Origin of the sequence: Streptomyces sp. NPDC046862 (genome assembly GCF_040704615.1) — a bacterium.
GTDB lineage: Bacteria > Actinomycetota > Actinomycetes > Streptomycetales > Streptomycetaceae > Streptomyces.
Map to the genome: position 1 here is coordinate 215,885 of NZ_JBEYXP010000008.1, position 57,378 is coordinate 273,262.

47 protein-coding genes, 9 tRNA genes and 1 riboswitch (1 of these 57 running past the window's edge) are annotated in these 57,378 nt (G+C 70.6%); of the genes, 31 read left to right on the forward strand and 25 right to left on the reverse strand.

Features of this window, described 5'->3' with window-relative positions:
- The 3 genes from AB0959_RS11655 to AB0959_RS11665 form a co-directional block, all read left to right on the forward strand.
- Positions 1–994, forward strand: the 3' portion of a protein-coding gene (locus AB0959_RS11655) for a hypothetical protein (protein WP_366826215.1). 935 nt of this gene lie to the left of the window's left edge; only the last 994 of its 1,929 coding nucleotides appear in the window; the start codon falls outside the window, past its left edge; it ends in the stop codon at positions 992–994.
- Between the two features lie 367 nt (positions 995–1,361).
- A complete protein-coding gene (locus tag AB0959_RS11660; protein WP_366826160.1) occupies positions 1,362–2,900 on the forward strand; it encodes a N,N-dimethylformamidase beta subunit family domain-containing protein in 1,539 nt (512 codons plus the stop codon).
- A 108-nt stretch (positions 2,901–3,008) separates the two neighbouring features.
- Positions 3,009–3,962 carry a phosphoribosylaminoimidazolesuccinocarboxamide synthase gene (locus AB0959_RS11665; RefSeq protein ID WP_366826161.1) on the forward strand — a complete coding sequence of 318 codons (954 nt, stop codon included), beginning with the start codon at positions 3,009–3,011 and terminating at the stop codon, positions 3,960–3,962.
- A 98-nt stretch (positions 3,963–4,060) separates the two neighbouring features.
- On the opposite strand, the gene AB0959_RS11670 is transcribed toward AB0959_RS11665, so the two are convergent.
- The 8 genes from AB0959_RS11670 to AB0959_RS11705 form a co-directional block, all read right to left on the reverse strand.
- Positions 4,061–4,133: transfer RNA gene (locus AB0959_RS11670), tRNA-Gly, on the reverse strand.
- A gap of 23 nt (positions 4,134–4,156) precedes the next feature.
- Entirely contained in the window at positions 4,157–4,765 is a 609-nt protein-coding gene (locus tag AB0959_RS11675; RefSeq protein ID WP_366826162.1) for a response regulator transcription factor, read from the reverse strand.
- The gene (locus AB0959_RS11680) at positions 4,762–5,979 is read right to left on the reverse strand and encodes a histidine kinase (RefSeq protein ID WP_366826163.1); all 1,218 of its coding nucleotides are present in this window, start codon (positions 5,977–5,979) and stop codon (positions 4,762–4,764) included. Before AB0959_RS11680 ends, AB0959_RS11675 begins: the two co-directional genes overlap by 4 nt.
- A 20-nt stretch (positions 5,980–5,999) precedes the next feature.
- Complete coding sequence (locus AB0959_RS11685) at positions 6,000–6,824, reverse strand: ABC transporter permease (RefSeq protein ID WP_366826164.1); 825 nt, start codon at positions 6,822–6,824, stop codon at positions 6,000–6,002.
- A complete protein-coding gene (locus tag AB0959_RS11690) occupies positions 6,821–7,813 on the reverse strand; it encodes an ABC transporter ATP-binding protein (RefSeq protein ID WP_366826165.1) in 993 nt (330 codons plus the stop codon). The genes AB0959_RS11685 and AB0959_RS11690 overlap by 4 nt, the downstream gene beginning before the upstream one ends.
- Positions 7,814–8,005: 192 nt before the next feature.
- Positions 8,006–8,081: transfer RNA gene (locus AB0959_RS11695), tRNA-Gly, on the reverse strand.
- Between the two features lie 80 nt (positions 8,082–8,161).
- Positions 8,162–8,233, reverse strand: a tRNA-Gly gene (locus AB0959_RS11700).
- A gap of 163 nt (positions 8,234–8,396) precedes the next feature.
- Complete coding sequence (locus tag AB0959_RS11705) at positions 8,397–8,714, reverse strand: Lsr2 family protein (RefSeq protein WP_366826166.1); 318 nt, start codon at positions 8,712–8,714, stop codon at positions 8,397–8,399.
- Positions 8,715–9,077: 363 nt separating this feature from the next.
- Between AB0959_RS11705 and purS the strand changes: the two genes are divergently transcribed.
- Genes purS through purL form a run of 3 tightly spaced genes read left to right on the forward strand, consistent with a single transcriptional unit; the run spans position 9,078 to position 12,276 of the window.
- Entirely contained in the window at positions 9,078–9,344 is a 267-nt protein-coding gene (gene purS, locus AB0959_RS11710; protein ID WP_366826167.1) for a phosphoribosylformylglycinamidine synthase subunit PurS, read from the forward strand.
- The gene (gene purQ / locus AB0959_RS11715; RefSeq protein ID WP_366826168.1) at positions 9,341–10,021 is read left to right on the forward strand and encodes a phosphoribosylformylglycinamidine synthase subunit PurQ; all 681 of its coding nucleotides are present in this window, start codon (positions 9,341–9,343) and stop codon (positions 10,019–10,021) included. The genes purS and purQ overlap by 4 nt, the downstream gene beginning before the upstream one ends.
- Complete coding sequence (purL, locus tag AB0959_RS11720) at positions 10,018–12,276, forward strand: phosphoribosylformylglycinamidine synthase subunit PurL (RefSeq protein ID WP_366826169.1); 2,259 nt, start codon at positions 10,018–10,020, stop codon at positions 12,274–12,276. The genes purQ and purL overlap by 4 nt, the downstream gene beginning before the upstream one ends.
- A 93-nt stretch (positions 12,277–12,369) precedes the next feature.
- Here the strand turns inward: purL and AB0959_RS11725 are convergent, their stop codons facing one another.
- On the reverse strand, positions 12,370–12,954 hold the full coding sequence (locus AB0959_RS11725; protein WP_366826170.1) for a Uma2 family endonuclease: 585 nt from the start codon (positions 12,952–12,954) through the stop codon (positions 12,370–12,372).
- Between the two features lie 157 nt (positions 12,955–13,111).
- Between AB0959_RS11725 and AB0959_RS11730 the strand changes: the two genes are divergently transcribed.
- From AB0959_RS11730 to purM, 6 genes are all read left to right on the forward strand, one after another.
- Complete coding sequence (locus AB0959_RS11730; RefSeq protein WP_366826171.1) at positions 13,112–13,612, forward strand: winged helix-turn-helix domain-containing protein; 501 nt, start codon at positions 13,112–13,114, stop codon at positions 13,610–13,612.
- 41 nt (positions 13,613–13,653) lie between these two features.
- Positions 13,654–14,487, forward strand: coding sequence for a M23 family metallopeptidase (locus AB0959_RS11735; RefSeq protein ID WP_366826173.1), 834 nt, complete (start codon positions 13,654–13,656; stop codon positions 14,485–14,487).
- A 9-nt stretch (positions 14,488–14,496) separates the two neighbouring features.
- Complete coding sequence (locus AB0959_RS11740) at positions 14,497–15,294, forward strand: sterol carrier family protein (RefSeq protein WP_366826175.1); 798 nt, start codon at positions 14,497–14,499, stop codon at positions 15,292–15,294.
- Between the two features lie 59 nt (positions 15,295–15,353).
- On the forward strand, positions 15,354–16,169 hold the full coding sequence (locus tag AB0959_RS11745) for an META domain-containing protein (RefSeq protein ID WP_366826176.1): 816 nt from the start codon (positions 15,354–15,356) through the stop codon (positions 16,167–16,169).
- An 85-nt stretch (positions 16,170–16,254) separates the two neighbouring features.
- Positions 16,255–17,781: an amidophosphoribosyltransferase gene (gene purF, locus AB0959_RS11750; RefSeq protein WP_366826177.1), complete on the forward strand. Its 1,527-nt coding sequence runs from the start codon at positions 16,255–16,257 to the stop codon at positions 17,779–17,781.
- Positions 17,782–17,824: 43 nt separating this feature from the next.
- Entirely contained in the window at positions 17,825–18,889 is a 1,065-nt protein-coding gene (gene purM / locus AB0959_RS11755) for a phosphoribosylformylglycinamidine cyclo-ligase (protein WP_366826178.1), read from the forward strand.
- 80 nt (positions 18,890–18,969) lie between these two features.
- Here purM and AB0959_RS11760 read toward each other — a convergent pair whose 3' ends face one another.
- The gene (locus AB0959_RS11760) at positions 18,970–19,224 is read right to left on the reverse strand and encodes a DUF3073 domain-containing protein (protein WP_152773137.1); all 255 of its coding nucleotides are present in this window, start codon (positions 19,222–19,224) and stop codon (positions 18,970–18,972) included.
- Between the two features lie 313 nt (positions 19,225–19,537).
- Positions 19,538–20,647, reverse strand: coding sequence for a Glu/Leu/Phe/Val dehydrogenase dimerization domain-containing protein (locus AB0959_RS11765; RefSeq protein WP_366826179.1), 1,110 nt, complete (start codon positions 20,645–20,647; stop codon positions 19,538–19,540).
- A 245-nt stretch (positions 20,648–20,892) separates the two neighbouring features.
- On the opposite strand from AB0959_RS11765, the gene AB0959_RS11770 reads away from it, so the two are divergent.
- Together AB0959_RS11770 and bldC are read left to right on the forward strand one after the other, a co-directional pair.
- Positions 20,893–21,735 carry a hypothetical protein gene (locus tag AB0959_RS11770; protein WP_366826180.1) on the forward strand — a complete coding sequence of 281 codons (843 nt, stop codon included), beginning with the start codon at positions 20,893–20,895 and terminating at the stop codon, positions 21,733–21,735.
- A 595-nt stretch (positions 21,736–22,330) separates the two neighbouring features.
- Positions 22,331–22,537: a developmental transcriptional regulator BldC gene (bldC, locus tag AB0959_RS11775; RefSeq protein WP_003949541.1), complete on the forward strand. Its 207-nt coding sequence runs from the start codon at positions 22,331–22,333 to the stop codon at positions 22,535–22,537.
- 600 nt (positions 22,538–23,137) lie between these two features.
- Here bldC and AB0959_RS11780 read toward each other — a convergent pair.
- The 5 genes from AB0959_RS11780 to AB0959_RS11800 all read right to left on the reverse strand — a co-directional run bounded on the left by AB0959_RS11780 (position 23,138) and on the right by AB0959_RS11800 (position 29,699).
- Complete coding sequence (locus AB0959_RS11780) at positions 23,138–23,359, reverse strand: DUF6274 family protein (RefSeq protein WP_366826181.1); 222 nt, start codon at positions 23,357–23,359, stop codon at positions 23,138–23,140.
- A gap of 648 nt (positions 23,360–24,007) precedes the next feature.
- Positions 24,008–24,082, reverse strand: a tRNA-Asp gene (locus AB0959_RS11785).
- A 94-nt stretch (positions 24,083–24,176) separates the two neighbouring features.
- On the reverse strand, positions 24,177–28,157 hold the full coding sequence (hrpA, locus tag AB0959_RS11790) for an ATP-dependent RNA helicase HrpA (RefSeq protein ID WP_366826183.1): 3,981 nt from the start codon (positions 28,155–28,157) through the stop codon (positions 24,177–24,179).
- A 571-nt stretch (positions 28,158–28,728) separates the two neighbouring features.
- Complete coding sequence (locus AB0959_RS11795; RefSeq protein WP_366826184.1) at positions 28,729–29,259, reverse strand: hypothetical protein; 531 nt, start codon at positions 29,257–29,259, stop codon at positions 28,729–28,731.
- An 89-nt stretch (positions 29,260–29,348) separates the two neighbouring features.
- Entirely contained in the window at positions 29,349–29,699 is a 351-nt protein-coding gene (locus AB0959_RS11800) for a metallopeptidase family protein (protein ID WP_208688019.1), read from the reverse strand.
- A gap of 212 nt (positions 29,700–29,911) precedes the next feature.
- On the opposite strand from AB0959_RS11800, the gene AB0959_RS11805 reads away from it, so the two are divergent.
- The 5 genes from AB0959_RS11805 (at position 29,912) to AB0959_RS11825 (ending at position 34,561) form a co-directional block, all read left to right on the forward strand.
- Positions 29,912–31,609: a metallophosphoesterase gene (locus AB0959_RS11805; protein WP_366826185.1), complete on the forward strand. Its 1,698-nt coding sequence runs from the start codon at positions 29,912–29,914 to the stop codon at positions 31,607–31,609.
- 80 nt (positions 31,610–31,689) lie between these two features.
- Positions 31,690–31,762: transfer RNA gene (locus AB0959_RS11810), tRNA-Glu, on the forward strand.
- Between the two features lie 49 nt (positions 31,763–31,811).
- Positions 31,812–31,886, forward strand: a tRNA-Asp gene (locus AB0959_RS11815).
- Between the two features lie 24 nt (positions 31,887–31,910).
- Positions 31,911–31,984, forward strand: a tRNA-Phe gene (locus AB0959_RS11820).
- Positions 31,985–32,308: 324 nt separating this feature from the next.
- Positions 32,309–34,561: a DEAD/DEAH box helicase gene (locus AB0959_RS11825; protein ID WP_366826186.1), complete on the forward strand. Its 2,253-nt coding sequence runs from the start codon at positions 32,309–32,311 to the stop codon at positions 34,559–34,561.
- Between the two features lie 109 nt (positions 34,562–34,670).
- On the opposite strand, the gene AB0959_RS11830 is transcribed toward AB0959_RS11825, so the two are convergent.
- Entirely contained in the window at positions 34,671–35,798 is a 1,128-nt protein-coding gene (locus AB0959_RS11830; RefSeq protein ID WP_366826188.1) for an NAD(P)/FAD-dependent oxidoreductase, read from the reverse strand.
- 53 nt (positions 35,799–35,851) lie between these two features.
- Between AB0959_RS11830 and AB0959_RS11835 the strand changes: the two genes are divergently transcribed.
- From AB0959_RS11835 to AB0959_RS11845, 3 genes are all read left to right on the forward strand, one after another.
- Positions 35,852–36,544 (forward strand): TetR/AcrR family transcriptional regulator C-terminal domain-containing protein, encoded by a 693-nt coding sequence (locus tag AB0959_RS11835; RefSeq protein WP_366826189.1) that lies wholly within the window; start codon positions 35,852–35,854, stop codon positions 36,542–36,544.
- An 88-nt stretch (positions 36,545–36,632) separates the two neighbouring features.
- Positions 36,633–38,168, forward strand: a complete 1,536-nt coding sequence (locus AB0959_RS11840; protein ID WP_366826190.1) for an amino acid permease — start codon at positions 36,633–36,635, stop codon at positions 38,166–38,168.
- Between the two features lie 220 nt (positions 38,169–38,388).
- Positions 38,389–38,461 (forward strand) — tRNA-Lys (locus tag AB0959_RS11845).
- Between the two features lie 109 nt (positions 38,462–38,570).
- Here AB0959_RS11845 and AB0959_RS11850 read toward each other — a convergent pair.
- Complete coding sequence (locus AB0959_RS11850) at positions 38,571–38,867, reverse strand: GntR family transcriptional regulator (RefSeq protein WP_366826191.1); 297 nt, start codon at positions 38,865–38,867, stop codon at positions 38,571–38,573.
- Positions 38,868–39,024: 157 nt separating this feature from the next.
- On the opposite strand from AB0959_RS11850, the gene AB0959_RS11855 reads away from it, so the two are divergent.
- The 4 genes from AB0959_RS11855 to AB0959_RS11870 all read left to right on the forward strand — a co-directional run bounded on the left by AB0959_RS11855 (position 39,025) and on the right by AB0959_RS11870 (position 42,445).
- Complete coding sequence (locus tag AB0959_RS11855) at positions 39,025–39,276, forward strand: hypothetical protein (protein ID WP_366826192.1); 252 nt, start codon at positions 39,025–39,027, stop codon at positions 39,274–39,276.
- Complete coding sequence (locus tag AB0959_RS11860) at positions 39,276–39,602, forward strand: hypothetical protein (RefSeq protein WP_366826193.1); 327 nt, start codon at positions 39,276–39,278, stop codon at positions 39,600–39,602. The genes AB0959_RS11855 and AB0959_RS11860 overlap by 1 nt, the downstream gene beginning before the upstream one ends.
- 163 nt (positions 39,603–39,765) lie before the next feature.
- Complete coding sequence (locus AB0959_RS11865) at positions 39,766–42,021, forward strand: serine/threonine-protein kinase (RefSeq protein WP_366826194.1); 2,256 nt, start codon at positions 39,766–39,768, stop codon at positions 42,019–42,021.
- A 118-nt stretch (positions 42,022–42,139) separates the two neighbouring features.
- Positions 42,140–42,445 carry a hypothetical protein gene (locus AB0959_RS11870; RefSeq protein ID WP_366826195.1) on the forward strand — a complete coding sequence of 102 codons (306 nt, stop codon included), beginning with the start codon at positions 42,140–42,142 and terminating at the stop codon, positions 42,443–42,445.
- A 57-nt stretch (positions 42,446–42,502) separates the two neighbouring features.
- On the opposite strand, the gene AB0959_RS11875 is transcribed toward AB0959_RS11870, so the two are convergent.
- The 3 genes from AB0959_RS11875 to AB0959_RS11885 all read right to left on the reverse strand — a co-directional run bounded on the left by AB0959_RS11875 (position 42,503) and on the right by AB0959_RS11885 (position 44,464).
- Positions 42,503–42,576: transfer RNA gene (locus AB0959_RS11875), tRNA-Met, on the reverse strand.
- 79 nt (positions 42,577–42,655) lie between these two features.
- Complete coding sequence (locus AB0959_RS11880) at positions 42,656–43,249, reverse strand: antibiotic biosynthesis monooxygenase (protein WP_366826196.1); 594 nt, start codon at positions 43,247–43,249, stop codon at positions 42,656–42,658.
- A 66-nt stretch (positions 43,250–43,315) separates the two neighbouring features.
- Positions 43,316–44,464: a dihydrofolate reductase family protein gene (locus AB0959_RS11885; RefSeq protein ID WP_366826197.1), complete on the reverse strand. Its 1,149-nt coding sequence runs from the start codon at positions 44,462–44,464 to the stop codon at positions 43,316–43,318.
- A 138-nt stretch (positions 44,465–44,602) separates the two neighbouring features.
- Between AB0959_RS11885 and AB0959_RS11890 the strand changes: the two genes are divergently transcribed.
- The 4 genes from AB0959_RS11890 (at position 44,603) to AB0959_RS11905 (ending at position 48,531) form a co-directional block, all read left to right on the forward strand.
- Positions 44,603–45,118: a MarR family transcriptional regulator gene (locus AB0959_RS11890; RefSeq protein ID WP_366826198.1), complete on the forward strand. Its 516-nt coding sequence runs from the start codon at positions 44,603–44,605 to the stop codon at positions 45,116–45,118.
- Between the two features lie 160 nt (positions 45,119–45,278).
- Positions 45,279–45,956 carry a GTP cyclohydrolase II gene (ribA, locus tag AB0959_RS11895; RefSeq protein WP_366826199.1) on the forward strand — a complete coding sequence of 226 codons (678 nt, stop codon included), beginning with the start codon at positions 45,279–45,281 and terminating at the stop codon, positions 45,954–45,956.
- Positions 45,957–46,251: 295 nt separating this feature from the next.
- A riboswitch (cyclic di-AMP (ydaO/yuaA leader) is annotated at positions 46,252–46,409 on the forward strand.
- A gap of 11 nt (positions 46,410–46,420) precedes the next feature.
- On the forward strand, positions 46,421–47,467 hold the full coding sequence (locus AB0959_RS11900) for a M23 family metallopeptidase (RefSeq protein ID WP_366826200.1): 1,047 nt from the start codon (positions 46,421–46,423) through the stop codon (positions 47,465–47,467).
- Between the two features lie 113 nt (positions 47,468–47,580).
- Positions 47,581–48,531, forward strand: coding sequence for an aldo/keto reductase (locus tag AB0959_RS11905; protein ID WP_366826201.1), 951 nt, complete (start codon positions 47,581–47,583; stop codon positions 48,529–48,531).
- A 50-nt stretch (positions 48,532–48,581) separates the two neighbouring features.
- Here AB0959_RS11905 and AB0959_RS11910 read toward each other — a convergent pair whose 3' ends face one another.
- The 4 genes from AB0959_RS11910 to AB0959_RS11925 all read right to left on the reverse strand — a co-directional run bounded on the left by AB0959_RS11910 (position 48,582) and on the right by AB0959_RS11925 (position 54,109).
- A complete protein-coding gene (locus AB0959_RS11910; protein ID WP_366826202.1) occupies positions 48,582–50,006 on the reverse strand; it encodes a PrsW family glutamic-type intramembrane protease in 1,425 nt (474 codons plus the stop codon).
- A gap of 109 nt (positions 50,007–50,115) precedes the next feature.
- The gene (trmB, locus tag AB0959_RS11915) at positions 50,116–51,006 is read right to left on the reverse strand and encodes a tRNA (guanosine(46)-N7)-methyltransferase TrmB (RefSeq protein ID WP_366826203.1); all 891 of its coding nucleotides are present in this window, start codon (positions 51,004–51,006) and stop codon (positions 50,116–50,118) included.
- Positions 51,007–51,264: 258 nt separating this feature from the next.
- Positions 51,265–52,488 carry an L-2-hydroxyglutarate oxidase gene (gene lhgO / locus AB0959_RS11920; protein ID WP_366826204.1) on the reverse strand — a complete coding sequence of 408 codons (1,224 nt, stop codon included), beginning with the start codon at positions 52,486–52,488 and terminating at the stop codon, positions 51,265–51,267.
- A gap of 196 nt (positions 52,489–52,684) precedes the next feature.
- Positions 52,685–54,109, reverse strand: coding sequence for an MFS transporter (locus AB0959_RS11925; protein WP_366826205.1), 1,425 nt, complete (start codon positions 54,107–54,109; stop codon positions 52,685–52,687).
- An 844-nt stretch (positions 54,110–54,953) separates the two neighbouring features.
- Between AB0959_RS11925 and AB0959_RS11930 the strand changes: the two genes are divergently transcribed.
- On the forward strand, positions 54,954–57,053 hold the full coding sequence (locus AB0959_RS11930; RefSeq protein ID WP_366826206.1) for an asparagine synthase-related protein: 2,100 nt from the start codon (positions 54,954–54,956) through the stop codon (positions 57,051–57,053).
- Positions 57,054–57,378 lie beyond the last annotated feature (325 nt).

The window sequence follows — 57,378 nt, forward strand, 5'->3', positions numbered from 1 at the left end:
GCGCATGGGCCGCTGGCCGTCCCGTCTCGACGCGGGTGTCGTGGCGGCGCTCACGGAGCTGTCCCGTCGCGACCGCCTGGCCGAGGGTTTCGCCTCCCGGCTGGGTGAGCGTCCGGCCTGCGACCTCCTGGAGGAACCCGGCGTGGTCGACGAGGCCGCGTCCCTGCTCGCCGCCCGCCTCTTCCACGGCGGCCCCGCCGAGTGCGGGCCCGACTGGGCACCGGTGGACTGGCGCGAGTACCCCGACGAGGTCGTCGACCGGAAGTGGCGCACGGACGCGGCCCGGCTCCACCGTGTCCTGGACGCCCTCGGAGTCCGGCACGCGGCGCACTCGGGGGAGCCCCGGCCCGGCGGGCCGACCCTGGCCCGCGTGCTGAACCACCTGACGGCCCGCGGAGCCGAGCCGAGACCGCCCCTTGAGCCCACCCCCGATGAACCCACCCCCACCACCCCCGGAACCACAGGCACAACGCCGACACAGACACAGACACAGACACAGACACCGGCGGACGAGGCGGACAAGGCGGACGCGGGCCTGGGGGGCCTGGGGGGCCTGAGAGACGAGCCGGGCGAGCCGGGCCTCCGCAGCGAGCAGGCGGCCGCGCTGGCGGCCGGGCTGAGCGCCGAGGTGGCCCGGGAAGAGGCGTCGGCGGGTACGCAGCCGGTGCCCGGCGGCGCGGCGGAACCGCAGGGCCCGGACCGAGCCCTGTGGGACGACATACTGCCGCTCTTCCCCCTGCAACCCCCTCGTACGGGCCGCGAGCTCCTCGCCGACCACGTCACGGCGATGGTGTGCTGCGCCGCGATGGACACGGCAGGCGCGACACCGGGGCTGGACTGGCTGGACGGCCCGTCCCTGCTGATCAACGGCGAGCGAGCTGTCGATCTCGCCCCCCGCGTTCTGACCCTCGTCGAGGACGGCGACCCGGACCCGCTCCGGGACTGGCTCCGGCACCTGGGCGTCCGCCCGGAGAAGCCGGTCCGCCTCGTCTGAGCGCGAGTACAACGCGCCCCACCGCCCGCACGCGGCAAGCGAAACCCCACCCTTGGGCGGAGCGCTACGTTCCGTTCACGTCAATTCGCGACGAACGGTGACGGAGCGCGTGCGTAATGTGATGTGCTGGGATCGTTCGAGCACATGGCACGGGCATAGACGGATCGGCGCACGCGGGCCGCACCACTGGCGGCCACAAGCACCACCCACGCACCAGGGGCACCAAAGGCACCGCCCGCACAATCACCACGCCACAAGCACGACGAACAGCCGCCACGAACGGCCAACGCAGGACAACGCAGGACCGCAGGACAACGCAGGACCGCAGGACCGCAGGACAACGGGGGCACGAGGGAGGGGAGCACGTATGGGGTCTGAGAAGATCCGCCGCTGGGAGTCGGGCGCACTCGCACACGCCGTGACGGACCCCTTCGGCCAGGGTCCCGTCCCCTGGCTCCGGGGCGCCGAGACCTACTTCGACGACAGTGGCCAGATCGTCCCCTGGTACGTCGACCAGACCGACGAGCACACGCCGTCCGGCTCCACACCCCGCAAAGGAGCCGGCGGAGCCAGGGGCCCCCGGGTCCCCGGCCCCCGAAGGGAACCCGAACACGTCAACGGCCCCCGCGCCGCCGACGACGTGCGCCGCCAGATCAAGGGGTTCACGACCACCGGCGCCACGGTCCCCGGTGAGTCGATCGACTTCCACATCACGGTGGACCCGCCCCAGGAGTTCAGCGTCGACATCTACCGGATCGGGCACTACGGGGGCGACGGCGCCAGCAAGATCACCACCAGCCCGCGCCTGTCCGGCATCGTCCAGCACCCGCCGCTCACCGCCGACCGCACCGTCTCCTGTCACCACTGGTGGCTCTCCTGGCGCCTGCAGGTCCCGACCAACTGGAAGATCGGCGCGTACGTGGCCGTGCTCACCACCGCCGACGGCTACCGCTCGCACGTCCCGTTCACCATCCGCGACAACCACCCGGCCGACCTGCTCCTCGTCCTGCCGGACGTGACCTGGCAGGCGTACAACCTGTACCCGGAGGACGGCCGCACCGGCGCCAGCCTGTACCACGCCTGGGACGAGGACGGCCGTCTCCTCGGTGAGGCGGACGCGGCGACCACGGTCTCCTTCGACCGCCCGTACGCGGGCGCGGGCCTGCCCCTCCACGTCGGCCACGCCTACGACTTCATCCGCTGGGCCGAGCGCTACGGCTACGACCTCGCCTACGCCGACGCCCGCGACCTGCACGCCGGCCGCGTCGACCCCACCCGCTACAGCGGCCTGGTCTTCCCCGGGCACGACGAGTACTGGTCGCACGCCATGCGCCGCACCGTGGAACTCGCCCGTGACCAGGGCACCTCCCTCGTCTTCCTCTCCGCCAACACCATGTACTGGCAGGTGGAGCTGGCCCCGTCCCCGTCCGGCGTCCCCGACCGGCTGCTGACCTGCCGCAAGCGAAAGGGACCGGGCAGGCCCGTACTGTGGCGCGAGATCGACCGGTCCGAGCAGGAAGTGATCGGCATCCAGTACGAGGGGAGGGTGCCCGACCCCCACCCGCTGGTCGTGCGCAACGCGGACCACTGGCTGTGGGAGGCGACCGGCACACAGGAGGGCGACGAACTGGAGGGCATGGTCGCCGGCGAGGCCGACCGGTACTTCCCGCGCGCCCCGCTCCCCGAGCACCAGGGCCGCATCCTTCTCGCGCACTCGCCGTACCGGGACAGCGAGGGCGTCATCCGCCACCAGGAGACCTCCCTCTACCGGGCTCCCTCCGGCGCCTGGGTGTTCGCTTCGGGAACGTTCGCCTGGTCCCCGGCCCTCGACCGCCCCGGCCATGTCGACACCCGTATCCAGCGAGCCACGGCCAACCTCCTGGACCGCATCTGCAAGCGGGAATGACCCCCTCCGGTCCTCCCTCCGGGAGGGCACCCGGGTGGACCCCCAGCTGGACCGATCCCCCGCATACGGGAGAATCGAGCCACTTGGACATCACCACGCGGAGGAACCGTGCCCGGATTCGTAGAAAAGCCCGAGCCCATCCAGGTGCCGGGCCTGGTGCATCTGCACACCGGCAAGGTGCGCGAGCTGTACCGGAACGAGGCCGGCGACCTCGTGATGGTCGCCAGTGACCGCACGTCCGCCTTCGACTGGGTGCTGCCGACCGAGATCCCGGACAAGGGCCGCGCCCTGACCCAGCTCTCGCTGTGGTGGTTCGACCAGATCGCCGACCTGGTCCCGCACCACGTCCTGAGCACCGACCTCCCGGCCGGTGCGCCCGCCGACTGGGAGGGCCGCACCCTGGTCTGCAAGTCCCTGCGGATGGTGCCCGTGGAGTGCGTGGCCCGCGGGTACCTCACGGGCTCGGGCCTCGCCGAGTACAAGGAGACCCGCACGGTCTGCGGCCTCGCCCTGCCCGAAGGACTCGTCGACGGCTCGGAACTCCCCGCCCCGATCTTCACCCCCGCCACCAAGGCCGCGGTCGGCGACCACGACGAGAACGTCTCCTACGAGGAGGTCGCCCGCCAGGTCGGCGCCGACACCGCAGCCCAGCTGCGCCAGGCGACCCTCGCCGTCTACGACCGTGCCCGTGAGATCGCCCGGGAGCGCGGCATCATCCTCGCGGACACGAAGTTCGAGTTCGGCTTCGAATCCAATGCTGTGGCCCAAGGGGCCTCCGTTGAGGGTGGTGGTGGGCGACGGGAGGGCGACACCCTGGTCATCGCCGACGAGGTCCTCACCCCCGACTCCTCCCGCTTCTGGCCCGCCGACCAGTGGCAGCCGGGCCGCACCCAGGCGTCCTTCGACAAGCAGTTCGTACGGGACTGGCTCACCTCCCCGGCCTCCGGCTGGGACCGCACGGGCGAGGAGCCCCCGCCGCCCCTGCCCGAGGAGATCGTGGCCGCGACCCGCGCGAAGTACGTCGAGGCGTACGAGCGTCTGACGGGCACGACCTGGAGCTGACCGCAGGCCCTGCCCCCGGGCCCTGCCCCGGGACCGCTGACCCTGACTGACCGCACGACGAAGGCCCCGGTCGAGATGACCGGGGCCTTCGTGAAGCGAGCGGACGACGAGGCTCGAACTCGCGACCTCAACCTTGGCAAGGTTGCGCTCTACCAACTGAGCTACGTCCGCACTGCGCCGTGGCGCGAGAGCAACTATACCCAACCTCGCTCACGGGCGAGACGTACCGCGGCATGACGGTTCTCGGCCCCGAGCTTGGTGGCGGCCGACGACAGGTAGTTCCGTACGGTCCCCGGTGACAGCGCGGCCCGTTCGGCGATCTCCGTGACGGGCGCCCCGTCGGCGGCCAGCTCCAGCACCTCGGCCTCCCGCGTGGTCAGCGGTGAGTCCCCGGCGGAGATCGCGTCGGCGGCCAACTCCGGGTCCACGTAACGGTTCCCCGCATGCACCGTGCGGATGATCTCGGCGAGCCGCTGGGCGCTGACGGTCTTGGGGACGAACCCGCGCACTCCCGCCGCGAGGGCCCGCTTCAGATGCCCGGGCCGCCCGTGACTGGTCACGATCAGCACCTGGCAGCCGGGCAGTTCGGCGCGCAGGGATGTGGCGACCTTCACACCGTCCGCGCCGGGCATCTGAAGATCCAGGACGGCGACGTCGGGCTCGTGCGCCCGTGCCATGGCCAGCGCCTCGGGGCCGGTCGCGGCCTCGGCGACGATCACGAGGTCGTCCTCCAGGGCGAGCAGTGCCGCCAGGGCGCCCCGGATCAGATGCTCGTCGTCGGCGAGCAGCAGCCGCACACTCACGCCGTGACCTCGCTGACCGCCAACGGCACATCGGCCACCACCCGGAACACGCCCTTGCGCACCCGGCCGGCCTCCAGGGTCCCGTCCACCGCGGCGAGCCGCTCCCGCAGCCCGGCCAGCCCCGAGCCCCGGCTCTCCGGTGGGACGTCGGACGCCCCGTCGTTCTCCACGGTCAGCACCACACGCCCCTCCAGCACCCGTATCCCCACCTCACACCGCCCGGCATCCCCGTGCCGCAGTACGTTCGTGGCCGCCTCCCGCACGACCCACCCCAGGGCCGACTGCACGTCGGCGGGCAGCCCGGCCGTCTCCCCGCGCACCTCGCACGCGATGCCGGCTGCGGTCAACACCCCGTGGGCACCGGCCAGTTCGGCCCCCAGATCGATCTCCCGGTACCCGCGTACGACGTCCCGCACCTCGCGCTGCGACTCCTGCGCGATCCGCTGCACCTCGATCATCTGCTCCACGGCCTCGGGACGCTCCCGGCGAGCCAGCTGCACCGCGAGCTCGCTCTTGAGCGCGATCACGGCCAGGTTCCGGCCGATCACGTCGTGCAGGTCGCGCCCGAAGCGCAGCCGCTCCTCGGCGACGGCGAGCCGGGCACGGGTCTCGCGGGCCTCGTCGAGTTCGTAGACGGCGTTGAGGAGCCACACGGAGAACATGGAGGTGGCGGCGAGGAACGCGGCGCCCACCAGGACCGCGATCCCGATACCCAGCGCGGCCGCCCCGGGGACGCCCAGAGGGAGGGACACCGCAGCCGTGCCGGCCGCGAAGCCCGTCACCACTGCGAACACCCGCCGCCGGTTGCGGACCCCGAGCGCGATGGTGCCCGCGCCGAATACCAGCACACCCGCGAAGACGGTGCCCGCGGCCGTGTCGACCGCGTCGCCCTTCGGGCCGTACTCCTGGAGCGCCAGCGCGGCGACGGCGAGCGAGAAGGTGGCCGCGCCGAGCGTCCACAACAGCCGCAGCGGTTGTTCGCGCCGGCCGCGAGTCCAGTCGAGCGCCCGTGAGGCGGTCACGGCGCACAGTGCCGCGTGCCCGGTCACCAGGGCCAGCAGCCAGCTCGCGAGGCCCGAGCCCACCTGGCCGAGCACCGGGAGCCCGATCGCCGCACCCTCGATCACGGCGAAGAAGTGGAACGACCAGCGGGTGTACGTCTCGACCTTGGCGGGCGTGCTCTTGCGCCGCCACCAACCGCCCGTACCGCTCATCCCCTCGTACCCCCCACGGGTCAGCGCCGCGGCTCCCACCGGAACCACCGCCGTACAGCAAACACCGCGAGCACGGTCCAGGCCACCGCCGTGGCGACGGCGCCCAGGGTGTCGTGCGCGGACAGCTCCCCGGTCCAGCCGCCGCGCAGCAGCGTGATCACCGGTGTCAGCGGCAGCAGTTCGCACAGCGAGGCCAGGTTGTCGGGCATGAGCTCCAGCGGGAAGAACGTGCCCGACCCGAGCAACGAGATCAGCATCAGCGGCATGGCGGCGACCTGGGCGCCCTCCACGCTCTTGCTGAAGCTCGCCACGACGGCCGCGAGAGCGGGCCACATGACGAATCCCAACAACAGCCCCAGAAGGGCGAGAAGAGGTGCCTCGGGCGCCCCGACGTCCATGAGTACGGCACAGGCGACCACCAGAACCACGCACTGGACGAGGCCGATCACCACCGACGGCAGCGCGGCGCCGGCGAGGATCTCCACGTCCCGCAGCTCTCCGGTGCGCAGCCGCTTGAGGACCAGCTCCTCGCGCCGGGCCGCGTACACGCTCACCAGGGAGCTGTAGACCGCGAAGAGCAGCGAGAACCCGACGACGGACGGCAACAGGACGGAGCCCACCGAGAGTCCGGTGCCGTCCAGGTCCATCTGGTCGATCGTCGAGCGCAGGCTGAACGGCATGACCAACGGCACGAACAGCGCCGCCACCAGCGTGGCCTTCGTGCGGGTCAGCAGGGTCAACTCGGCCCGGGCCAGGGCGGCCATGCGCCCGGCGGGCGTGGTCGTCCCCGACGTGCCCGTCGTCTGCGCGGGAGTACCCGCCCGCACGTTCGTCGACGCGCTCATACGGCGGCCCCCTTTCCGGCCTTCGCCTCAACACGCGCCTCGTCAGCGATGCCGGAGGCCCCCGAGGCCTCGCGGGCGATCCGCAGGAACGCCTCCTCCAGGGACGCCGAGCGGATGTCGAGGCCGCCGAGCTCGACGCGGGCGTGCTCGGCCCACAGCAGCAGCCGGGTGGCGGTGCGCTGGAGTTCGTTCGTCCGCAGCCGGACCGTGCGGCCCGCCGTCTCGTGGTCGGTCACGCCGAGTTCGGCCAGTGGGGGAAGGTCGCCCAGGAAGTAGCCGCCGGGCAGGTCGAAGGAGATGCGGGACGGCTGGGTCGCGGTGACCTCCGCCGGGGTGCCGGTCGCCGCGATACGGCCCTCGTGGAGGATCGCCAGGCGGTCGGCCAGGTCCTCCGCCTCTTCCAGGTAGTGCGTGGTGAGCAGGACCGTCGTACCCCCGTCACGAAGCTCCCGCACCAACTCCCAGGTGTCCTGACGTCCTTCGGCGTCGAGTCCGGTCGTCGGCTCGTCGAGGAAGAGGACCTCGGGGCGGCCGAGGAGTGCGAGCGCCAGGTCGAGGCGCCGTTTCTCACCTCCGGACAGCTGCTTCACCCGCACCCCGGACCGCTTGGCCAGGCCGACGAGTTCCAGGGCCTCCCCCGTGGGGCGCGCCCCGCTCGTGCAGCCCGCCCACATCCGCACCGTCTCCGCGACGGTCAGTTCGGAGGGGAAGCCGCCCTCCTGCAACATCACGCCGATCCGTGGCCGGACGGCCGACCGCTCCTCGTAGGGATCGTGTCCGAGCACCCGCACCCGCCCCGCGGCCGGTGGTGCCAGGCCCTCCAACAACTCGACCGTCGACGTCTTGCCCGCGCCATTCGTGCCCAGGAGCGCGAAGAGTTCCCCCTGGCCCACGGAGAACGTGATCCCCCGCACGGCCTCGAAACCGCCCCCGTACACGCGCCGCAGGTCAGTGACCTCAATCACGTCCTCGTGCCCGTTCGTTTTCATGCCTTCAGCCTCCCCTCCGCCCGACGCCGGCAGCAGTGCGACCTGTCATCACTCCCCATGACAAATGTCAGTCGCGAACTGTGGGCGGAAGCAGAGGAGGCAGCGGAAGCAGCGGAGTCGGCCCGCGCATACGCGCGCACACGAAAAAGGCCCCGGTCGAATGACCGAGGCCCTACTTCGTGCGGTACTTCCTGGAGCGGACGACGAGGTTCGAACTCGCGACCTCAACCTTGGCAAGGTTGCGCTCTACCAACTGAGCTACGTCCGCATTGCATCCGACCGGCTCTCACCGATCGGCGCGAGCATCAGCCTACCTGATCCACAGAGGTGGTCGGACCGGCGATGCGGAGCGGGTGACAGGAATTGCACACTGCGCCTTCCCCCTGGAAGGGGGATGTTCTACTACTGAACTACACCCGCGTGACTCCGTGAGCTGGGCCTTTCGGCTTTGCCCCTCGGCGTGCTCCAGACTCTAGCTGATCAGCGGGGGTGCTGCGCAAGTCGGTTGTCCCCAGGGGCGGATGGCCGGCGCCCGCCCGGCCCCCGAGGCCCGGAGGGCTCAGGGGTCCGAAGGGGTGACGGCTCAGTGCGCCGCCGCGAACGCCTCGTAGACCTTCTTGGGGATCCTTCCGCGTGCGGGGACGTCCATCTTGTGGGACTGGGCCCACGCGCGGACGGCGGACGGGTCGGGGGCCACGTCGGTCTGCTTGTACGCCTTGCCGGACCTCGAGCGCTTGCGGCCGGCCTCCAGGTAGGGGGCCAGGGCCTTGCGCAGTTTCTGGGCATTGGCTGGGTTGAGGTCGATCTCGTACGACTTGCCGTCGAGTCCGAAGGCGATCGTTTCCGCCGCTTCCGAGCCGTCGATGTCGTCGAAGAGAGTGACTACGACACGCTGCGCCACGAATATCGGTCCCTTCGTGCGACACCTCGTTGATGCGATCACCTCGATGACGTGCTGTTACGCCACGGAGGAGTCGGACGAGATGTCGGCTGTCCGGCGGTAATTGGGCTATTGGGCAAAGTATCGGCTATTGCCAATTCCTTTGTACAGGGCCCAGCATTGCAATGTGAAGCCCGACTAAAACTGTCCGCGTGTCTGCTGCGCAATAGGTATCCCGGATCTTTCCCAGAACTTTCCACCGTGTCAGCAACCCGATGCCGGATCGTGACGGTGCTCACGTAGATTCCTACGAATCTACCCGCGTAGAAATTTTGTGCGGGTAGTCTGAAGGAACCTGCTCAGCACCACACACCGGGAGTGCCAGTGGCACGCGTCGTAGTCGACGTCATGCTCAAGCCGGAGATCCTCGACCCCCAGGGCCAGGCGGTGCAGCGCGCGCTGCCGCGCCTCGGTTTCGAGGGCGTCTCCGACGTACGTCAGGGAAAGCGTTTCGAACTGGAAGTGGACGGACCGGTGGACGACGCCGCGCTTGCCCGCATCCATGAACTGGCGGAATCCTTCCTCGCCAACACCGTGATCGAGGACTTCATCGTCAAGGTGGAGGAAGAGAAGGCGGAGGCAGGAAAGTGACCGCACGTATTGGCGTCGTCACTTTCCCGGGCAGCCTCGACGACCGGGACACGCAGCGCGCGATCCGGCTCGCCGGTGCCGAGCCGGTGGCACTCTGGCACAAGGACAAGGACCTGAAGCAGGTCGACGCCGTGGTGCTGTGCGGTGGTTTCTCCTACGGCGACTATCTGCGCGCCGGGGCCATCGCGCGTTTCTCGCCGGTGATGGAGCCCCTGCTGGAGCAGGCCAGGGCCGGACTGCCGGTGCTCGGCATCTGCAACGGCTTCCAGATCCTCACCGAGGCGCATCTGCTGCCCGGCACCATGCTGCGCAACGACCACCTGCACTTCATCTGCCGCGACCAGAAGCTGCGGGTGGAGAACGCGGAGACCGCCTGGACCACCGACTACTCGGCCGGCCAGGAGATCCACATCCCGCTGAAGAACAACGACGGGCAGTACGTCGCCGACGCGTACACGCTCGACAAGCTGGAGGCCGAGGGCCGCGTAGCCTTCCGCTACCTTGACTTCAACCCCAACGGGTCGCAGAGGGACATCGCCGGCGTCACCAACGAGGCCGGAAACGTCGTCGGCCTGATGCCGCACCCGGAGCACGCCGTCGAGCCGCTCATCGGCACCGGCCGCACCGACGGCCTCCCCTTCTTCACCTCGATCCTCAAGAAGCTGGTCAACGCATGAGCCGGACGCCTCTGGACACGGTCGAGCACGCGGCCGCGACCCCCGACGTCGAGCTGCCCTGGGCCGAACTCGGCCTGAAGAAGGACGAGTACGAGCGGGTCGTGGAGATCCTCGGCCGCCGGCCCACCGGTGCCGAACTCGCCATGTACTCGGTCATGTGGTCCGAGCACTGCTCGTACAAGTCCTCCAAGGTCCACCTCCGCCAGTTCGGCGAGAAGGCCCCCGAGTCCGACGCCCTGCTCGTCGGCATCGGTGAGAACGCCGGTGTCGTCGACGTCGGCCACGGTTACGCGGTCACCTTCAAGGTCGAGTCGCACAACCACCCCTCGTACGTCGAGCCCTACCAGGGCGCGGCCACGGGCGTCGGCGGCATCGTGCGCGACATCATCGCGATGGGCGCCCGGCCGGTCGCCGTCGTCGATCCCCTCCGCTTCGGTGCGGCCGACCACCCCGACACCAAGCGTGTCCTCCCCGGTGTCGTCGCCGGTATCGGCGGCTACGGCAACTGCCTGGGACTGCCCAACATCGGTGGCGAGGTCGTCTTCGACGCCTGCTACCAGGGCAACCCGCTGGTCAACGCCGGTGCCATCGGCGTCATGCGGCACGAGGACATCCACCTGGCCAAGGCGTCCGGCGCGGGCAACAAGGTCATCCTGTACGGCGCCCGCACGGGCGGTGACGGCATCGGCGGCGCGTCCATCCTCGCCTCCGAGACCTTCGACGACGCCAAGCCGTCGAAGCGTCCCGCCGTCCAGGTCGGCGACCCCTTCCAGGAGAAGCTCCTCATCGAGTGCACCCTGGAGGCCTTCCAGGAGAAGCTGGTCGTCGGAATCCAGGACCTGGGTGCGGCGGGCCTGTCCTGCGCCACGTCCGAGCTCGCGTCGAACGGCTCGGGCGGCATGCGCGTGACGCTCGACGACGTCCCGCTCCGCGACTCCACGCTCTCGCCCGAGGAAATCCTCATGAGCGAGTCGCAGGAACGCATGTGCGCGGTCGTCGAGCCGGACAAGGTCGACCGCTTCCTGGAGATCTGCGACAAGTGGGACGTCATCGCCACCGTCATCGGTGAGGTGACCGACGGCGACCGCCTGGAGATCTACTGGCACGGCGGCAAGATCGTCGACGTCGACCCGCGTACGGTCGCCCACGACGGCCCGGTCTACGAGCGCCCGTACGCCCGCCCGTCCTGGCAGGACGAGCTCCAGGCCGACGATGCGAACAAGCTGCCCCGGCCTTCGACGAGCGACGAGCTGAAGGACCAGGTCCTGAAGCTGGTGGCGTCCCCCAACCAGGCCTCCAAGTCCTGGATCACCTCCCAGTACGACCACTTCGTGCAGGGCAACACGGTCCTCGCCCAGCCCGAGGACTCGGGGATGATCCGCGTCGACGAGGAGTCCGGCCTCGGTGTCGCCATCGCGACCGACGGCAACGGCCGATACGCGAAGCTCGACCCGTACACGGGCGCGCAGCTCGCCCTGGCGGAGGCGTACCGCAATGTCGCCACCACCGGCGCCAAGCCGCTCGCGGTCTCCGACTGCCTGAACTTCGGCTCGCCCGAGGACCCGGCGGTGATGTGGCAGTTCGCCGAGGCCGTGCGCGGTCTCGCCGACGCCTGCCAGCAGCTGGGCACCCCGGTGACCGGCGGCAACGTCTCGCTCTACAACCAGACGGGCGAGGCCGCGATCCACCCGACCCCGGTCGTGGCCGTCCTCGGGGTCATCGACGACGTGGCCCGCCGTACGCCCGTGGCCTTCCAGGAGGAGGGGCAGCTGCTCTACCTCCTCGGCGAGACCCGTGAGGAGTTCGGCGGTTCGGCCTGGTCGCAGGTCGTCCACGACCACCTGGGCGGGCTGCCGCCGCAGGTGGACCTGGAGCGCGAGCGCCTGCTCGCCGAGATCCTGATCTCCGCCTCCCGCGACGGCATGATCGACTCCGCACACGACCTGTCCGACGGCGGTCTGATCCAGGCCGTGGTCGAGTCGGCCCTGCTCGGCGGCAAGGGCGCGCGGCTGGTCGTACCGGACGGGCTCGACGCCTTCACCTTCCTCCTCTCCGAGTCGGCGGGGCGCGCGGTCGTCGCCGTACCGCGCTCCGAGGAGGTCCGCTTCAACGACATGTGCGGCGCGCGCGGCCTGCCCGTCACCCGCATCGGTGTCGTCGACGGAGACACGGTGGACGTCCAGGGCGAGTTCGCGCTGACCCTGGACGAGCTGCGCACCGCCCACGAGGGGACGATCCCGGCGCTGCTGGCGTAGTCGCGCTTCACCGGCGTACGACGCCGAAAGCCCCCGTCCGGACAGGATGTTTCCGGGTGGGGGCTTCTCGCTGCTCGCTTCAGACGTGGCCGGTCAGCGGACGTAGGTCTTGAGGATCTCCGTGTCCAGCTCGAAACCGACCGGGTCGGGGACAAGGACCCTCTCGCCGAACTTGGTGGTGTGCATGTCCCGGTAGCCGCCGACCAGCCGGTCCGGTGTGCTGTGCACGGTGACGGTGCACGCGTCACGGTCGATCAGGAGGTACAGAGGGATACCGGCCTGCCCGTATGCGGCGGGCTTCTCGTGCCGGTCCCGTCGGTCGGTGTCCGAGTCGTACGAGGTGACCTCGACGACCATGAGCACCCCGTCGGGGTCGGCCCACTCGCCGTGCCCCGCGAAGTGGGCCTCGGGCGCGATCACCGCATCCGGCTTCGCCCGGCCTTCTCGGTACGACTCCACCTTGAGCCCTTGGCCGTGATACAGGTCCAGGTCGGGCCTGGCCCGCATACACCGCCGCGCCAGCCAGGACACGATGGTGTTGTGGTCTCCGTCCGCCACCTTCTTGACCCCGATCCGTCCGTTGATGAACTCCAACGTGACGGTCTCGGGACTGGCGGAGGCGATCGCTTCGAACTCCTCCACCGACATCTGAGACGTGCGCTCGGCCATAACCGTCATGTTGTACCCCTTTCCAGGCGAAGGCCAGTGTTGTCCGGGCCCGGCCATGCGGTGCCGTTTTCGCTGCCGATCACGCTCACGGGTGATTGCCGCGGGTCTTCTGCTCCGTCTGCGAGCTCCGCTTGCACGTAATTACGTAGTTCCGTAATGTCGGGCTGTGGAACTCGAACAACGCGTCGCCGACCTTGAGCGACGGCTGGCAGCGCTGGAGAACGCGCAGCACACCGCTCCCCGCCTCGGCGAAAGCGACCTCTGGGCCCTTCAAGGGCTCAAGGAGCAGTTGGCCGAGCTGGGAGCGGCCGACGGAGGCGTCCTGTTCACCGGCGCCGTACGGCTGCCGACCGGGGAGCAGTACGAGTGGCAGCACGGCGTGCTGACCGAGGGCCTGCTGGACGGCGACTGGGCCCAGGACGCCGAGTCGCTCGCCGCCCTCGGTCACCCGGTCCGGCTGCGGCTGCTGCGCGAGATCCTCGGCGGCCGGCGCACCGCGGCCGAGCTCGCCGAGCTGGACGAGGTGGGCACGACCGGCCAGATCTACCACCACCTGCGCCAGCTCTCCGCCGCCGGCTGGCTGCACACGACCACACGCGGCCGCTACGAGGTGCCGGCGGGGCGAGTGGTGCCGCTGCTGGTGGCCCTCGCCACGGCCCGGCACTGACCGAGACGACCGAGACGGAAACCCACCACACAGGGGGAACGATGTCCGCACGCAAGATCGCCAAGATCGCCTACCGCTTACTTCAGCTGACCTTCATCGGCCTGGTGATCGCCCACGTCTCGCTGGACCTGGGATATCCGTGGTGGTGGAACTTCCTGCCACTCGTCCTGTCCTACGGGATCCTCATGGCGGCCCACCGCTGGGGCGGTGCCCCGGACAGCCCGCGCGCGGCCCGCGAACCCGTCGAGGTCGCCCCACCCGTCGCGGGCCGCTGGTCCGCGCTGAACAGCCCGGCCGACCGCACCCCCAGCCACGGCACGCACGCCTACGGCCAGACGTTCGCCATCGACGTCGTGGCCGAGCCCGAGCCGGGCGCACGCCCGAAGTTCCGCTGGCTGTGGCCGCTCGTCCGACGTAACAGCGCCTTTCCGGCCTACGGCGCCCCGCTGTTCGCCGTGGCCGACGCCACCGTCGTACGGGCCGTCGACAGTCAGCGCGACCACCTCAGCCGTACGTCGCTGCCCGCGCTCCTGTACCTGATGATCCTGGAGGCCTCCGTGCGCGACCTGGCCGGTGCCAAGTGGGTCGTCGGCAACCACGTCGTGCTCGACCTCGGCAACGGCGCCTTCGCGATCTACGCCCACCTGAGGCGCGGCTCCCTCACCGTTCGCGAGGGCGACCGGGTGACCGCCGGACAGACGCTCGCCCACTGCGGCAACTCGGGCAACTCGACCGAACCCCACCTCCACTTCCAGCTGATGGACGGACCCGACCCGGACACCGCCCGCGGCATCCCCTTCACCTGGCGCGGCATCGGCGTCCCCCGCAACAACGAGATCTTCGAGGCGCCCACGACGGAATCGCAGCCCGCATAGGCTGCCGCCATGTCCCCGGCCAAGAAGCGCGTCCGCACCTACGACCCGGCCAAGATCCGCACGGCGGTGCTCGCTCAGTTCGGGAACGTACGGAAAGCCGTAGGTTCCCTCACTCCCGACCAACTCGCCGCCCCCACCCGGCTCGGCGACTGGACCGTGCGGGATCTGGCCGCGCACCTCACGATGGCCGTCGGGACCGTCAGCCGGAACCTGGAGCGCCCGGAGCCGCCCAAGGCGGAACTCGCCCTGCTGGACTGGCCCTTCGCGACCGCCGCACGCGCGGCCGACATCGACGAGGGCACGAAGGAGCTGGCGAGGGCCAACCCCGACCTCGACGCCCTCTACGCCGACACGGAACAGCGGCTCACGGCGGCCCTCGCGAGCACGCCCGGCACCCGCCTGCTCGACACCCGCACCGGCGCCATCAGCCTCGCGGACTACCTGGTCACCCGGACCGTCGAACTCGTCGTCCACACCGACGACCTGAACGCGGCGGTGCCGGGCCTCGACGTCCCGTACGACCGCCAGGCCCTCGCCGCCTGCACCCGGCTGCTCGCCGACGCGCTCGCCGTGAAGGCGCCCGGCGGTTCGACCGAGGTCCGGGTGCCGCCGTACGCCGTCGTGCAGTGCGTCGAGGGCCCGCGGCACACGCGCGGCACCCCGCCCAACGTCGTCGAGACCGACCCGCTGACCTGGATCCGGCTCGCCACGGGGCGCGAGGAATGGGCGAGCGCGGTGGGGGATGCCCGCGTCCGCGCGAGCGGTGAGCGCGCCGATCTCGGCGGTCTGCTGCCCCTCCTCGGCTGAGAAATTCACGGGAACCGCCCACGGACCCCACCCGTCCCAGCGGCATGAAGAAGCGCGGCATGAACAAGCAGCGACTGGCCCTCACCGCACTGACCCTGGTGCCGCTCGTGGTGGCCTGCGGCAGCGAGTCCGGCAGCAGCTCTGTCGGCTCCGGGTCCGGCTCGGGATCGGGCTCGTCGGCGTCCCTCAAGGGCGTCCACTGGACCGTCGACAGCCTCACCGTCGACGGGAAGAGCGAGAAGGCCCCGGGCGGCGCCTACGTGAAGATCGCCGAGGACGGCGAGGTCAACGGCAACTACGGCTGCAACGGCTTCGGTACGACCGCGACCGTCGAGGGCGACAGCGTCAAGTTCGGCACGGCACGGTCCACGGACATGGCCTGCACCGGCGTCTCGATGAAGTTCGAGGAGTCCCTCCGCCGTGCCCTGTCCGGCGGGGAGCTGAAGGCCGAGACGAGCGACGGCAAGCTCACCCTCACCTCCGACTCCGGTGCCAAGGTCGTCCTCAGCGAGGAGAAGCCCGCCCAGCTGTACGGCACGACGTGGAAGGTCACCTCCATCGTCAGGGACGGCACGGCCGTGTCGCTCTCGTCCGAGTCGAAGGACAAGGCCTGGTTCACCCTCGACGAGAAGAAGGGCACGCTCGCCGGCAGCCTCGGCTGCAACCGGGTCTCGGCGGATGCGACCGTACGCGACGGCTCGCTCACCCTCGGCACCCCCGGCACCACCCGCAGGATGTGCGACGGCTCACTCATGGACACCGAGAAGACGCTCCTGAAACTCTTCAAGAGCACGGTCGATTACAAGATCGATCAACGGACGATTACCCTGACCAGCGAAAACGGCGAGGGCATCAGCGCCGTAGCCAGCAAGTGACGTACGCGGGTCAGGGTTCCCTTACCGGCATGATCCGAGATCACCGGATTCGGACCAGTGCGCGATCTCGCCTACACTCGGTGGCGTGCCACGTGGTGACGGTCGACTCAATCACGATCTGCTCCCCGGTGAGAAGGGCCCCCAGGACGCGTGTGGCGTCTTCGGTGTCTGGGCTCCGGGCGAAGAGGTCGCAAAGCTCACGTACTTCGGGCTCTACGCCCTCCAGCATCGGGGCCAGGAATCCGCGGGTATCGCGGTCAGCAACGGCCGCCAGATCCTCGTCTTCAAGGACATGGGCCTCGTCTCGCAGGTTTTCGACGAGACCTCGCTCGGCGCGCTCCAGGGTCATATCGCGGTCGGTCACGCCCGCTACTCGACCACTGGCGCCTCCGTGTGGGAGAACGCCCAGCCGACGTTCCGGGCCACCGCGCACGGCTCCATCGCGCTCGGCCACAACGGCAACCTGGTCAACACGGCGCAGCTCGCCGAGAGGGTCGCGGACCTGCCCAAGCAGGAGGGCCGTAACACCCGGGTGGCGGCCACCAACGACACCGACCTCCTCACCGCTCTCCTCGCGGCCCAGGTCGACGACGACGGCAAGCCGCTGACCGTCGAAGAGGCCGCCCCGGTGGTCCTCCCGAAGGTCAAGGGCGCCTTCTCACTCGTCTTCATGGACGAGAACACCCTCTACGCGGCCCGTGACCCGCAGGGCATCCGCCCGCTGGTCCTCGGCCGTCTTGAGCGCGGATGGGTGGTCGCCTCCGAGTCCGCCGCCCTCGACATCTGCGGCGCCAGCTTCGTCCGCGAGATAGAGCCGGGCGAGTTCGTCGCCATCGACGAGAACGGTCTGCGCACCTCGCGATTCGCGGAAGTGAAGCCCAAGGGCTGCGTCTTCGAGTACGTGTACCTGGCCCGCCCGGACACCGACATCGCCGGCCGGAACGTCTACCTGAGCCGCGTCGAGATGGGCCGCAAGCTCGCCAAGGAGGCCCCCGCCGAGGCCGACCTGGTGATAGCGACCCCGGAGTCCGGCACCCCGGCCGCCATCGGTTACGCGGAGGCCTCCGGCATCCCCTTCGGTGCCGGCCTGGTCAAGAACGCCTACGTGGGCCGTACGTTCATCCAGCCCTCCCAGACGATCCGCCAGCTCGGTATCCGGCTGAAGCTGAACCCGCTCAAGGAAGTCATCAAGGGCAAGCGTCTGGTCGTGGTCGACGACTCGATCGTGCGCGGCAACACCCAGCGCGCGCTGGTGCGCATGCTCCGCGAGGCCGGCGCCGCCGAGGTCCACATCCGGATCTCGTCGCCGCCCGTGAAGTGGCCCTGCTTCTTCGGCATCGACTTCGCGACCCGCGCCGAGCTCATCGCCAACGGCATGACGATCGACGAGATCGGCACCTCGCTGGGCGCGGACTCGCTGGCGTACATCTCCATCGACGGCATGATCGAGGCGACCACCATCGCCAAGCCGAACCTGTGCCGCGCCTGCTTCGACGGCGAGTACCCGATGGAGCTCCCGGACCCCGAGCTGCTCGGCAAGCAGCTCCTGGAGACCGAACTGGCCGCCGGGCCCGCCGCCACGGCCGCCTCAGACGCGATCCGCCGCCCGTAAGAGCCCGTGACCCCTGTCGTACGACACGAAAGTGCCCTTTGCCATGTCTGAGACCGGTGCCAGCTACGCAGCCGCGGGAGTCGACATCGAGGCGGGCGACCGCGCCGTCGAGCTGATGAAGGAGTGGGTGAAGAAGACCCGCCGCCCCGAGGTCCTCGGCGGCCTCGGCGGCTTCGCCGGGCTCTTCGACGCCTCCGCCCTCAAGAACTACGAGCGCCCGCTGCTCGCCTCCGCCACGGACGGCGTCGGCACGAAGGTGGACGTCGCCCGGCAGCTCGGCGTGTACGACACGATCGGCCACGACCTGGTCGCGATGGTCATGGACGACATCGTGGTGTGCGGGGCCGAGCCGCTGTTCATGACCGACTACATCTGCGTCGGCAAGGTCCACCCCGAGCGGGTGGCGGCCATCGTCAAGGGCATCGCGGAGGGCTGTGTACTGGCCGGCTGCGCCCTGGTCGGCGGCGAGACGGCCGAGCACCCCGGCCTGCTGGGCCCGGACGACTTCGACGTGGCCGGCGCCGGTACGGGAGTCGTGGAGGCCGACCGGCTGCTGGGCGCGGATCGTATCCGTAAGGGTGACGCGGTCGTGGCGATGGCGTCCTCCGGGCTTCACTCCAACGGGTACTCGCTGGTCCGGCACGTGCTGCTGAACCAGGCGGGACTGTCCCTGGACGCGCGGATCGACGAGCTCGGCCGCACGCTCGGCGAGGAACTGCTGGAGCCGACGAAGATCTACTCGCTGGACTGCCTGGCGCTGATCCGCGCCGCCGAGGTGCACGCCTTCAGCCACGTCACCGGCGGAGGACTCGCGGCGAACCTCGCCCGTGTCGTCCCCGACGGACTGCACGCGATCGTCGACCGCTCCACCTGGACCCCGGCCCCCGTGTTCGACCTCGTCGGCCGCACCGGTGACGTCGAGCGGCTGGAGCTGGAGAAGACCCTGAACATGGGCGTCGGCATGATCGCGATCGTGCCCGAGGGATCGGCGGACGTCGCCCTGGCGACCCTCGCCGACCGCGGGGTCGACGCGTGGATCGCGGGTGAGATCACCGACCGCGGTGAGCACACGACGGGCGCGGCTCTGATCGGTGACTACGCCGGCTGACCTGCGCGACGGCAGCGCAAAACCCGGTCCGGCGGTGGCATGCCGCTACGGACCGGGTCAAGCACGGTCAGATCGCCAAGTCAAGCGCCGCGGCGCTGCGACGCGGGACCGGACTCGTCGTCCTCATCGTCCTCGTCGTCGTTGTACAGATCCGCGTACTGGGCGTACGGGTCATCGTCTTCGTCGTCGTCTTCGAACGGCTCGCCATTCGGCGGCTGGCTCGAAGTCGATGCGCCCAGCTCGTTGGCCAGACGCGACAGGTCAGTCCCGCCGCTGTTGTACTTCAGCTGGCGGGCGACCTTCGTCTGCTTGGCCTTGGCCCGGCCGCGCCCCATGGCTCGACCCCCTCGGTGACGGGGCTCGACGGCCCCAGAGTCTTGACGCGTTCATAATCCAGAACGGGCTCTCCGCAGAGAGACCGCCCCTAGGGCTCCCACGGTACCTGAGCCCACGCCCATACGGTACGTCGCCCGCACTGCGCGCGTGTGCACAGGACCTTTGAGGCGCCCCGTCCTCGCTGGTCAGTGGCGATTTTAACCACTTCTCGGCCGCCGACCCGCCGACGAACGTGAGAGTTCTCTCTAACTGCCCCTCGACAGGTACCGGCCAAACCTGTGGGGGCACCCTCGCGGGCGCCCCCACGGAATCTCAGCGTCCGCGTGCCGGCGACGCCTCGTGCATTCGCTGCTCGGCGATCCGGTCGGCCGCCGCGGCCGGCGGGATGCCGTCCTGATTAGCACGTGCGAAGATTTCGAGCGTGGTGTCGTAGATCTTCGCGGCCTTCCCCTTGCACCGCTCGAAGTCGAACCCGTGCAGCTCGTCGGCCACCTGGATGACCCCGCCGGCGTTCACCACGTAGTCCGGCGCGTAGAGGACGCCGCGGTCGGCGAGGTCCTTCTCGACGCCGGGGTGCGCGAGCTGGTTGTTCGCGGCGCCGCAGACCACCTTGGCGGTGAGCACGGACACGGTGTCGTCGTTCAGGGCGCCACCCAGCGCGCACGGGGCGTAGATGTCGAGGTCCTCGACACGGATCAGCGCGTCCGTGGAGGCGACGGCCCGGACGGAGGGGTGGCGCTCGGTGATCCGGCGCACGGCCTCCTCGCGCACGTCGGTGATCACGACCTCCGCGCCCTCGTTCAGCAGGTGCTCCACCAGGTGGTGCCCGACCTTGCCCACGCCCGCGATGCCGACCGTGCGGCCGCGCAGCGACGGGTCGCCCCACAGGTGGTCGGCCGAGGCCCGCATGCCCTGGTAGACGCCGAAGGCGGTCAGTACGGACGAGTCGCCGGCGCCGCCCTTCTCGGGGGAGCGGCCGGTCGTCCAGCGGCACTCGCGGGCCACGACGTCCATGTCGGCCACATACGTGCCCACGTCGCAGGCGGTCACGTACCGCCCGCCGAGCGAGGCCACGAAACGCCCGTACGCCAGCAGCAGCGCGGTCCTCTGAGGGGGCTCGATCTTCTCGGGGTCGCCGATGATCACGGCCTTGCCGCCGCCGTGGTCGAGGCCGGCCATGGCGTTCTTGTAGGACATCCCGCGCGCGAGGTTCAGGGCGTCGGCGACGGCCTCGGCCTCGTTCGGGTACGGGTAGAAGCGCGTACCGCCGAGCGCGGGGCCCAGGGCGGTGGAGTGGATGGCGATGACGGCCTTGAGGCCGCTCGCGCGGTCCTGGCAGAGCACGACTTGCTCATGACCCCCCTGCTCCGAGTGGAACAGGGTGTGCAGTACATCAGCAGCCGCGCCGGATACGTCGGTCACGGTGGTGACTCCAGTGGTAAGTAGCGGCGGTTGGGGCCGGGCTCCCGTACGGGTGGCGGGGCCCGTGGCATGAGCGTAGGGCTTGTGTCCGCTCACGATCCGCGCCGTGCTCAGCAGTGTTCAGGATCACCCTCCCGGGGAGTACGTTCGCACATGCGCGTGGGACGATTCGCAGTGTTTCCCCGCCGGCCCGCGTGCGGGACGCGGCCGGGTTTCGTGGCGGGTCCCGTGGGGAGGGAGCAGGCGTGCCCAAGGTGTCCTCGGTGATGGTTCCGTACACGTCGTACCTGCGCGTGTACGAACCGCTGGCCGCCTTCCCCGAGCCCGAGCGCAGCCACTGGGCGCGTTACGTACGGCGTCAGGACCGCCCCTCCTACCAGGAGGAACTGCGCCGCTCGCTGGAGGACCTGCTGCCCACCCCGCCGATTCCGGTGCCGGTGCACGAGAGCAGCGACGCGTTCGTGCTGGACGTCGAGGGCGTGGTCTGTGTCTGCCCGTGGCGCACCCGGCTGCGCGGCTGGCAGGCGCTCCAGGAGCTGCCCGAGGAGCTGCCCGCGCCCGTCCTGGACGCCGTGCTGCCACCGGTCCTGCGCCGCCAGGCCACCCAGGACTACGAGCGCTGGCTGGTCCGCAATCCCGACGCCCGCCCCTGGATCCGCACCTCGACCTGGCACGTGCCGCTGAACTGGTTCGTGCTGGTGGGCGACGAGGAGCGGCGCTACGACAAGGGCACGGACGCGGTCCCGCCGGCGCTGCGGTACCGGACGCCGATGGTGCAGGCGCGGCGGCGCGTGGCCCGGGGGCTGAAGGCGATGCGGGACATGATCGAGGAGGGGCCGCTGATCGACGGCCTCGTGGACGTGGGGCGCTGGCTGGAGGAGTTCCACCCGCGCTCGCTGGTCGAGCTGGACTACGGCGGCCTGGTGCACGTCCTGCCCGCCGACCAACTGGACGGGGACCACTCGGCGGCGGACGTCGCCGAGGGCATCGAGGCGCTGCGCACCGGGGACGAGGGGGCCGCCGGAGAGGCGTACGGGCGTCTGGTGGAGCGCTGGCGGGCCGTACGGGACCGACGCTCGGCGAACTGAGGCCGCTAATGGGCAGCTCGCGTCACAGAGTTGGCGATCTGTGATGGAAAGAGCTTTCCGCGAACTGTGATGTCATGGTGAACTATCGACCCTTGGCCCAGGCTTGACGCACTGAAGCGTGCGTTGGGGGGTGACGGGGGACGTACGGGTTCTGATCCGGTCTTTTGTAGCAAGTAGTCGTGAAGCGTGACGGACTGCACTTACAAGGGTCTTGCCTCTTACGCCCCTCCTCATGCCAAAATAGGACAAGGAGTCCGGGGGAGACTTCTTCTGCCCAGCTATGGGCGGAATCTCAGCATTGCACGCTATGGGGGGTCTCGTGACTCCTGATCGCCACTGTGACTGATCGTCACAGTGGCGTGACTGTCCGCTATGGCATGGTCCATCGGCTTCCGTCGCTGATGAACACCTGGGAGGGCAATTCCATCGGTTTGGCCGACGCGGCTGGACAGATGGTGTAGTTGTAGTGCCGAGGACAAGCCGTTCGTCCTATAACCGACTCGACCCGCGTCCGCTCATTTCGGGCAACGTGGGTCAAGGTGCAGAATTTAGAGGAAAGAACCGAGAAGGTTCGGTTCTCCCGAGGAGGCCGCTCATGACCGCTCGCACCCCTGATGCCGAGCCGCTGCTGACCCCGGCTGAGGTCGCCACCATGTTCCGCGTTGACCCGAAGACGGTCACGCGGTGGGCGAAGGCCGGCAAGCTCACGTCCATCCGTACGCTCGGCGGGCACCGCCGTTACCGCGAGGCCGAGGTCCGCGCACTGCTCGCGGGTATTCCGCAGCAGCGCAGCGAGGCCTGAACCATCGCATGACCGGGCAAATCGGCTGTTCCCCCAACATGCCGAGCCGCCCAACCCACAGCTCCAAGCGACGCGGGATCCTGCCCCAACAGGGCCCACGCCCAAGCTCTTCGGAACCGCCCGGAACTTTCTAGGCGGGCCACACTCTGCAGGCACGTAACAAGGGTGCGTCGTCGATCGCGCTGGACTCCGCCGGGTCCAGCGCGATTTTTTTGTGCGCGGAGGTGGTCGCGGAGGTGGTCGCGGGTGTGGTCACGGGCGCGGACGCGGGCGTGAGTGATGATCGCGAGTGGGCCCTGTGTGGGCTTGTGGGGGGCCTGGGGTGCCGCTCTGTGCGCGAGCTTGTCGGACTCTGGGGAGGGGTGTCCGATCTCTGTCGGGGTGCCTCAGTCGGTGGTGCAATTGCACATATTAAATTGACCTGTTGTAGGAGGTCGGTAAGTTCCCCGACTTCGCGAACTCAGTGGGTGACACCCGTCACATGTCGCGATACTTGTTGTTGAGGACGTATCTGCGCTATTGGGAACGACAGTTGGGACCCTGGTGCGCGGGCACCTCCCTCTCCGCCCTTGGTGACTGTGTATCCCGGATCGGCGTCGGTCACGCCTTCGAAGGGCTCTGGGAGGCCGGGGTGGAGCGGGAGGGGCCCTCGTCCTCGTCGACCGTCTGCGGGTCGTCCTCGCCCCGTTGCCCTGGCTCCATGGCCAGCCGCAGCAACTGGTGGCAGATCGGGCAGTGCCGCGTCAGGTGGCGGTACGAGGAGGCGGCCGACAGGTGGGCCCGGAGCAACGCGCGCGTCTCGTGCCGAGCGGCTGCCGCCATACGTCACCTCCGGGTCGGGAAGCCCTTGTTGTCTGGAGTACCGACGGAATGTGACGGCGTCAAGGCACACGGGTCCTTGCCGTGGGCTCCGCCGTGTGCTCCGCCGTGGGGCGAGGGGGGTGGGGGTGTCTGGGGCCGGTGGGTTGGCTGCGGGTGGGGTGTGGCTGGTCGCGCAGTTCCCCGCGCCCCTGAAGACCGTGCAGTTCCCCGCGCCCCTGAAAACCGTGCAGGTCACCCGCGGGCCTGAAGTACGCGCACTTCCCCGCGTCCTCAAGATTGCGCAGGTCCCCGCGCCCCAGAAGGGCGGGCAGGTCCCCGCGGGCCCTGAAGTGCGCGGAGCCCCTCGCGCCGTCAAGATCGCGCAGTTCCCCGCGCCCCTAAAGCCCGGCCCCTCCGCGTCTTTGGCCTCCAGCCCCTGGGCCCTGGATCCCGGACCTCTCCGCGCCACGCCCTCCAGCCCCTCCGGCGTTTGAGGAGCGGGGTCCGGGGCGGAGCCCCGAAGGGGTTGGGGGTTGAAGAGGTGGAGCCCCTGGGGGATGAGACGTGGATGGGACGGGTAGGGGCGGCGGGGGCGAGTGAAATCGGTGGGCCGGCGCGGGCACGGCAAAGGGCCCGCACCCTTGACAGGTGCGGACCCTTCGTTCGATGCGGTCCTGACGGGATTTGAACCCGCGGCCTCCACCTTGACAGGGTGGCGAGCACTCCAAACTGCTCCACAGGACCAGGTTTCGCGGCGCCATTCGTGCGTTGCGCTGCGAGAAGAGACTGTACAGGAGGGTGAGCCCCACGGTCGAACTCACCCACCGTAGCGGCACGATCACGGTACGGCCGCGTCGATGGCCTTCACGATCCGCTTGTCGGAGACGGGGTACGCCGTGCCCAGCGCGTGCGCGAAGTAGCTGACGCGCAGCTCCTCGATCATCCAGCGGATGTCGAGGACGGACGAGGGAACAGGACGCCCCTGCGGCATCTGCTCCAGGAGCCAGGCGTACTCGTCCCGCATCTCGTGGACCTTCTCCATCCGCGTGGTGTCCCGCTGGACGTTCGTCGGCATCTGCTGCAGACGCCGGTCCACGGCCACCAGATACCGCATCAGGTCCGGCAGCCGGCGCAGCCCCGCCACCGTCACGAAGCCGGGCTTCACAAGGGCGTCCAACTGCTGCCGTACGTCCTGGAGGTTCGCCAGGAGCGCGGGGCTGCGCGCGCCCTTCAGGCGGCGCTCACAGGCCTGCCAGGCGGCCAGCACCTGCTGCACCTGCCCGACCGTACGGACCGTGGTGTCGACGATCTCGGCGCGCACCTTGTCGTACAGCTTCCGGTACGACGACTCGTCCCAGGCCGGCCCTCCGAGATCCCCGATCAGCCGGTCGGCCGCCGCCATCGCGCAGTCGTCGAAGAGGGCCTGGATGGAGCCGTGGGGGTTCGCGGACAGGGCGAGCTTCTGGGGGTTCGTCAGCTTCTCCGAGGCGAACTTCGCGGGGTTCACCGGGATGTTCCGCAGGATCAGGCGGCGCGTGCCCTTCCACATCGCCTCGGCCTGCTCCGCCTCCGTGTCGAAGAGGCGTACGGAGACGGTGTCCCCGTCGTCGACCAGCGCCGGGTACGCCTTGACCGGCTGTCCGGCGCGGCGGGTCTCGAAGACGCGGGTGAGGGAGCCGATCGTCCAGTCGGTCAGGCCCGTGCGCTCCAGGGACTCCCCGCCCTGGCGCTCCGCCGTGGCCGCGGCCGCCTGCGAGATGGCCTTCCTCGCCTTCGGCCTGAGGCTGAGCTTCAGTGCCTCCAGATCCTTGTCCTCGGCGAGCTTGCGGCGCCGCTCGTCCACGATGCGGAACGTGACGCGCAGGTGGTCCGGCACCCTCGCCTCGTCGAAGTCCTCGGCCTCGAAGGGGACGCCGACCATGCGCTTCAGCTCACGCGCCATCGTGACGGTGAGGGGCTCCTGCAACGGCACCGCCGCGTCCAGGAACCTCTTCGCGAAGTTGGGCGCCGGCACGTAGTGGCGGCGGATCGGCTTCGGGAGGGAGCGGATGAGCTCCGTGACGAGCTCTTCCCGCAGGCCCGGGATCTGCCAGTCGAAGCCCTCGTCGGTGACCTGGTTCAGCACCTGGAGCGGGATGTGGACGGTCACGCCGTCGGCGTCCGCGCCCGGCTCGAACTGGTACGTGACGCGGAACTTCAGCTGCCCCTGCCGCCACGAGTCCGGATAGTCCGCCTTGGTGACCGCCTCCGCCGACTCGCGGATGAGCATTTCCCGCTCGAAGTCGAGGAAGTCGGGCTGCTCATGGCGCTCGCGCTTCCACCAGGAGTCGAAGTGGGCGCCGGAGACCACGTGGTCGGGCACGCGCTGGTCGTAGAAGTCGAAGAGCGTGTCGTCGTCGACCAGGATGTCCCGGCGCCGGGCGCGGTGCTCCAGCTCCTCGACCTCGGTCAGCAGCTTGCGGTTGTCGGCGAAGAACTTGTGGTGCGTGCGCCAGTCGCCTTCGACCAGGGCGTTGCGAATGAAAAGTTCGCGGCTCGTCTCCGGGTCGATACGGCCGTAGTTCACCTTCCGCTGGGCGACGATCGGGACGCCGTACAGCGTGACCTTCTCGTACGCCATGACCGCGGCCTGGTCCTTCTCCCAGTGCGGCTCGCTGTAGGTGCGCTTGAGCAGGTGCTCGGCGAGGGGCTCGATCCACTCGGGCTCGATGCGCGCGTTGACCCGGGCCCAGAGGCGGGAGGTCTCCACCAGCTCCGCCGACATCACGAAGCGCGGGGGCTTCTTGAAGAGGGCCGAGCCCGGGAAGACGGCGAACTTGGCGTTGCGGGCGCCCAGGTACTCGTTCCGCCCGCCGTCCTTGCGGGCGCCGCCGGGGCCGGAGTCCTTGGACTCCTTCACGTCCTTCATGCCGATGTGCGAGAGCAGACCGGCGAGGAGCGAGACGTGGATGCTCTGGTCGGCCGCGTCGTCCTCGTTGAGGTGGATGCCCATCTGCTTGGCGACGGTCCTCAACTGCGAGTAGATGTCCTGCCACTCGCGGATCCGCAGGAAGTTCAGGTACTCCTGCTTGCACATGCGCCGGAAGGACGAGGACCCCCGCTCCTTCTGCTGCTCGCGGATGTACCGCCACAGGTTCAGATACGCGAGGAAGTCGCTGGTCTCGTCCCTGAAGCGGGCGTGCTGCTGGTCGGCCTGCGTCTGCTTGTCGGCCGGGCGCTCGCGCGGGTCCTGGATGGACAGCGCGGCGGCGATGACCATGACCTCGCGTACGCAGCCGTTGCGGTCGGCCTCCAGGACCATGCGCGCCAGGCGCGGGTCGACGGGGAGCTGGGCGAGTTTGCGACCGGTCTGGGTGAGGCGTTTCCGCGGGTCCTTCTGCGCCGGGTCCAGCGCGCCCAGTTCCTGGAGGAGTTGGACGCCGTCGCGGATGTTGCGGTGGTCCGGCGGGTCGATGAACGGGAACTTCTCGATGTCGCCGAGGCCGGCCGCGGTCATCTGGAGGATGACGGACGCGAGGTTCGTCCGCAGGATCTCGGCGTCCGTGAACTCGGGGCGGGCGAGGAAGTCGTCCTCGTTATAGAGGCGGATGCAGATGCCGTCGCTCGTACGGCCGCAGCGGCCCTTGCGCTGGTTGGCGCTGGCCTGGGAGATCGGCTCGATGGGCAGGCGCTGGACCTTGGTGCGGTGGCTGTAGCGCGAGATGCGGGCGAAGCCCGGGTCGATGACGTACTTGATGCCCGGGACGGTCAGGGAGGTCTCGGCGACGTTCGTGGCCAGGACGATTCTGCGACCGGTGTGCTGCTGGAACACCCGGTGCTGCTCGGCGTGCGAGAGCCGGGCGTACAGGGGCAGGACCTCGGTGAATCTGTACTGCTTCTTCGTGAGCGCGTCGGCCGTGTCGCGGATCTCCCGCTCGCCGGACAGAAACACGAGGATGTCGCCCTTGCCCTCGGCCATCAGCTCCTCGACGGCGTCCGTGATCGCGGTGATCTGGTCGCGGTCGGCGTCGTCGGAGTCCTCTTCGAGGAGCGGGCGGTAGCGCACCTCCACGGGGTACGTCCGGCCGCTGACCTCGACGATCGGCGCGTCGCCGAAGTGGCGGGAGAAGCGCTCGGGGTCGATGGTGGCCGACGTGATGACGACCTTGAGGTCCGGCCGCTTCGGCAGCAGCTGGGACAGGTAGCCCAGCAGGAAGTCGATGTTGAGGGACCGTTCGTGGGCCTCGTCGATGATGATCGTGTCGTAGGCGCGCAGCTCGCGGTCCGTCTGGATCTCGGCGAGCAGGATGCCGTCCGTCATCAGCTTGACGAAGGTGGCGTCGGGGTTCACCTGATCGGTGAAGCGCACCTTCCAGCCCACGGACTCACCCAGGGGTGTGTCCAGCTCCTCCGCGACGCGCTCGGCGACGGTCCGGGCGGCGATACGGCGGGGCTGAGTGTGCCCGATCATGCCGCGGACGCCACGGCCCAGCTCCATACAGATCTTGGGGATCTGCGTGGTCTTGCCGGAGCCCGTCTCACCGGCGACGATCACGACCTGGTGGTCGCGGATGGCCTCGGCGATGTCGTCCTTCTTCTGGCTGACGGGCAGTTGCTCGGGGTACGAGACGGCGGGCACGCGGGCGCGCCGCTGGGCCATCCGGTCCTCGGCCTTCGCCACCTCGGCCTCGATCTCGGCGAGGACGGCGGCTCGGGCCTCCGGCTTACGGATCGTGCGCGCGCCCTCGAGCCTGCGCCCGAGCCGGTGCGCGTCGCGCAGGGACAGCTCGGCCAGGCGGGGGGCGAGGGCGCCGAGGGCGGGGGCAGGATGCGTAGACATACGCCGTCCAGGATCTCACCTCGCCGAAATTGCTGGCGAACGCTTTTGCGCTCCGCGATTGCGCTCCGCGCGATGGGCGGGCCTGGAGTGCGCTGGGCCCGCAGTGCGCCGGGCGCATCGGCTCGCCGCCGGAGGCATCCCTGGGGGCTGCGCCCCCAGACCCCCGCATCGGCCTGAACGGTCTCGTCCTCAAACGCCGGACGGGCTGGTTGTGCCTGGCCTCGCCTGAAAATCCCAGCCCCGGCCGGGGGAAATCCAGCCCCTTGGGGGCAACCTCCCAGCGGTAGCTGGGGGAGTTTGAGGAGCGGGGTCCGGGGCGGAGCCCCGTGCGGGGTTGAAGGGGCGGAGCCCCTGGATGGGGGTCCCCCGCTCGAGCGGAGCCGAGAGTGGGGGAGGGACGGGTAGGGGCGGCGGGGGCGAAACCACTGTCGGCGACCACCGGGGCCACGGGCGTAACAGGAGTCCTCGGTCAGAGGAAACGCGTGGTCGCCGACCCCGACGTGCGCCCGGCACGGGGTCCTGCCACGACTCGTGGCCGCGGGCGCGGGGCCGCCCGGCCTTCGGCCGTGCCCTACGCCGCTTCCCCCGCCCGCGGCGCCGGCTCGCGCTCCACCAGCTGGGTCTCCTGTTCGTGGGCCGAGGACGACGGTTCCGCCGTGGAGGGCTCGGGGGCCGGGGACTCGGGCTCCTTCGGGGGCGGGGGCTGCTCCTCCGTGCGCGTGGGAGTCGGCTCGTCCCGCGGCGGCTCGGGCTTCTGCGGCCCGTCGTCCTTGCCGCCGCCCTTGCCCCCCTTGCCCTCCTTCGCGGTCGCTCCGGGTGACGGCTTGGTGGTCTTGGAGGCGGAGGCCGACGGGGACGCCGAGGCGGACGCCGACTTGTGGGGCTCGGCGGCCGTGCCCCTCTTCCCGCGTCCGCCCTGGTACCCGGCACCGGCACCGCCGGACCAGGCCGGCCCGCCGCCCGGCTCCTCGCCGCCCCGCTGCCGGGCCGAGTGCGAGGGCCCCGGCCTGGCCGCGTCGTCGCCGACGCTCATGCAACCGGCGGCCGCGGCGACGGCCATGACCGTGGCGGCCAGACGGACGGGTACGTACAAGGCGCGCACGGGCAGCCACCTCCGAGGGCGGACGGGAGAAGTCAACCTGCTCAACTCCCGCCGCCCACAAGAGGACACGCGCACCGGGTGAGCGTGGCTCAGCCGTAACCGAGCGCGTGCAGCCGCTCGTCGTCGATCCCGAAGTGGTGCGCGATCTCGTGCACGACGGTCACCTCGGTCTCCGCGACCACGTCCTCGCGCGTCTCGCACATCCGCAGCGTCGGTCCCCGGTAGATGGTGATCCGGTCGGGCAGGACCCCGGCGTACCACTCGCCGCGGTCCGTCAGCGGAGTCCCCTCGTACAGCCCGAGCAGCTCGGGGTCGTCCGTGGGCGGCTCGTCCTCGACGAACACCGCCACGTTGTCCATCAGCCGCGTCAGCTCCGGTGGAATCCGGTCCAGCGCCTCGGCGACCAGTTCCTCGAACTCCTCGCGCGTCATCTCCAGCACAGGGCCATTGTCCGGTACGGCACCCCCGTACGAGAGCCGTAATCCGTCGTACGGGAGCCGGAATGTGTCGTACGGCAACCAGAATCCGCCATACGGCAGCCGGGAACCGTCGTGCGACGGTCGGGAGGGGGCCAGGACCGGGCGGGAAGTGGTCGTCCGAGGTCAGGCGCCGTACCCGCATATCCACCCCGGCACTTGGGCATACGGGACCAATGGCCCGCGTCCCCGCCACTGCTGCCGCCGCCCTGCGCCGTGTACGACAGTCGCCCGGCGCCCTGCTCCGTCAGGCCCGTCAGGCCCGTCAGTACCGAGCACGCCGGTCGCAGCCGCCGACCGTCGAGCTCGTCCCGCAGCCCCATCCCTGGACCCGAACCCTCGGCCTCGTCGCCGTCGTGCTGCTCGGCGCCTGGCTGGGCCTGCTGATCGTGGGGAACGTCCGCGCCCCGGTCGGGCCCATGAACACCACGATGACCCTGCGCCCCTCCCTCGTCGGCGGCACGAAGATCAACGTCTCGCCGCTCGGCGCCCTGGAGCTGCACAGCCACGTCGCGCCCGTCCGTCTGGACGTGAACGTGGACCAGCTCGACCCGGTCCGCGCCCAGGCCCTGGTCGACCACCCCGAGCGGATCTCCGGCCTCCAGGACGAGATCGCGAGCGACGTCCAGCACGGCACGCTCGACCTGGCCCTGCGCTCCTGCGTGGCCGTGGTGGCGGGCGCCACCGCGCTCGGGCTCGCCGTCTACCGCCGCCCGCGCCGCGCCCTCGGCGCCGGCGGGCTCGCCCTGGCCCTGCTCGCCGCGTCCGGCGGCACGGCCTTCGCCACCTGGAACCCGAACTCGGTCCTGGAGCCCAAGTTCTCCGGGCTGCTGTCCTCCGCGCCCTCCGTCGTCGGCAACGCGCGCAGCATCGTCACGGAATTCGACGTCTACCAGAAGGAGTTGGCGCGCCTGGTGACGAACGTCACCAAGCTGTACGACGTCACGTCCACCCTCCCCGCGTACGCGCCCGACCCGAGCACGATCCGGGTCCTGCACGTGTCGGACATCCACCTCAACCCGGCGAGCTGGAAGATCATCGCCTCGCTGGTGAAGCAGTACGACATCAACGTCATCGTCGACTCCGGCGACACCATGGACCACGGGACCGCGGCTGAGAACGGCTTCCTGGACCCGATCGCGAACCTCGGGGCGCCGTACGTGTGGGTGCGCGGCAACCACGACTCGGTGATCACCCAGCAGTACCTGGAGGGCATGAAGAACGTGCACGTCCTGGACGAGGGCCGGGCGGTCTCGGTGGCCGGGCTGCGTTTCGCGGGCATGGGGGACCCGCAGTACACGCCCGACCGTTCGAAGAACCCCGGGCAACTGCCGTCGGAGGAGCTGGCCGGCGCCCGGCTGGCCTCCGCGCTCCGGGACCAGGAGGCGGCGGGCACGTCGGTGGACGTGGCCATCGCCCACAACCCGGACGCGGCCCGCCAGGCGGACGGCGAGGTCCCGCTGGCCCTGGCCGGGCACCTCCACCACCAGGAGATGGAGGTCATGAAGTACGGCACACGGCTGCGCATCGAGGGCTCGACGGGCGGCAGCGGGCTGCGGGCGGTGGAGGGCAAGTACCCCGACCCCATCGAGGCCTCGGTCCTCTACCTCGACCGGGACACCCGCCACCTCCAGGCCTGGGACGAGATCAAACTCGGGGGCCTGGGCCTGACGACGGCCGAGGTCAGCCGCCATCTGCCGAAGGAGAACCAGCCCGGGGCGACCCCGTCCCCGACAAGCACCTCCCCGTCGCCGGGCACGTCCCCCGGCACGCCCCCCGGTACGTCCCCCGGTACGTCCCCGGGCTCGTCCGTGAGCCCCTCCCCGTCCTCGTCCCCGAGTCGGTCCGGCAACCCGTCGGGCGGCGGGCCGTAAACCGTTTTGGCGAACCCTCGTCGCATCCCATATGCTTCTCACGTCCCCGACGCGCTGAGAAGCGCCCAGGCGGGCCGATAGCCCTCATCGTCTAGCGGCCTAGGACGCCGCCCTTTCAAGGCGGTAGCACGGGTTCGAATCCCGTTGGGGGCACGTAACACCGTGTGCGACACTGAGCTGGTTGGTTCGCACACAACAGCAAGGTCCTGTGGAGCAGTTTGGAGTGCTCGCCACCCTGTCAAGGTGGAGGCCGCGGGTTCAAATCCCGTCAGGACCGCTGGAGTCTCGCAGGAGACTCCGTGGCTGGGTAGCTCAGTTGGTACGAGCGTCCGCCTGAAAAGCGGAAGGTCGCCGGTTCGACCCCGGCCCCAGCCACACCGCCCGAAGGCCCCGTCCCCACGGACGGGGCCTTCGATGTGCACTTCACGCACCGCGGACCATCGAAGGCCATGGAGGGCCGATCGAGGGCCACCGGTGGCGTCCCTGCTCTGGCCTGCGGGTTCGGGGTTGGTTTGCCTCGGAGGGTGAAGGGTGCGTATGGTGGTAGATCGTTTGAATCCCATTTGCCCGGCGCCAAAAATGACGCGCCGCGTGTGGCGCGTTCTCTCCCTTGCCGTGGCCGGACCGCATTGAGGCGGTTGATTGCGACTTTCACGGAGTTTGGGCGCGTGCCGAGAACTCCGGAAGGTTTGCTTTCGCATGTCCGTCACCAGTACTGATCACGTCGTCCTGCCCGAGGGCGGGGACGAGACCGCCGCTCCCGAGGCCACCTTCGCGGACCTGGGGCTGCCCGAGGCCGTCGTCCGCAAGCTCGCGCAGAACGGGGTGACCGTTCCGTTCCCGATCCAGGCCGCGACCATCCCGGACGCGCTGGTGGGCAAGGACATCCTCGGTCGCGGGCGCACCGGCTCCGGCAAGACGCTCTCCTTCGGTCTGCCGACCCTGGCCACGCTGGCCGGCGGGCACACCGAGAAGCGGAAGCCCCGGGCGGTCATCCTCACCCCCACCCGTGAGCTCGCCATGCAGGTCGCGGACGCGCTCCAGCCGTACGGCGACGTGCTGGGCCTGAAGATGAAGGTCGTCTGCGGCGGTACGTCGATGGGGAACCAGATCTACGCGCTGGAGCGCGGGGTCGACATCCTCGTCGCCACCCCCGGCCGCCTGCGCGACATCATCAACCGCGGTGCCTGCTCCCTCGAGAACGTGCAGATCGCCGTTCTCGACGAGGCCGACCAGATGTCCGACCTGGGCTTCCTGCCCGAGGTCACCGAGCTGCTCGACCAGGTCCCGGCCGGCGGCCAGCGCATGCTCTTCTCCGCGACCATGGAGAACGAGATCGCCACGCTCGTCAAGCGCTACCTCAACGACCCGGTCAGCCACGAGGTCGACGCGGCCCAGGGCGCGGTGACGACCATGTCGCACCACATCCTGATCGTGAAGCCCAAGGACAAGGCCCCGGTCACCGCCGCGATCGCCTCGCGCAAGGGCCGAACGATCATCTTCGTGCGGACCCAGCTGGGTGCCGACCGCGTCGCCGAGCAGCTGCAGGACGCCGGGGTGAAGGCCGACGCCCTGCACGGAGGCATGACCCAGGGCGCGCGGACCCGGACGCTGGCCGACTTCAAGGACGGGTACGTCAACGTCCTCGTCGCGACCGACGTCGCGGCGCGCGGTATCCACGTGGACGGCATCGACCTGGTGCTGAACGTGGACCCCGCCGGTGACCACAAGGACTACCTGCACCGGGCCGGGCGTACGGCGCGTGCCGGGCGCACGGGCACCGTGGTCTCCCTCTCCCTCCCGCACCAGCGCCGTCAGATCTTCCGGCTGATGGAGGACGCGGGCGTCGACGCCTCGCGCCACCTCATCCAGACCGGCGCGGCCTTCGACCCGGAGGTCGCCGAGATCACCGGCGCCCGGTCGATGACCGAGGTCCAGGCCGAGTCCGCGGGGAACGCCGCCCAGCAGGCCGAGCGTGAAGTCGCTCACCTGACCAAGCAGTTGGACCGCGCCACGCGTCGCGCCGCCGAACTGCGCGAGGAGGCCGACCGGCTGGTCGTCCGGGTCGCCCGCGAGCGCGGCGAGGACCCGTCCCAGGCGCTCGCGGAGGCGCGGGGCGAGACCGTGGCCGCGGCTCCTGCCGTGGCCGAGGGCGCCGAGGTCGCGGAGAGCCGTGAGGTCTCCGTGCCGGCGCAGCCCGCGGCTCAGGACGTGGACCGGATCGAGCAGGGCGCTGCGTCCGCGTCGTCCGCACGGCCCGTGACCGAGCGTCCGTCGTACGAGCGTTCCGCGTCCGAGCGTCCCTCGTACGAGCGGCGTGAGCGCCGGGACGACCGGGGTGAGCGGGGCGAGCGCGGTGGCTTCGGCAGGGACAACCGGGATCGCGACCGGGACCGTGACCGTGATCGGGACCGTGGCTTCGACCGCGGTGGGCGTTCCTTCGAGCGCCGGGACGGCGAGCGTGGCGGGTTCCGTCGCGACGACCGTCGTGACGACCGGGGCGGGTTCAACAGGGACCGTGACCGCGACCGCGACCGTGGCGGGCGTTCCTTCGAGCGCCGCGACGACCGGGGCGGCTTCCGTCGGGACGGCGACCGTGGCGGCTTCCGTCGTGACGCTGACCGTGGCGGGTTCCGCCGGGACGACCGTCGCGACGACCGGGGCGGCCGTGGCTTCGAGCGCCGCGACGGTGAGCAGGGCGGGTTCCGCCGGGACGGCGAGCGCAAGTTCGACCGTGGTGGGCGTTCCTTCGACCGGCGTGACGACCGGACCGGCCACCGCGGCAGCGACCGGCCGTTCAACCGTGACCGCCAGGGCGACCGCCCCTCCGGTGGCTACCGCTCCGGAAACCACGACCGTCCGTACGGCCGCCGTGACGACCACCGTGGTTCCTCCGGCTCCGGTTCCTTCAACCGCCGCGAGGACAAGCCGCGCTGGAAGCGCAACGGCTGACGCCAGTAACGGCTGACGCCAGTAGGTGTGAGGAGCGCCGTGTCCCCCCGTTCCGGGTGGGCACGGCGCTTCGTCGTTCCGTCGTTCCGTCGTTCCTCGCGCGTGGCGGTCAGGAGGGCTGGACCTGGTCGAAGAGGGCGAGGGCCTCGGCGGGGTCCGGGCTCACGAGGCGTTCCAGACCGGCCGTCGTGATCTTCGCCCACTTGCCGGCCCGTGCCCACATCTGTTCCTCGAAGGCGCGGACGGTTTCGTCGAGATCTCCGGGGCCGGTGGCGATGGACTCGGCGAGTTCGGCGCCTTCCAGCATCGCGAGGTTCGCGCCCGCCCCCAGTGGGGGCATCAGATGGGCGGCGTCGCCCAGGAGCGTCACCCCGGGGACGTGGGTCCAGGTGTGGGACACGGGCAGGACGTAGAGAGGGCGGTGGACGAAAGCCGTGCCCTGGCGGAGGAGGTCGAGGACGGGAGCGGCCCAGCCGTCGAACAGAGCCAGCAGGCTCGCTCGCACGGCCTCGACGTCGGCCAGGTCCAGGTTGGTGTGCCAGTCCAGCGGTGCGCGGAACTGGGCGTACACCTTGACGTGGCCGCCACTGTTGCGCTGGGCGGCGAGAGATCGGTTCACGCCGAACACAGCCACGGAACCGTCGCCGATCAACCGGGCGAGGTCGGGGTGGCGGGTGTCGACGTCGTCCAGGGAGGTCTCGACCGAGGTGACGCCGGTGTAGTGCGGCGTCACCGGCGAGACTGCCGGGCGGACCCGGGACCAGGCGCCGTCCGCGCCGACGACGAGGTCGAACGTCTCCTGTCGCCCGTCCGTGAAATCGACCAGTACGCCATCCCGGGCCCCCGGCACCACCTGTGTCACGCCCCGCCCCCACCGGACGTCGAGGGGGTCGAGAGGGCCGAGCAGCAGATCGCGGAGTTGCCCGCGGTCGATCTCGGGATTGGCCCGCTCGTCCGGACGGGGTTGCCAGTCGCGCAGGACGGTCCCGGCCGTGTCCAGGATGCGCATGGCCTGCCCCTCGGGACGGGACAGCGCCTGGAACTCGGCCAGCAGCCCCGCCTTGTCCAGCGCGAGCTGGCCCAGCCCTTCGTGCAGGTCCAGCGTGCCGCCCGGGGGGCGGGCGTCGGGGGCGGGATCGCGTTCGAGGACGGTGACGGGGTGACCGTGGCGGTGCAGGACGCGGGCCAGGGTCAGGCCGCCAGGGCCACCGCCGATCACAGCGATACGATGTCTCATGCCGATACACTGTATTTTCTCGAGACGATGCATCGCAACGGTACGGTGTGACCATGACTGTGTGGGACCGTCCGGAGCCGCCGACCCGCCCCGCGCCGCTCGACCGGGAGCGGATCGTGGCCGCCGCCATCGCGCTGGCCGACGAGGGCGGGCTGGAGGCGGTGTCGTTGCGCAAGGTCGCCGGCCGGCTGGACGCCGGCCCGATGCGGCTGTACGGATACATCTCCACCAAGGAGGAGCTGTTCGACCTCATGATGGACGAGGTCCAGGCCGAGATCCTCCCCGAGGAACAGCCCGGTGACTGGCGGGAGGCGCTGAGCGTCCTCGCCCACCGCACCAGGCAGGCCGCTCTCCGCCATGAATGGCTGGCCGACCTGCTCGGCCGCCGCCCGGCCCTGGGCCCGAACGGCCTCGCCGTGACCGAGGCCACGCTGGCCTCCCTCGACGGCCTCACCGACATCGACACCGTCATGCGCGCCGTGGAGACGGTCAGCGCCTACTTCACCGGCGCGATCAGGCGCGAGATCACGAACCTGCGGGCCGAGCGCTCCACGGGCCTGTCCAAGCACGACTGGCAGCGCGCCCACGGCCCGCATGTGACGAGAATGCTGGCCACGGGCCGCTTCCCGGCGCTGGCCAAGGCCGTGTACGACGGCACGGACGTGGACGCCGAGACATCCTTCGCGACCGGCCTGGACTGGGTCCTCGACGCCGTGGCCGCCAAACTCACCCGGCCGTCGGCGTGACGTAACCGGAGGTGGCCGGGGCCTGGACGGCGATTTCTGGCCAAGTTGTGATGCATGTCACGCCCTCGGGGAGGGAATCGCTCCGGGCATGACAGATGACGCCATAGCGAGTGGGCTGTCTGACGAAGAGCGGCTGGCCCAGCTCGGTTACACGCAGGTTCTTGCCCGCCGCATGTCGGCGTTCTCCAACTACGCGGTCTCGTTCACGATCATCTCGGTCTTGTCGGGCTGTCTGACGTTGTACCTGTTCGGCATGAACACGGGCGGCCCCGCCGTGATCATGTGGGGCTGGGTCGCGGTCGGTCTGATGACGTTGTTCGTCGGACTGTCGATGGCCGAGATCTGTTCGGCCTACCCGACGTCGGCCGGCCTGTACTTCTGGGCGCACAGGCTGGCGCCGCGGAGAACCGCGGCGGCATGGGCGTGGTTCACGGGCTGGTTCAACGTCCTGGGCCAGGTGGCCGTGACGGCCGGTATCGACTTCGGGGCCGCGTCCTTCCTCGGCGCGTACCTGAACCTGCAGTTCGACTTCGAGGTGACGCCGGGCCGCACGATGCTGCTCTTCGCCGGGATCCTGCTGCTCCACGGCCTGCTGAACACCTTCGGCGTCCGTATCGTCGCCGTCCTCAACAGCGTGAGCGTGTGGTGGCACGTGCTGGGCGTGGCGGTGATCGTCGGCGCGCTCACCTTCGTACCGGACAAGCACCAGTCCGCGTCCTTCGTGTTCGGCGAGTTCGTGAACAACACGGGCTGGGGCAGCGGGGTGTACGTCGTACTCCTGGGGCTGCTGATGGCCCAGTACACCTTCACCGGGTACGACGCCTCCGCCCACATGACGGAGGAGACGCACGACGCGTCCACGGCGGGCCCGAAGGGGATCGTGCAGTCGATCTGGACGTCGTGGATCGCGGGCTTCGTGCTGCTGCTGGGCTTCACCTTCGCGATCCAGTCGTACCAGGGGGCGTTGGAGTCGCCCACGGGTGCGCCGCCCGCGCAGATCCTGCTGGACGCGCTCGGGGCGACGGCGGGCAAGCTGCTGCTCCTGGTCGTGATCGGGGCGCAGTTGTTCTGCGGGATGGCCTCGGTGACCGCCAACAGCCGCATGATCTACGCCTTCTCGCGCGACGGCGCGCTGCCGTTCTCCCACGTCTGGCACACGGTCAGCCCGCGCACACGCACACCGGTGGCGGCGGTGTGGCTGGCGGCCGGGGGAGCGCTGGTACTGGGCCTGCCGTACCTGATCAACGTCACGGCGTACGCGGCGGTGACGTCCATCGCCGTCATCGGCCTCTACATCGCGTACGTCATCCCGACCCTGCTCCGGCTTCGCAAGGGGGACGGCTTCCAGCGGGGGCCGTGGCACCTGGGCCGCTGGTCGCGTGTGGTGGGCGTGGTGTCGGTGGTGTGGGTCGGGATCATCACCATCCTCTTCATGCTGCCGCAGGTCTCACCGGTCACCTGGGAGACGTTCAACTACGCCCCGGTCGCGGTGCTGGTGGTCCTCGGTTTCGCGGCGACCTGGTGGCAGGCCTCGGCCCGCCACTGGTTCCTGAACCCGGAGCACGAACGAACGATCGCCCGCGAGGAGGCGCGGAAGGGCGCGCCGGAGCCGGTGGATCCGTAGGGCGGTTGGTGCGGGTGGCTGGGGGCGCGTCGGCCGGTCGGCGCGCCCTCCGGCGGCCGTTTCCGCCAGTAACCCGCCCGTCCCGCGTCCTTCTTCCGCCCGTTCTGTTCTCCGGCGGGCCTTTTTGCGGGGCTTCGACGCGGCCGGGTCACCGATACCCGATCGGAGTCCGGGCCTCGTCCGGCTATGCTCGGGGAGGCAACATCACGCAACACCGCCTGGGCCCTTAGCTCAATTGGCAGAGCAGTGGACTTTTAATCCATTGGTTGTGGGTTCGAGTCCCACAGGGCCTACGAGTTGTAGGTGGGGGTAGTCCCCTCTGACCTGCTGCGCAGCGCTCGGGTCGGCTTCGGTCGGCTCGGGCGCTGAGTCGTTTTCAGGCGAGTGCGTGAGCGGATGTGCTCAGGCGTTCGGTTCGCTGTCGCCGGGGGCGTCGCCGGGCGGTTGTTCGACGACGAAGGATCCCTTGCCGCGCACCGTGACGATCAGGCCGCGCTCGCGAAGTTCCTGTGCGGCCCGGCGTGCCGTGAGTCGAGCCACGCCGTACTCGTCGGCCAGGTGGTTCTCCGAGGGGATGGGCCTGTCGGGTGCCAGTGCCCCGGACGCGATCTTCCCGGCGATGACGTCGGCCAGCTGAGCGTAGAGAGGTCGCGCGCTCATGGCGTCCAGAGTGGTCTTCGGCTCTTCCGCATCGCTCATACGTCCAACGTAGAGCGGCAGCGACCTCCCCATTCGTGTGGATCCCTCTGTACTTGTATATAGAGGTCTGCATCCCGGTGTAGCTTCGAACCGCAAACACCCCGGCGAGGTGGCTAGACCTCCCGGGGCACGGCCAACGCTTACAAGAAGCGTCGACATGCACGACCTTATCCGCCGCACCCTCGAATGGCTGCGCCTTCTCTTCGGCCCGGGCACGGGCAAACGGCGCCGCCCCCACCATCACCTTCACCTCTGCGTCCACCTGACCGTCGTACGCCGCCCGTCCACCCCGCCGCCCCCGCACCTCCCTCTCCACCGCTCCCCGTACGGCCTCGTCACGCCCCTCGACGGCACCGATTCCGCCCTCGTACGCCCCTATCTCGTCGGCGCGCAGGGGGTGGCCGCCTGATGTCGTCCGCCCGGCTGTTGCCCTGGCCCTCACCCGACGGCAACCCGTGCTACCTGGTGACTGACAGCGGCGGCGGGTACCTGTCCCGCCTCGCCGACGACCTGGAAGCCACGCAGCTGGCCATCGGCGCCGACGTGCTCGTCCTCGCCCGCACTGTGCTGGACGACCCCGCCTCGCCGTACACCGAGGTGCGCTATGCCGGCCTCCGCCTCGCCGAGTGCCTGACCGACGCCCTGCGCGTCGCCGAGTCGCGCGGTATGCGCCTGACGGTGGCGGACAGGGAGGAGCCGGAGGGCATCGAGGACGCCGGAGAAACGAGCGGGTAGCCGGGGGCCGACAGCTAAGGGAACCTCCACATTCGCCCCCGGCGTCCGTCGCACAGTGAGGTGCGTATTCTGCGCCTGACGGACATCATGGACGGGACAGACATCCGGGGAAACATCCGGGGTGCGGCAGGCACTCCGGCGGGTGGGGGCAGGGGGGCGTCCCATGGCGCAGCCGTTGGAACGCGGTGACCCGCGGCAGGTGGGGCCGTACCGCATCGTGGGGCGCCTCGGTGCCGGCGGTATGGGCCGCGTCTACCTGGGACGGTCGCCGGGCGGGAGGGCGGTCGCCGTCAAGACGATCCGGCCCGAGATGGCCGACGAGCCCGAGTTCCGGCAGCGATTCGCGCGGGAGGCGGCGGCCGCGCGGGCGGTCAGCGGGGCGTTCACCGCCGCGGTCGTCGACGCGGACCCGTACGGAGACCCGCCATGGCTCGCCACGGTCCACGTCGCGGGCATCTCGCTCGACGACACCATCGCGCGGCACGGGCCGCTGCCCGAGGCCTCGGTGCTCGCCTTGGGCGCCGGCCTGAGCGAGGCCCTCCAGGCCATCCATGCCGCGGGGCTCGTCCACCGGGATCTGAAGCCCTCCAACGTGCTGCTCGCTCCCGACGGACCCAAGGTGATCGACTTCGGGATCGCGATCAGTGCCGGATCGAGTTCGCTGACCCGGAGTGGAGTGGTCGTCGGCACTCCCGCCTTCATGTCGCCCGAGCAATTGACGGGCGGCCGTGCCAGTGCGCCCGCCGATGTGTTCGCCCTCGGGGGTGTGCTCGTCTTCGTCGCGGGCGGTGAGGGGCCCTTCGGGTCCGGTTCGTCGGTCGGCGTCGCCTACCGCGTGGTCCATGACGAGCCCGGGCTGTCCGCCGTCCCCGAAGGCCTGCGCCCGCTCCTCGCCCGCTGTCTCGACAAGGACCCGGTGCATCGGCCCACGGTCGCGGAGCTGCTCGCCGAGTTCGCCGGCCGTGTCCACGCGGCGTCCGGAGCGGCATCCGGCGGCGCCGCGTACGGCACGGACACCGTCACCCTCGCCCTCCACGGCGGCGACTGGCTGCCCGCACCCGTGGCCGCCTCGGTGCTGCGGGCCGAGGCGGCCGGGGTCGCGGTGGACCCACGCCTGCCCACGGAGCCGGAACCCTTCGGTGAGACCGTGACGGCGCCCGAGGGGTTCGGGCCGCCGTCCCCGGTCGTGCTCCGGGGCCCGGGGCAGCCGGGCTCGAGCACCACCCCCGACCCCGTGTCGACCGTGCCGGCCGCCGGCACCCAGGGCGGCCAGGACGACCGCACCCCGGACACACCCACCCGTCGCCGCGCCCTGATCGCCCTCGCCGGGCTCGGCACCGTCACCGCCGTTGGCGTGGCCACCTACATGCTGGGGCGCGGCGACCAGGACCCCGACGACAAGGACAAGGGCAAGGGCAAGGGGAACAGCACGCTCAAGGTTCCGGGCGACTCGGCGGACCCGGGCACCCGAAGATGGACCTACGGCACCGGAGGCGCGGTCGCGCCCGCCCTGCTCGCCGCGGGCGGGCTGGTGTACGCCGGCAGCAGGGACGGGAGCATGTACGCCCTGGACGCCGAGACCGGAAAGCCGCGCTGGCAGTTCAGCACCGGCAACGGCGTCTACACCTGCCCCGCCGTGGCCGGGGGCGTCGCCTTCTTCGGCAGCGCGGACTACCACCTCTACGCCGTCGACGTGAAGACCGGCGAGCAGCGCTGGCAGTTCACGGCCGGAGGAGAGGTCAACTCCTCCCCGGTGGTCGCCGGGGGAGTGGTCTACGCCGGAAGCGACGACGGCAGGCTGTACGCCGTGGACGCCCGTTCCGGTGACCGGAAGTGGACGTTCGCCGCCGGGGGCCGTATCCGTTCCTCCCCGGTGGTCGCGTGGAGCAAGGTCTACGTGGGCAGCGAGGACTTCCGGCTCTACGGCGTCGACGCGGCGACCGGGGAACGCCGCTGGGCCTTCAGGACGGACGGTGACGTCAAGTCCTCACCGGCGATCTCCGACCGGGTCGTCTACGTGGGCAGTTACGACGGCAACCTCTACGCCGTCAACTGCGACACCGGCGAACTCCGCTGGACCTTCGCCACCCGTGGCGGCGTGGGCTCCTCGCCGGCCGTGTCCGGCGGGGTCGTCTACGTGGGGAGCGACGACGGCAACCTGTACGCCGTCGATGCCCTCACCGGAAAGCGGAAGTGGAAGTTCACCATCGGTGATGTCGTCTACTCCTCGCCGGCCGTCCTCGGCGACGCCGTGTACGTCGGCAGCAAGAACGGCAACCTCTATGCCGTACGCAGGGACACGGGCAGGCCGCTGTGGACGTACCGGACCGGCGCGGACGTCCGCTCCTCGCCCGCGGCCACCGGCGGCACGGTCTTCGTGGGCAACGACAGCGGAACGGTCTTCGCGGTCAACCGCTGACAGTGGCGTACGGGCACTGTGACGTTGGAGTGAATCGTCGTGGCGCTCGGCGTCGGGCGGCCCGGGGTGCGGCGTGGCGCCTCGGCCGGGGGCGCACTCTGCTCAAGGATTCGTGCGCGTGGCGCAGACTTTCGAGGAACTCGTGGGGATGCAGAGAGCGGCGGACGAGGCCCACGCGCGAGTGGAGGCGTTGCGCGAGCAGTACGGTTCCCCGACCGCCCAGAAGTGGACCGAGACGCAGACCGAGACGTACGAGACCGCGTGGCGGGCCTGGCGCGACCTCGCCCGGGACGCGCAGGCCGCGGTGACCGAGTACGCGAGCGCGGAGGGGCAGGCGCGCAGCGAGGTCGAGGCGGACGTGAAGAAGGCCGTACGGCATCCGGGGCCGGGGCCGGGGCCTGGACCAGGGGCGCCGGAGGCGTAGCGCACACGAAAAAACCTGGGGCCGGAACCCTTTCGGATTCCGGCCCCAGGCCTTCAGTAGCGGGGACAGGATTTGAACCTGCGACCTCTGGGTTATGAGCCCAGCGAGCTACCGAGCTGCTCCACCCCGCGTCGGTGAAATCAACTATACGGCATGCGCGGGGTGCTCAGCACACGCGTTTCCCGTGGTCCTGGTCTCCCCGGCCTCCCCTCACCTCACCACCCGCTCCTCGTACAGCCACCGGCGGAACAGGCGGCTGAGCCCGGGCATGATCACGTAGGTGAGCACCGGGGCGGCGATGAGAGGGAAGAGGGCGGCCTTCAGAGGAACGGGCAGGGCGGTGGCGTGCGGGGTGATCAGCGCGTTGATGGCGAGGGCGACGGGGAAGGCGCCGAGCATGGTCACCAGCGTCATCTTCCAGCGCGGCGGCGCCTTCACCCGGCGCTGCGGGAGGCTGAACCAGGTCTCCATACCGGTGGGCTGCTGCTGGGCCTCGGTGACCTGGTGGGCGACGCCATGCACACGGTCCAGCCAGGTCTGGCGCGCCGGCAGCCGCAGCCACGCGTCCAGTCGGTCCTGGTCCGCGAAGCGCAGGACGCCGTGGTAGACGCGCTGGCCGTGCTGAGGACGCAGCCAGGTGACGCCCTCGTGGCCGCAGAAGCCCTCGGCGATGTAGGCGATCTCATGGGTCAGTTCCTCGAACTCCTCCTGCCGGCCGGGCTTCACCTCCCAGCTGTAGACCAGCGTCACCCCTTGGTCCTCGGCACGGTCCAGGGTCGTCGTGTCCTCGCGCGGGCGGCTCATAGGGGTCTCCTTCCGGCTCTCTCGGCTCTCGAACGCGAGCACCGGCCTTATGGAGTACCCAGGGCCTCAGGAAGTGAGCAAGTGGCTGTTCGGCGCGGTCGCCCGGGCCTCGTACTCGGGGAGCACGACGACGTCGGCCCCCTCCGCCGTCAGGAGGGCGTTGCCGTCGGCGCCCACGACGAACGTGTCCGGCTCCCGCCACGCGGTGACGACGCGCCGTACCCCCGCGTCGAGGATCAGCCGGGCGCAGGGTGACGGGCGGGAGGAGCGGCGGGCGCAGGGCTCCAGGCTGCTGTAGACGGTGGCGGTGGCCAGGCGCGGGTCACCGGGATCCAGCTTGGCCAGGGCCGCCTCCTCGGCGTGGGCCACCGGGTCGTCGCCCTCTCGGGAGTGGGCGCGGGCCAGTTCCGTACCGTCGGCGGCGACGATCACCGCGCCCACGCTGAAGGCCGTCCGTGAGGGCGGGCACTGGGCCGCCAGGTCACAGGCCAGCTCCAGCCAGTGCCGGTCGGCCGCCGAGGGCTGCCCGCCGGTGCCGGGGACCGTGGGCGCGTACCGGATGAGGACGATGTCGCCCACCGGCCGGGTCTCCAGCAGGCGCAGACGGCTGGTCGGGCCGCCGGGGTACGCGCCCGTGCCGAACATCCGCGGGGCGTCCGACTGGCCCACGAACAGGGGCGCGACCGCGAGTTGGAGCTCGTCCGCGAGGCCCTCCCGGAGCAGCTGGGTGTGGACCCGGCCGCCGCCCTCCACCATGAGGCGCCGGACGCCGCGTACGGTCCCGAGGTGGTCGAGCACGGCCCGCCACCGCAGTTCGGGGCCGACGGCCACCACGTCCACGTCGGCGGGGAAGCCGACGGCGCGCAGGCGTTCGGCGCCCTCGTCCGTGGTGTACGTCACCTTCTCGCCTCCGGTGTGCCAGAAGCGGGCGGTGGGGTCGAGGTCGCCGGTCGCGGTGACGGTGACCTTCAGCGGGTACTCCGGGAGCCCCGCGGCGACACGGGCCGCGCGCCGCTCGGGGGAGTTCACCAGTAGCCGGGGGTTGTCGGTGCGCAGGGTGCCGGCGCCGACCAGGATCGCGTCGCTGGCCGCCCGCACCTCGTCGACCCGGTCGAAGTCGGCCGGGCCCGACAGCAGCAGCCGTTCGGGTCCGGTGTCGTCCAGGTAGCCGTCGAGGGAGACGGCGGCGGACAACAGGACGTAGGGCTGGGGCATGGGGGTCGCTCCCGTGGTCGTGACGTTGGGCTGATCGTGACGTTGGGCTGGTCGTGACGTTCGGCTGGTCGTGACGTTCGGCTGATCGTGACGGTCGGCGGTGTGGTTCAAGTTTTAAACAATAACTACACTGTCCGTATGACGACCCGCTGGCTCACCCCCGAGGAACAGCGTGCCTGGCGCGCGTACATCGCGGCCTCGCTGCTCCTGGAGGACGCGCTCGACCGGCAGCTCCAGCAGGAGGCCGGCATGTCGCACCTGTACTACTCCGTACTGGCCGGCCTCTCCGAGGCGCCGGACCGCAGTATGCGGATGACCGACCTCGCCGAGTCCCTGAAGATCACGCGCAGCCGGCTGACGTACGTCGTGGCGCGGCTGGAGAAGGACGGCGCGCTGCGGCGGGAGGGGTGCGCGTCGGACAAGCGGGGCAGTGTGGCGGTGCTCACGGACGAGGGGATGGCCCTGCTGGAGCGTACGGCACCGGGCCACGTCGAGATGGTCCGCAGGGCGGTCTTCGACCACCTCGGCCCGGAGCAGGTGGAACAGCTGGAGCGCATCTGTACGGGCATCACGGAGGCGCTCCAGGGCGACGGTGCCGAGGCGGTCACCTCCGACGACCTTCCATGGCGCCGCCGCTCCTGCTCTTCGGGCTAGCCCGCCGGGAGAGGGCAGTAATTTCGGCGGCAGTGGGAATGCGGCGCCCGCCGTCAGGGTTGCTTGAAGTTTGAAGCAGGGCTAGAGTCCCTGTGGGCGATGTGCTTCAAAACTGAAGCATACCGGCCGACCTGCACCCGCACCTGGACCGGAGGCCCGCATGCCCGACCAGCCCACCGCCACCACCCGCTCCCGCGTCCGGGTCCCGCTGCGCTTCCAGGACGGCTACGGCGTCGATGCCGAACTGGTCACCTTCCACGGTCTCACCGACGGTCAGGAGCACGTGGCCGTCGTCCTCGGAGAGCCCGCGCCCGGCACCACCCCGCTGGTCCGCCTGCACTCCGAGTGCCTGACCGGCGACGTCTTCGGATCGGCCCGCTGCGACTGCGGCCCGCAGCTGCGCGAGGCGGTGGAGCAGATCGCCGACCGCGGTGGCGTCCTCCTCTACCTCCGCCAGGAGGGCCGGGGCATCGGCCTCTACAACAAGCTCGACGCGTACGCCTTGCAGGACCAGGGCCTCGACACGTACGCGGCCAACGCCGCGCTCGGCCTCCCCGAGGACGCCCGCGACTACACCGCCGCCGCACAGATGCTCGGAGCCCTCGGCATCGACACCCTGGACCTGCTCTCCAACAACCCCGACAAGGCGCAGCAGCTGCGCGACCTCGGGGTCAAGGTCCGCACCCGCGTTCCCACGGGCGTCTTCACCACCGCCCACAACGTCCGTTACCTGCGCGCGAAGGTCCTCCAGACCCAGCACACGCTGCCGCTCGCGGACCTGGGGGGCCTGGGGGAGCGGGGGGACCTGGGGGACCTGGCGGAGCTCTCCGCGGGCTGACGTCTGCCGGCCCTCTTCATCGGCCCCTTCGCAGCTGGTGATCGTTCACGACTTCCTCATAACTGCTGTCACTGAGCGTGTTCGGACAACCCCTCTGCGCATAACAACTGACGCACCGTCAGGATGCCTGTGACTCCTGAGACAGGGGTAACTCGCCCGATTTAGGCCTGCCTTGACCCGAAAGTCCAGCCCAGAAGCCTGAACGATCATCCAGAACCGCTTGGAATACGGCCCGCGCGTCTATTAACGTTCGATAACGCAGCGCGGTCGTCCCAGCCGTCACAAGAGGCGGCTCCGTGCGCACGCGCCGAATCCCGCAAGGGAACCGGGGAACCACCACCCAGGGGTGAATCACGCGGAAGCCGCCGTGGAAGCACGGTCGGTTTACGCGCGTAGGAGACCTTCCTGCTCCGAACCCGTCAGCTAACCCGGTAGGCGAGAAGGAAGGAAAGGAGTACGCCCACGTGGCGTCCAACCGGTCTGCGACCGAAGCCCCACCCATGCCGGGCCAACGCGGCGACAGCGATACTTTCGGGTACGGCGGCTACAACGGCGAGGACGAGGGTCCCTGGCAGGAGTGGAACCCCACAGAGGAGTCCATCCGCCCCGTTCGCGGCCGGCACCGGGTCGCCAAGAAGAGCGGACTCGCCCGCGGCGGTCTCGCCCGGAGCTCCACCGTTCTGGGTGTCGGCGTCATAGCCGCCGTCGGCGCGGGCGGCATGGCCACCGCGCAGACCGGCAAGCCGCCGGTGTCCATCTCGATGCCCGACATGCCCAACGTCGGCTCGGTCTTCGACTCCGAGGACGAGCCCGCGGGCTCCTCCACCCCGCTCAGCAACGCGGGCATGACCGGCGCCGACGCCGAGCAGGGCGCCGGCAACGCCGGTGAGGCGCTGCGCGCCCGCATCATGCAGCAGGCCGAGTCGCAGCAGGACGCGGTCGACCGGGCCGCCGCGCTCGCCGCCGAGTCCGCCGCCGCGAAGAAGGCCGCCGAGGCCGCCGCCAAGGAGCGTGAGGAGGCCGAGGCCAAGGCCGCCGCCGCGAAGAAGAAGGCGGAGGAGGAGGCGGAGAAGAAGGCCGAGGCCGAGCGCGTCGCCGAGCTCGCCAAGCAGTTCACGCTGCCGACGTCCTCGTACACGATCACCTCCACCTTCGGTCAGTCCGGCGCGTACTGGTCCTCCGGCCAGCACACCGGCCTCGACTTCGCCGCCCCCACGGGTACCCCGATCAAGGCGATCCACAACGGCACCATCACCGAGGCCGGCTGGAGCGGTTCGTACGGCTACCGCACCATCCTCACCCTCGACGACGGCACCGAACTCTGGTTCGCCCACCAGTCGTCCATCAGCGTCAGCGTCGGCCAGAAGGTCGCGAGCGGCGACGTCATCGGCCGCGTCGGCGCCACCGGCAACGTCACGGGCGCCCATCTCCACCTGGAGGTCCACCCCGGCGGCAGCGCCACCGGCATCGACCCGATGGCCTGGCTGCAGAGCAAGGGGATCAACCCCTGAGGTTCAACCCCTGAGGTCTTCCGGGAGCAGGTGAGGTGATCCCCTCCCGGATTTACGAACCCTTGGCCGGACGTGCGGAATTCGCGCGTCCGGTCAGGGCGTTGTCATAGAGCATGACTTCTCTTCGCAAGCTCGGCTCATCCGGTCTCGAGGTCTTCCCGCTCTCCCTCGGCGGCAACGTCTTCGGCTGGACGGCCGACGAGGCCCAGTCCTTCGCCGTTCTCGACGCGTACACGGCCGCCGGCGGCAACTTCATCGACACCGCCGACTCCTACTCGGCCTGGATCGAGGGCAACCAGGGCGGCGAGTCCGAGACCATCATCGGCAAGTGGGCCAAGGCGCGCGGCAACCGCTCCGACGTCGTGATCGCCACGAAGGTCAGCCAGCACCCCGACTACCAGGGCCTCACGGCCGCCAACATCAAGGCCGCCGCCGACGCCTCCCTGCGCCGCCTGGACACCGACTACATCGACCTCTACTACACCCACTTCGACAAGCCCGAAGTCCCGGTCGAGGAGATCATCACCGCACTGGACGAGCTGGTGAAGGCGGGCAAGGTCCGCGCGATCGCCGCCTCCAACATCTCCCCCGAGCGCCTCCAGGCCTCCCTCGACTTCTCCGACCGCGAGGGCTTCGCCCGGTACGTGGCGCTCCAGCCGCACTACAACCTGGTCTCCCGCTCCACCTACGAGGGCGCCCTGCAGGCCATCGCCTCCCGCGAGGGCCTGGCCGCCGTCCCGTACTTCTCCCTCGCCATGGGCTTCCTCACCGGCAAGTACCGCCCCGGCACGACCGTGGACAGCGCCCGCGCCCAGGGCGCCGGCGCCTACCTGGAGAAGGAGCAGGGCGTACGGGTCCTCGCGGCCCTGGACGAGGTCGCCGAGGCCCACGGTGCCGAACTCGCCACGGTGGCCCTCGCCTGGCTCGCGGCCCAGCCGACGGTCGCCGCGCCGATCGCCTCCGCGCGGACGCTGGAGCAACTGCCCGCGCTGGTGGCGGTGGGAGAGCTGACCCTCACGGAGGAGGAGCTGGCGAAGCTGACGCAGGCGTCACAGGGGAGCTGACGCGGACGCGGTCCGGCGGCGGCGTGCTTCTGAGACCCGTGACCCGGGCCTTACGTCTGATACGGGTTGTACGGGTTGTAGGAGGGGTACGGTGCCGCCGGACCCGGGCTCGAACCCGGACCGTACCCGTACGCCGGCGCGTACCCGTACCCGTGGCCATGTCCCTGGTCATACCCCTGGCCGTACTCGTACCCGTGGACGTTCCCATTCCCGTTCCCGTACACCGGCATCGGCGCCGTCGCCTGTGCCGCGTACGCCAGTGAGGGGCGGGCGATCTCCCGTCGGCGCCACAGCTCGAAGAGCAACTCCCGTTCCCGTACGACGAAATCGGGGTTGGCGCGGCCCCGCCGCCCCCGGTGCCGCAGGAAGGCGAGCGAGGTCGCGTACGCCTCGTACTCGGCGACAGCGCGCGCCGCGTCCTGCCCGAACTGGAGCCCGGCGTACTCGCGGGCCACCCGCCGCCCCTTCATGTTCCCGAGGACGTACGGCTCGGGCGGCGTCAGCCAGCCGGCGGCCGTGTAGGCGGGCAACTCGTCCCGCACGGTGCGCAGTTCCCGCTGTCGCGTCCAGATGACCAGCCAGGTCAGCAGTCCGAACGCGGGCACCATGAACGCCGCGTAGACCGCGAAGAACCCGAACTCCCCGAACGTCGACGAGCCGTTCCACAGCGCGTGCATGCCCATCGCGAGGAGCAGCCCGGAGAGAGGGAGGAGCACGCGGCGTACGTGGTGCCGGTCCGCGGAGAGCGCCGCGATGCCGAAGCCGATCCCCGTGAGCACGGTGAACAGCGGATGCGCGAAGGGCGACATGATCACACGGACGAAGAAGGTCGCGGCCGTCACGGACGCGAGTCCGCTGTCGCCGCTGAGCTGGTCGGTCCCGAAGGCCGTGCCGAGGTAGAGGACGTTCTCGGTGAACGCGAACCCGGTGGCCGTGACCCCCGCGATCACCACTCCGTCCACGATCCCGGTGAAGTCCCGTCTGCGGAACAGGAAGATCAGCAGGACCGCGGCCGCCTTGGCGGTCTCCTCGACGACGGGCGCTATGACGGTGGCGCCGAGGGTGTCCGCGCTGGACGGGTCCGCGGTGGCGGTCGCTATCCACTTGGTCGCGAAACTGTTCGCGACGATGGCTATCAGCGCCGCGGCGCACGCGCCCCAGGCGAACGAGAACAGCAGGTTGCGCCAGGGCCCCGGCTCGACCCGGTCCAGCCAGCGGAACGCGGCTATGAGCAACGGCACGGGGAGCACCGCCAGCCCCAGCCCCACCAGGAACCCCTCCGTACCGGTCTGCTCCCGGACCAGGGCGAGGATGACGAGGCCGGAGAGCGCCAGCAGGGTGATGAGCGCCCCGTACCGCACCCACTTCCTCCGCCACCAGTGCGCGGAGCGCCGCACCCCGCCGACGGAACCGCCGGGGCCGCCCGGGCCGTTGGGTCCGCTGGGGTGCGTCGGATACGGGGGGAAGGTGGCCACGGCATCGACCCTAACGAGGGAGAGGCGCTCCCCGCGATGGTGCCGCGTGAGGTGCAGGTGGTGCCGGTTGGTGCCGGCTTGGTGCCTCGCGGGCGTTCGGCGGGACTGGTCAGGCGCCGGTGGGGGGTTCTGGCTGGTCGGGACGGACTGGGTGGTGTGGCTGCCCTCCGCGCGGCTCGGACGGTACGTCCCTGTGCTGTACGCGTCGGAAGAGCAGGTCGTTCACCACATGACCCTTGTCCAGTCCCTGGCCCTCGAAACGGGTCAGTGGCCGGAACCCCGGACGTGGCGCGAAACCGCCGTCAGCCTGGGTGTTCTCGAAGCCGGGGTGCGCGGTGAGCACCTCGAGCATCCACTCGGCGTACGGCTCCCAGTCGGTCGCGCAGTGGAGGACGGCACCCGGCTTGAGACGGGACGCGGCGAGGGTGAGGAACTCCGGCTGGATCAGCCGCCGCTTGTGGTGCCGCTTCTTCGGCCACGGGTCGGGGAAGTAGACGCGCAGCCCGTCGAGGGAGTCCGGGGACAGCATCTCGCGCAGCAGGATGATGGCGTCCCCGTTGCCCACCCGGATGTTGGACAGTCCGTCCCGATCGGCGAGATTGAGCAGGTTGCCCTGTCCCGGTGTGTGCACGTCCACGGCGAGGACGTTGGTCGCGGGGTCCTGAGCCGCCATCCGTGCGGTGGCCTCGCCCATCCCGAACCCGATCTCCAGCACCACGGGGCCCGTGCTCCCGAACAGCTCGGCGAGGTCGATCTTCCGCTGCCCGTCGATGTCCAGCCCCCACTTGGGCCACAGCCGCTGCAGCGCGTCCGCCTGCCCCGCCGTCACCCGGCTCCGCCGCGGCTGGAAACTCCGGATCCGCCGCTCGAAGTGCGACCCGGCGGGATCGGCCTTCGGTCCGTCGGGGAAGCGGGGTTCCCCCTTCGCCCGGGTACGCCGGAGAGACGCGCCGGGGGTGGAGGGCTGCGGGACTTCGGGGGTGTGGGTGGAATCAGACACAGTGGGGCCGATTTTACTGGCACCCGACGGCCCTGCCCGGAGGGTGTTCCCGGCCGAGGCCGGCTTTCAGGGGCGCGGGGAGCCGCACGGCCTTCAGGGGCGCGGGGCTGTGTCGATATGCGGCTCCGCCGCGTGGGCGCGACCAGCCCCCACCCACCCGCACACAACCCACCCACCCCAGACACCCCCCACCCCCCGGGGGCCTGGGGGCGCAGCCCCCGAGGATGGGACGGGCAGGGGCGGCGGGGGCGAGAAAACTCAGACCCCGGCCAGCGCGCCCAACGCCCGCCGCGCAACCTCCCGCCCAATCGGCAGCGAAGCGGTAGCCGCAGGCGACGGCGCGTTCAGCACATGCACGGTCCGCGCCCCCTCACGAATCAGAAAGTCGTCCACCAGCGTCCCGTCCCGCAACACGGCCTGCGCCCGCACCCCCGCCGCCGCAGGCAGAAGATCGTCCTCCGACACCCCCGGCAACAACCGCCGCACCGCCTCCGCGAACGCCCCCTTGGACACCGACCGCCGCAGCTCCCCCGCCCCGTACCGCCAGTGCCGCCGAGCGATCCGCCACGAACCGGGCCAGGCCAGCGTCGCCCCCAGCTCACGCGGCCGCACGACACCCCACCCGTACCCCTCCCGCGCCAGCGCCGGCACCGCGTTCGGCCCGATGTGCACGCCGCCGTCGATCCCCCGGGTCAGATGCACCCCGAGGAACGGGAACGCCGGATCCGGCACCGGATACACCAGCCCGTTCACCATCTCGGGCCGCGCCAGCGAGTAGTACTCACCCCGGAACGGCACGATCCGCATCCCGGGCTCGTCCCCGGTGAGCCGGGCGATCTCGTCACAGTGCAGCCCGGCACAGTTGACGAGCACGCGCGCACGGACGATCCCATCGTCCGCCAGCCGCACGGCGACCCCGAGCTCGGGACGCCGGTCGATCCGGACGACCTCCGACCCGTACCGGATCTCCGCCCCCGACGCCTCGGCGAGCTGCCGGGCCACGCCCACGAAGTCACAGATCCCCGTGGTCCCGACATGGATGGCGGCGAGGCCCCGCACCTCCGGCTCGTACTCGGTGATCTGAGAGGGACCGAGCTCGCGGACCGGAATACCGTTCTCCCGCCCCCTCTGGACGAGCGCGTGCAGCCGGGGCAGCTCGTCCCGCTCGGTCGCGACGATCAGCTTGCCGGTGACGGCGTGGTCGATGCCGTACTCGGCGCAGAACTTGACCATCTCGGCCGCACCCCGCACCGCGTACCGCGCCTTCAGGGAGCCCGGGCGGTAGTAGATCCCGCTGTGGATGACCCCGCTGTTCCGCCCCGTCTGGTGCCGTGCCGGACCCTGCTCCTTCTCCAGCACCACGACCCGCGTGCCCGGCGCGGCCCGCGTGATCGCATAGGCCGTCGACAGGCCGACGATCCCACCGCCGATCACCAGCACATCACAGTCGTACGAGATCCCGTCCGGACCCAGCTGCCGCACTCGCCCCACCTCCCGCCTCCGATAGTGCACTGCGCCACTGACAATGCGCTTAAACGCGAGAGACGAGGTGGGACCGCAAGGCGCCGCCTGAGGGGCCGCAGGCCCCGATAGGGGCGCGGGGAACTGCGCGACAAGCCACCGACAACCCGCAGCCCCAAACCGACAACAACCCGGCAGACGCGCAGGCACCCACGCTCTAGGCGGGAGCCATGAGCAGCGGCCGAGCCCTCTCCCGCAACTCCACCACCCGCGGCTCGTCCCCGTACGGCTCCAGCCGGTGCAGCAGATCCTTCACGTACTCGGTGGTCCTCGCCGACGAGATGCGCCCGGCGACCTCGACCGCCCGCACACCCTGCTCGCAGGCCGCGTCCAGGTTCCCCGACTCCAGTTCGGCGACCGCGGAGACGACGAGGCGCAGACCGTGCGAGCGCACGAACTCCTCCGTCGGCTTCGACAGCGCCTGTTCGGTGAAGCGGCGCACCTGGCGGGGCGCCTTGAGGTCGCGGTAGCACTCGGCCGCGTCGGCCGCGAACCGGTCGTACGAGTAGAAGCCCAGCCACGACGGATCATTGTCGCCGTCGCGGGCCCGCTCGAGCCAGCCCTCGGCCGACTTCAGGGCCGCGCCGGCCGCCTGGGCGTCCCCCGCGCGCGCGTGGGCCCGCGCTTCGACGAGCCGGAAGAAGCTCATGGTGCGCGCGGTCGCCAGCCCCCGGTTGCGCTCCAGGGCCGCCTGGGCGAGGTCCACGCCCTCGTCGCCGAAGCCGCGGTAGGTGGCCTGCAGCGACATCGACGCCAGGACGTAACCCCCGAGGGGCACGTCGGCGGCCGCGCGGGCGAGTCGTAGGGCCTGGATGTAGTAGCGCTGGGCGGCTTCCTGCTGACCCGTGTCAAAAGCCATCCAGCCCGCGAGGCGGGTGAGTTCCGCGGAGGCTCCGAACAGCGCCCGGCCGACCTCGTCGGAGTACGAGCCGAGCAGCAGCGGCGCCGCCTCGACCCGCAGGCACTCGGGCACCATGGACGAACGCCAGTCGCCGCCTCCGTACTTGGAGTCCCAGCGCCTGGCGTCCTCCGCGGCCTCGCGGAGCTTCTGCACATCGCTGTGGCCGACTTTCAGTGGTGCTCCCGAGCCTTCGGAGGGGCCCGCGTCGCGTGCCACCGAACTGTCGGCCGGGGTTATCAGCCACCGTGAGGCGGGCGTGGCGTACGCGCTCACCGCGAACGATCCGGCGAGCGACTGCCAGATGCCGCCGGAGCCGGCCCGGCGCCCGGCGAGGTCCAGCCGGTACAGCTCCGTCGCCGACTTCACCGCCTGGCCGACGTCCCTGGGGAAGGCGAGGCCCACTTCGGGTGCGGGATCCGCGTCCGCCAGGCCGATCTCGTGGAGCGGCACCGGGCGGCCGAGTTTCTGGCCGATGGCGGCCGCGATGAGGTGCGGCGCGGCGCCCTGCGGCACCATGCCCTTCGACACCCAGCGCGCCACCGACGTCTTGTCGTAGCGAAGAGTCAGTCCTCGCTGGGCGCCAAGATCGTTGACGCGCCGCGCGAGTCCCGCATTGCTGATTCCCGCGAGGGCGAGAACGGCGCCGAGTTTTTCGTTCGGCCCGCGTTGCTCCCTGGACATGCGCCACCCCTCGACACAGACGGCTGCCGCGGCGGCATAGGCACGCGGCATTCGTAAACCCAGCGTAGTTCGCCGCATCCCAAGCGTTAAGGGGCGAAAATCCGGATGGCGGGATTGTGGTCCGCGCGAGAGTACGCAGTGTTGCGGCGTGCTCCCGCTGTGTGGCCGTGCGCCTGTCCGTGCGCTCTTCTCCGGCCACGAGTGGAGCGCTTCGATGGGCCCTGCGTGGGTCGGCCCGCTGTACTGGATCCAGTGGGCTGGGGGACACCGCCGCCTACATCCCCGCGGGCGGCGGACGGTCCGGGAGGCGAACTCGGTCTCCCGGACTACGCGTTGACTGTGCGTTGCGCAGAGCCTGTACGGAGCGTGTTGTGCGTTCTGTCTCTCGCGACCGATTTGGCCGAAAATCGACGGTCCCTCGCGCGGAGAATTACCGCTCCGACCACGTCTCTTGAGGGCGCGTTGGTAGTTTTTGGGGAGCGTTTCGGGGCGCATTCACGTCGCAGCCGCAAGGGCACAGGATTGTGGATTTCCAGATCCGACGGCCGTGATCCCCTTTCCCCGGTTTCTCCGGGCAGGTGTTCGGAGAGGCGTGGCCCGGACGCCGCCCGGGCCCCGACCAGGTGCTGCGAGGACGCCGAACCGGTACCGATTCCCCAAAGATCGGGCACGGATCGGCGCGTTCGCGTTCGCGGAAGCGCATTCCGGCTCGCGCGGGGAGTGCTTCAGGGCGCATTGCGAGATGCGCAAGCCTTCGCACAGTCCCCTCCACACGCTTCCTTCGTGGCAGCATGGTGACCGGTTCGTGCGGTGCACTGGTTGTCCACAGCCTGTGGAGGCAGCGATGCGGTGGTTGGTGGGATGGAGCAGTACCGCCGCTGCGGCACCCCTGATCGGATCCGCGGGCGCCACCGGACTCGACGGCGAGACCGTGCATCCCGTGGGCTCCCAACTCCTGTGGGGCGACCCCGATCCGCTCTGGGCGGTCGGTGACTGGCGCCCCGACGAGGTCCGCGTCGTGCAGACCGACGCCCAGACCCGGATCGCGGTCCTGGGCACCTGTGGCGCGAGTGACGAGGAGCTGAAGGTCGGCCTGTTCGCCGCGCGCGGCGGGGCACTTCGCCACCTCACCGCCTGGTCCGGCAGCTACACGGCCATCGTCCAGGTCGGCCGCCGCGTGACCGTGTGCGGGGATCTCGCGGGCGCCCGCCCGGTGTTCTACACCCCCTGGGCGGGCGGCACGGCGTACGCGACCGCCGCGCTCCCGCTGGCCGACCTCATCGAGGCCAACCTGGACTTCGGGCACCTGGCCGCGCTGCTCGCCGCCCCCGACGTCCCGGCCGCCCTGCACGACTCGACCCCGTACGACGGTGTTCGGCGCATTCCGCCGGGGCACGCGCTCATCCTGCGCGCGGGGGCGCGGGAGATCGCCGGGTACGAGGCCGTCGCCTCCCTCGCCGTCGCCGCGCCGTCCGCCGACCCGGCGAGCGCGGTGGACGCCGTCCGGGACGCCCTCGTGGAGGCCGTGCGCACCCGCCTGGCCGCCCCCAGGCACGTACCCGGAGCGGACATCGACCCCGGCCCGGTCCCCGGCATGGGCCCGGCGGAGCGACGAGCGGCGCGCGGCATGCCCGTACCCGGCATCGGCGCCGACCTCTCCGGTGGCCCGGCCTCCGGAACCCTCGCCCTGCTCGCGGCGGGCCTCCCGGGCGCTCCCGGCACGGTCCTCGGCCACGGCACGGGCGCCGGCGAACGCCTCCTGGCCGTCACCTTCAACGACCTCGCCGTACCGGGCCGTGAGGCCGAACTGGAACGAGCGGGCACCCTGGCGTCCAACCCCCGCCTGCACCACGTGGTGGTGGCGGGCGGCGAGGAGGTCCTCCCGTACGCGGACCTGGACGGCCCCCTCACGGACGAACCGGGCCCGTCCCTGATCACCGCCGCCAGACACCGCGCCCGCCTCGCCTCCGGCAGCGCGGACCACTTCACGGGCTACGGCGCGCGCCAGGTGCTGGACGCCCACCCCGCCCGCCTGGCGGACCTCCTGATGGACCGCAAGAGGCGCCACCTGGTCCGCCCGGTCGCGGCGCTGGCGAAGGCGGACGGCTCCGTCATGGTCCCCGCGCGCGTGTACGCGGCGGCGCGCAAGCTGGCCCGCACCCAGTACCGCCCGGGCGTGGAGGCCCTCGCCGACCGCCTCCTCCAGAAGCGCTTCGAGGAACCCGGCGGCGCGGTCGGCGCGTCCCTCGCCGCGCTCACCTGGGCGAGACCCGGCCCGGCGGCGCGCTGGCTCACGGGCGAGGCACTGGCGGAAGTATCGATTCGCCTCCAGGCCGCCACGAGCCGCCCGATCGTCAGCCCCGGCCAGCGCCCGGGCGACTTCCGCGCGCGTGCGGCCCTCGCCCGCCACGCCGCCGACCTCCGCGTCCTGGAACAGGCCGCCGAGGTCCGCTTCCAGCGCCTGCACGCCCCCTTCCTGGACAACCAGGTCGTACGGGCCTGCCGCGTCCTGCCCGAGGCACTGCGCGTCCAACCGGGCGCCCGCGCGGCCATCCTCCGTACGGTCCTGGAGGGCGCCGGCGTCGCCGACCTCCCACCGGGCTGGGGCGCCCCCTCCCACGCGACCTCCGCCGCCGCGGCCCGCACCGGACTCCGGGTGGCGGCCGACTCCCTGGTGACCCTCTTCGACACCCCGCTGCTCGCCCAGGCGGGCCTGGTGGAAGCGAGGGTCGTCCGCAAGGCACTCCGCGCGGCGGCGGACGGCGAACCCCTCCCCCTGGACGGCCTCGCCGACCTCGTCTCCCTGGAACTGTGGCTCCGCCGCCTCCTGGCCCGCCGAGGCACCTGCTGGACAGGCACCCCCGCCCGCCAACGCGCCGTCCCGGCCGGAATCACCCCCCAACGAGGAGCCCTGGGAGCAGGAGCCTCGGTCTACCGCGCCTGACCCGAGAAGGACTTGTGCTCCGGCGCCGTGCAGCGGCGTCGGTGTCATGTGGCTGTTTCGGTGTCGTGTGGTTGGCCCGGTGCTGTGTGGCTGTTTCGGTGTCGTGTGGTTGGCCCGGTGCTCTGTGGCTGTTTCGGTGTCGTGTGGCTGGCCCGGAGCCCTGCGGCCGGTCCCAGCGCCCTGTCCGGTCCGGCATCCTGCAGCCCGTCCGGCGTTTGAGGACGAGGCCGTTCAGGCCGACACCCCCCCCCCCCCCCCCCCCCCCCCCCCCACTAGGGATAGGACACCGCGGAAAAACACGAACAATCGTAAATTTAGGGGGTTG

Coding starts and splice junctions, on each gene's coding strand:
- AB0959_RS11660 (WP_366826160.1), top strand. CDS start 1,362: ATGGGGTCTGAGAAGATCCGCCGCTGGGAGTCGGGCGCACTCGCACAC.
- AB0959_RS11680 (WP_366826163.1), bottom strand. CDS start 5,979: ATGAGCGGTACGGGCGGTTGGTGGCGGCGCAAGAGCACGCCCGCCAAG.
- AB0959_RS11685 (WP_366826164.1), bottom strand. CDS start 6,824: ATGAGCGCGTCGACGAACGTGCGGGCGGGTACTCCCGCGCAGACGACG.
- AB0959_RS11690 (WP_366826165.1), bottom strand. CDS start 7,813: ATGAAAACGAACGGGCACGAGGACGTGATTGAGGTCACTGACCTGCGG.
- purL (WP_366826169.1), top strand. CDS start 10,018: ATGAGCCGGACGCCTCTGGACACGGTCGAGCACGCGGCCGCGACCCCC.
- AB0959_RS11725 (WP_366826170.1), bottom strand. CDS start 12,954: ATGACGGTTATGGCCGAGCGCACGTCTCAGATGTCGGTGGAGGAGTTC.
- AB0959_RS11735 (WP_366826173.1), top strand. CDS start 13,654: ATGTCCGCACGCAAGATCGCCAAGATCGCCTACCGCTTACTTCAGCTG.
- AB0959_RS11740 (WP_366826175.1), top strand. CDS start 14,497: ATGTCCCCGGCCAAGAAGCGCGTCCGCACCTACGACCCGGCCAAGATC.
- AB0959_RS11745 (WP_366826176.1), top strand. CDS start 15,354: ATGAACAAGCAGCGACTGGCCCTCACCGCACTGACCCTGGTGCCGCTC.
- purM (WP_366826178.1), top strand. CDS start 17,825: ATGTCTGAGACCGGTGCCAGCTACGCAGCCGCGGGAGTCGACATCGAG.
- AB0959_RS11760 (WP_152773137.1), bottom strand. CDS start 19,224: ATGGGGCGCGGCCGGGCCAAGGCCAAGCAGACGAAGGTCGCCCGCCAG.
- bldC (WP_003949541.1), top strand. CDS start 22,331: ATGACCGCTCGCACCCCTGATGCCGAGCCGCTGCTGACCCCGGCTGAG.
- AB0959_RS11780 (WP_366826181.1), bottom strand. CDS start 23,359: ATGGCGGCAGCCGCTCGGCACGAGACGCGCGCGTTGCTCCGGGCCCAC.
- hrpA (WP_366826183.1), bottom strand. CDS start 28,157: ATGTCTACGCATCCTGCCCCCGCCCTCGGCGCCCTCGCCCCCCGCCTG.
- AB0959_RS11805 (WP_366826185.1), top strand. CDS start 29,912: ATGGCCCGCGTCCCCGCCACTGCTGCCGCCGCCCTGCGCCGTGTACGA.
- AB0959_RS11825 (WP_366826186.1), top strand. CDS start 32,309: ATGTCCGTCACCAGTACTGATCACGTCGTCCTGCCCGAGGGCGGGGAC.
- AB0959_RS11830 (WP_366826188.1), bottom strand. CDS start 35,798: ATGAGACATCGTATCGCTGTGATCGGCGGTGGCCCTGGCGGCCTGACC.
- AB0959_RS11835 (WP_366826189.1), top strand. CDS start 35,852: ATGACTGTGTGGGACCGTCCGGAGCCGCCGACCCGCCCCGCGCCGCTC.
- AB0959_RS11840 (WP_366826190.1), top strand. CDS start 36,633: ATGACAGATGACGCCATAGCGAGTGGGCTGTCTGACGAAGAGCGGCTG.
- AB0959_RS11850 (WP_366826191.1), bottom strand. CDS start 38,867: ATGAGCGATGCGGAAGAGCCGAAGACCACTCTGGACGCCATGAGCGCG.
- AB0959_RS11855 (WP_366826192.1), top strand. CDS start 39,025: ATGCACGACCTTATCCGCCGCACCCTCGAATGGCTGCGCCTTCTCTTC.
- AB0959_RS11860 (WP_366826193.1), top strand. CDS start 39,276: ATGTCGTCCGCCCGGCTGTTGCCCTGGCCCTCACCCGACGGCAACCCG.
- AB0959_RS11865 (WP_366826194.1), top strand. CDS start 39,766: ATGGCGCAGCCGTTGGAACGCGGTGACCCGCGGCAGGTGGGGCCGTAC.
- AB0959_RS11880 (WP_366826196.1), bottom strand. CDS start 43,249: ATGAGCCGCCCGCGCGAGGACACGACGACCCTGGACCGTGCCGAGGAC.
- AB0959_RS11885 (WP_366826197.1), bottom strand. CDS start 44,464: ATGCCCCAGCCCTACGTCCTGTTGTCCGCCGCCGTCTCCCTCGACGGC.
- AB0959_RS11890 (WP_366826198.1), top strand. CDS start 44,603: ATGACGACCCGCTGGCTCACCCCCGAGGAACAGCGTGCCTGGCGCGCG.
- ribA (WP_366826199.1), top strand. CDS start 45,279: ATGCCCGACCAGCCCACCGCCACCACCCGCTCCCGCGTCCGGGTCCCG.
- AB0959_RS11905 (WP_366826201.1), top strand. CDS start 47,581: ATGACTTCTCTTCGCAAGCTCGGCTCATCCGGTCTCGAGGTCTTCCCG.
- AB0959_RS11925 (WP_366826205.1), bottom strand. CDS start 54,109: ATGTCCAGGGAGCAACGCGGGCCGAACGAAAAACTCGGCGCCGTTCTC.
- AB0959_RS11930 (WP_366826206.1), top strand. CDS start 54,954: ATGCGGTGGTTGGTGGGATGGAGCAGTACCGCCGCTGCGGCACCCCTG.